The 57131-nt window shown below is 64.1% G+C and carries 50 protein-coding genes and 1 pseudogene (2 of these 51 cut by a window edge); 30 read left to right on the top strand and 21 right to left on the bottom strand.

Annotated elements, in window-relative coordinates; all coding sequences use genetic code 11:
• Window positions 1–217 carry the 3' portion of an ABC transporter substrate-binding protein gene (locus tag AC5RU7_RS14295; protein WP_494052777.1) on the top strand. It extends 965 nt beyond the left edge of the window, so 217 of the gene's 1182 nt are visible here — the last part of the coding sequence; its start codon lies beyond the left edge, outside the window; its stop codon occupies window positions 215–217.
• 87 nt (window positions 218–304) lie between these two features.
• Here AC5RU7_RS14295 and AC5RU7_RS14290 read toward each other — a convergent pair whose 3' ends face one another.
• Window positions 305–1243 (bottom strand): carbohydrate kinase family protein, encoded by a 939-nt coding sequence (locus tag AC5RU7_RS14290; protein WP_494011251.1) that lies wholly within the window; start codon window positions 1241–1243, stop codon window positions 305–307.
• A gap of 42 nt (window positions 1244–1285) precedes the next feature.
• The gene (locus tag AC5RU7_RS14285; protein ID WP_494052776.1) at window positions 1286–2086 is read right to left on the bottom strand and encodes an alpha/beta hydrolase; all 801 of its coding nucleotides are present in this window, start codon (window positions 2084–2086) and stop codon (window positions 1286–1288) included.
• Window positions 2087–2185: 99 nt separating this feature from the next.
• Between AC5RU7_RS14285 and AC5RU7_RS14280 the strand changes: the two genes are divergently transcribed.
• Together AC5RU7_RS14280 and AC5RU7_RS14275 are read left to right on the top strand one after the other, a co-directional pair.
• Complete coding sequence (locus AC5RU7_RS14280) at window positions 2186–2506, top strand: hypothetical protein (protein ID WP_494052775.1); 321 nt, start codon at window positions 2186–2188, stop codon at window positions 2504–2506.
• 52 nt (window positions 2507–2558) lie between these two features.
• Window positions 2559–3215 carry a cyclodeaminase/cyclohydrolase family protein gene (locus tag AC5RU7_RS14275; RefSeq protein WP_494011254.1) on the top strand — a complete coding sequence of 219 codons (657 nt, stop codon included), beginning with the start codon at window positions 2559–2561 and terminating at the stop codon, window positions 3213–3215.
• 66 nt (window positions 3216–3281) lie between these two features.
• Here the strand turns inward: AC5RU7_RS14275 and AC5RU7_RS14270 are convergent, their stop codons facing one another.
• Window positions 3282–4670 carry an APC family permease gene (locus AC5RU7_RS14270; protein WP_494052774.1) on the bottom strand — a complete coding sequence of 463 codons (1389 nt, stop codon included), beginning with the start codon at window positions 4668–4670 and terminating at the stop codon, window positions 3282–3284.
• Between the two features lie 302 nt (window positions 4671–4972).
• On the opposite strand from AC5RU7_RS14270, the gene AC5RU7_RS14265 reads away from it, so the two are divergent.
• Window positions 4973–6079, top strand: a complete 1107-nt coding sequence (locus AC5RU7_RS14265; RefSeq protein ID WP_494052773.1) for a GTP pyrophosphokinase — start codon at window positions 4973–4975, stop codon at window positions 6077–6079.
• Here AC5RU7_RS14265 and AC5RU7_RS14260 read toward each other — a convergent pair.
• Window positions 6042–7136, bottom strand: coding sequence for a LacI family DNA-binding transcriptional regulator (locus AC5RU7_RS14260; protein ID WP_494011257.1), 1095 nt, complete (start codon window positions 7134–7136; stop codon window positions 6042–6044). The genes AC5RU7_RS14265 and AC5RU7_RS14260 overlap by 38 nt on opposite strands.
• Window positions 7137–7368: 232 nt before the next feature.
• On the opposite strand from AC5RU7_RS14260, the gene AC5RU7_RS14255 reads away from it, so the two are divergent.
• The 12 genes from AC5RU7_RS14255 to AC5RU7_RS14200 all read left to right on the top strand — a co-directional run bounded on the left by AC5RU7_RS14255 (window position 7369) and on the right by AC5RU7_RS14200 (window position 19284).
• Complete coding sequence (locus AC5RU7_RS14255) at window positions 7369–8697, top strand: extracellular solute-binding protein (protein WP_494011258.1); 1329 nt, start codon at window positions 7369–7371, stop codon at window positions 8695–8697.
• Complete coding sequence (locus AC5RU7_RS14250; protein WP_494011259.1) at window positions 8694–9629, top strand: carbohydrate ABC transporter permease; 936 nt, start codon at window positions 8694–8696, stop codon at window positions 9627–9629. Before AC5RU7_RS14255 ends, AC5RU7_RS14250 begins: the two co-directional genes overlap by 4 nt.
• Before the next feature lie 79 nt (window positions 9630–9708).
• Window positions 9709–10536 (top strand): carbohydrate ABC transporter permease, encoded by an 828-nt coding sequence (locus AC5RU7_RS14245; protein WP_494011418.1) that lies wholly within the window; start codon window positions 9709–9711, stop codon window positions 10534–10536.
• A gap of 14 nt (window positions 10537–10550) precedes the next feature.
• Window positions 10551–11741, top strand: a complete 1191-nt coding sequence (locus tag AC5RU7_RS14240; RefSeq protein WP_494011260.1) for a Gfo/Idh/MocA family protein — start codon at window positions 10551–10553, stop codon at window positions 11739–11741.
• A 31-nt stretch (window positions 11742–11772) separates the two neighbouring features.
• Complete coding sequence (locus AC5RU7_RS14235; protein WP_494052772.1) at window positions 11773–12777, top strand: sugar phosphate isomerase/epimerase family protein; 1005 nt, start codon at window positions 11773–11775, stop codon at window positions 12775–12777.
• Window positions 12778–12798: 21 nt separating this feature from the next.
• The gene (locus AC5RU7_RS14230; RefSeq protein ID WP_494011262.1) at window positions 12799–13500 is read left to right on the top strand and encodes a ThuA domain-containing protein; all 702 of its coding nucleotides are present in this window, start codon (window positions 12799–12801) and stop codon (window positions 13498–13500) included.
• Window positions 13485–14603, top strand: a complete 1119-nt coding sequence (locus AC5RU7_RS14225) for a Gfo/Idh/MocA family protein (protein ID WP_494052771.1) — start codon at window positions 13485–13487, stop codon at window positions 14601–14603. The genes AC5RU7_RS14230 and AC5RU7_RS14225 overlap by 16 nt, the downstream gene beginning before the upstream one ends.
• A gap of 2 nt (window positions 14604–14605) precedes the next feature.
• A complete protein-coding gene (locus tag AC5RU7_RS14220) occupies window positions 14606–15607 on the top strand; it encodes a sugar phosphate isomerase/epimerase family protein (protein WP_494052770.1) in 1002 nt (333 codons plus the stop codon).
• Between the two features lie 52 nt (window positions 15608–15659).
• Entirely contained in the window at window positions 15660–17444 is a 1785-nt protein-coding gene (locus AC5RU7_RS14215) for a dihydroxyacetone kinase family protein (protein WP_494052769.1), read from the top strand.
• The gene (locus tag AC5RU7_RS14210; protein ID WP_494011266.1) at window positions 17441–17929 is read left to right on the top strand and encodes a ribose-5-phosphate isomerase; all 489 of its coding nucleotides are present in this window, start codon (window positions 17441–17443) and stop codon (window positions 17927–17929) included. The genes AC5RU7_RS14215 and AC5RU7_RS14210 overlap by 4 nt, the downstream gene beginning before the upstream one ends.
• A gap of 2 nt (window positions 17930–17931) precedes the next feature.
• On the top strand, window positions 17932–18918 hold the full coding sequence (locus AC5RU7_RS14205) for a 3-hydroxyacyl-CoA dehydrogenase family protein (protein ID WP_494052768.1): 987 nt from the start codon (window positions 17932–17934) through the stop codon (window positions 18916–18918).
• 117 nt (window positions 18919–19035) lie between these two features.
• Window positions 19036–19284 carry a hypothetical protein gene (locus tag AC5RU7_RS14200; protein WP_494011268.1) on the top strand — a complete coding sequence of 83 codons (249 nt, stop codon included), beginning with the start codon at window positions 19036–19038 and terminating at the stop codon, window positions 19282–19284.
• 26 nt (window positions 19285–19310) lie between these two features.
• On the opposite strand, the gene AC5RU7_RS14195 is transcribed toward AC5RU7_RS14200, so the two are convergent.
• Window positions 19311–19745, bottom strand: a complete 435-nt coding sequence (locus tag AC5RU7_RS14195) for a CBU_0592 family membrane protein (protein ID WP_494052767.1) — start codon at window positions 19743–19745, stop codon at window positions 19311–19313.
• Between the two features lie 280 nt (window positions 19746–20025).
• On the opposite strand from AC5RU7_RS14195, the gene AC5RU7_RS14190 reads away from it, so the two are divergent.
• The 4 genes from AC5RU7_RS14190 to AC5RU7_RS14175 all read left to right on the top strand — a co-directional run bounded on the left by AC5RU7_RS14190 (window position 20026) and on the right by AC5RU7_RS14175 (window position 23896).
• A complete protein-coding gene (locus tag AC5RU7_RS14190; RefSeq protein WP_494052792.1) occupies window positions 20026–20415 on the top strand; it encodes a helix-turn-helix transcriptional regulator in 390 nt (129 codons plus the stop codon).
• Window positions 20403–20822 carry a VOC family protein gene (locus AC5RU7_RS14185; protein ID WP_494052766.1) on the top strand — a complete coding sequence of 140 codons (420 nt, stop codon included), beginning with the start codon at window positions 20403–20405 and terminating at the stop codon, window positions 20820–20822. The genes AC5RU7_RS14190 and AC5RU7_RS14185 overlap by 13 nt, the downstream gene beginning before the upstream one ends.
• A 76-nt stretch (window positions 20823–20898) precedes the next feature.
• Complete coding sequence (locus AC5RU7_RS14180; protein ID WP_494052765.1) at window positions 20899–23289, top strand: ATP-binding cassette domain-containing protein; 2391 nt, start codon at window positions 20899–20901, stop codon at window positions 23287–23289.
• A 34-nt stretch (window positions 23290–23323) separates the two neighbouring features.
• A complete protein-coding gene (locus AC5RU7_RS14175) occupies window positions 23324–23896 on the top strand; it encodes an MOSC domain-containing protein (protein ID WP_494052764.1) in 573 nt (190 codons plus the stop codon).
• Here AC5RU7_RS14175 and AC5RU7_RS14170 read toward each other — a convergent pair whose 3' ends face one another.
• Together AC5RU7_RS14170 and AC5RU7_RS14165 are read right to left on the bottom strand one after the other, a co-directional pair.
• Window positions 23897–25072, bottom strand: a complete 1176-nt coding sequence (locus tag AC5RU7_RS14170; RefSeq protein WP_494052763.1) for an MFS transporter — start codon at window positions 25070–25072, stop codon at window positions 23897–23899. It lies immediately after the preceding gene.
• Window positions 25069–25734 carry a GntR family transcriptional regulator gene (locus AC5RU7_RS14165; RefSeq protein ID WP_494011274.1) on the bottom strand — a complete coding sequence of 222 codons (666 nt, stop codon included), beginning with the start codon at window positions 25732–25734 and terminating at the stop codon, window positions 25069–25071. The genes AC5RU7_RS14170 and AC5RU7_RS14165 overlap by 4 nt, the downstream gene beginning before the upstream one ends.
• Before the next feature lie 248 nt (window positions 25735–25982).
• Between AC5RU7_RS14165 and AC5RU7_RS14160 the strand changes: the two genes are divergently transcribed.
• Window positions 25983–27041 carry a TerC family protein gene (locus AC5RU7_RS14160; RefSeq protein WP_494052762.1) on the top strand — a complete coding sequence of 353 codons (1059 nt, stop codon included), beginning with the start codon at window positions 25983–25985 and terminating at the stop codon, window positions 27039–27041.
• A 137-nt stretch (window positions 27042–27178) separates the two neighbouring features.
• Entirely contained in the window at window positions 27179–29455 is a 2277-nt protein-coding gene (locus AC5RU7_RS14155) for a beta-L-arabinofuranosidase domain-containing protein (RefSeq protein WP_494052761.1), read from the top strand.
• Window positions 29456–29608: 153 nt separating this feature from the next.
• Here the strand turns inward: AC5RU7_RS14155 and AC5RU7_RS14150 are convergent, their stop codons facing one another.
• The 3 genes from AC5RU7_RS14150 to AC5RU7_RS14140 all read right to left on the bottom strand — a co-directional run bounded on the left by AC5RU7_RS14150 (window position 29609) and on the right by AC5RU7_RS14140 (window position 34166).
• Window positions 29609–30568, bottom strand: a complete 960-nt coding sequence (locus AC5RU7_RS14150; RefSeq protein ID WP_494052760.1) for a 2-hydroxyacid dehydrogenase — start codon at window positions 30566–30568, stop codon at window positions 29609–29611.
• A complete protein-coding gene (locus AC5RU7_RS14145) occupies window positions 30565–31764 on the bottom strand; it encodes a pyridoxal phosphate-dependent aminotransferase (RefSeq protein ID WP_494052759.1) in 1200 nt (399 codons plus the stop codon). Before AC5RU7_RS14145 ends, AC5RU7_RS14150 begins: the two co-directional genes overlap by 4 nt.
• Before the next feature lie 188 nt (window positions 31765–31952).
• Window positions 31953–34166 carry a catalase gene (locus AC5RU7_RS14140; RefSeq protein ID WP_494052758.1) on the bottom strand — a complete coding sequence of 738 codons (2214 nt, stop codon included), beginning with the start codon at window positions 34164–34166 and terminating at the stop codon, window positions 31953–31955.
• A 353-nt stretch (window positions 34167–34519) separates the two neighbouring features.
• Between AC5RU7_RS14140 and AC5RU7_RS14135 the strand changes: the two genes are divergently transcribed.
• Both AC5RU7_RS14135 and AC5RU7_RS14130 read left to right on the top strand, forming a co-directional pair.
• Window positions 34520–34984 carry a hypothetical protein gene (locus tag AC5RU7_RS14135; RefSeq protein WP_494052757.1) on the top strand — a complete coding sequence of 155 codons (465 nt, stop codon included), beginning with the start codon at window positions 34520–34522 and terminating at the stop codon, window positions 34982–34984.
• A gap of 247 nt (window positions 34985–35231) precedes the next feature.
• Complete coding sequence (locus AC5RU7_RS14130; RefSeq protein WP_494052756.1) at window positions 35232–35810, top strand: hemerythrin domain-containing protein; 579 nt, start codon at window positions 35232–35234, stop codon at window positions 35808–35810.
• 651 nt (window positions 35811–36461) lie between these two features.
• Here the strand turns inward: AC5RU7_RS14130 and AC5RU7_RS14125 are convergent.
• From AC5RU7_RS14125 to AC5RU7_RS14110, 4 genes are all read right to left on the bottom strand, one after another.
• Window positions 36462–37226, bottom strand: coding sequence for a YoaK family protein (locus AC5RU7_RS14125; protein WP_494052755.1), 765 nt, complete (start codon window positions 37224–37226; stop codon window positions 36462–36464).
• A 212-nt stretch (window positions 37227–37438) separates the two neighbouring features.
• Window positions 37439–38011, bottom strand: coding sequence for a flavin reductase family protein (locus AC5RU7_RS14120; RefSeq protein ID WP_494052754.1), 573 nt, complete (start codon window positions 38009–38011; stop codon window positions 37439–37441).
• Window positions 38012–38013: 2 nt separating this feature from the next.
• Window positions 38014–39060: a methionine synthase gene (locus AC5RU7_RS14115; protein ID WP_494011284.1), complete on the bottom strand. Its 1047-nt coding sequence runs from the start codon at window positions 39058–39060 to the stop codon at window positions 38014–38016.
• Between the two features lie 20 nt (window positions 39061–39080).
• Window positions 39081–40073, bottom strand: a complete 993-nt coding sequence (locus AC5RU7_RS14110) for a DUF1852 domain-containing protein (RefSeq protein WP_494052753.1) — start codon at window positions 40071–40073, stop codon at window positions 39081–39083.
• Window positions 40074–40195: 122 nt separating this feature from the next.
• Between AC5RU7_RS14110 and AC5RU7_RS14105 the strand changes: the two genes are divergently transcribed.
• Together AC5RU7_RS14105 and AC5RU7_RS14100 are read left to right on the top strand one after the other, a co-directional pair.
• Window positions 40196–41137: a LysR family transcriptional regulator gene (locus AC5RU7_RS14105; RefSeq protein WP_494052752.1), complete on the top strand. Its 942-nt coding sequence runs from the start codon at window positions 40196–40198 to the stop codon at window positions 41135–41137.
• 253 nt (window positions 41138–41390) lie between these two features.
• The gene (locus AC5RU7_RS14100; protein ID WP_494052791.1) at window positions 41391–41774 is read left to right on the top strand and encodes a DUF6119 family protein; all 384 of its coding nucleotides are present in this window, start codon (window positions 41391–41393) and stop codon (window positions 41772–41774) included.
• A gap of 156 nt (window positions 41775–41930) precedes the next feature.
• Here AC5RU7_RS14100 and AC5RU7_RS14095 read toward each other — a convergent pair whose 3' ends face one another.
• On the bottom strand, window positions 41931–42233 hold the full coding sequence (locus tag AC5RU7_RS14095) for a DUF4193 domain-containing protein (RefSeq protein WP_494052751.1): 303 nt from the start codon (window positions 42231–42233) through the stop codon (window positions 41931–41933).
• 648 nt (window positions 42234–42881) lie between these two features.
• Between AC5RU7_RS14095 and AC5RU7_RS14090 the strand changes: the two genes are divergently transcribed.
• From AC5RU7_RS14090 to AC5RU7_RS14080, 3 genes are all read left to right on the top strand, one after another.
• Window positions 42882–45317, top strand: coding sequence for a hypothetical protein (locus tag AC5RU7_RS14090; protein ID WP_494052750.1), 2436 nt, complete (start codon window positions 42882–42884; stop codon window positions 45315–45317).
• A 393-nt stretch (window positions 45318–45710) separates the two neighbouring features.
• Window positions 45711–46277, top strand: a complete 567-nt coding sequence (locus tag AC5RU7_RS14085; protein WP_494052749.1) for a recombinase family protein — start codon at window positions 45711–45713, stop codon at window positions 46275–46277.
• A 204-nt stretch (window positions 46278–46481) separates the two neighbouring features.
• Entirely contained in the window at window positions 46482–47108 is a 627-nt protein-coding gene (locus AC5RU7_RS14080; RefSeq protein ID WP_494052748.1) for a TetR/AcrR family transcriptional regulator, read from the top strand.
• Between the two features lie 953 nt (window positions 47109–48061).
• On the opposite strand, the gene AC5RU7_RS14075 is transcribed toward AC5RU7_RS14080, so the two are convergent.
• The 5 genes and pseudogenes from AC5RU7_RS14075 to AC5RU7_RS14055 all read right to left on the bottom strand — a co-directional run bounded on the left by AC5RU7_RS14075 (window position 48062) and on the right by AC5RU7_RS14055 (window position 54561).
• A complete protein-coding gene (locus AC5RU7_RS14075; protein ID WP_494052747.1) occupies window positions 48062–48508 on the bottom strand; it encodes a MarR family winged helix-turn-helix transcriptional regulator in 447 nt (148 codons plus the stop codon).
• A gap of 447 nt (window positions 48509–48955) precedes the next feature.
• Complete coding sequence (locus AC5RU7_RS14070) at window positions 48956–50578, bottom strand: MDR family MFS transporter (protein ID WP_494052746.1); 1623 nt, start codon at window positions 50576–50578, stop codon at window positions 48956–48958.
• Entirely contained in the window at window positions 50575–51201 is a 627-nt protein-coding gene (locus tag AC5RU7_RS14065) for a TetR/AcrR family transcriptional regulator (protein ID WP_494052745.1), read from the bottom strand. The genes AC5RU7_RS14070 and AC5RU7_RS14065 overlap by 4 nt, the downstream gene beginning before the upstream one ends.
• Window positions 51202–52031: 830 nt before the next feature.
• Window positions 52032–53599: pseudogene (locus tag AC5RU7_RS14060) on the bottom strand (FAD-binding protein).
• A gap of 182 nt (window positions 53600–53781) precedes the next feature.
• Entirely contained in the window at window positions 53782–54561 is a 780-nt protein-coding gene (locus tag AC5RU7_RS14055) for an SDR family NAD(P)-dependent oxidoreductase (protein ID WP_494052744.1), read from the bottom strand.
• Between the two features lie 95 nt (window positions 54562–54656).
• On the opposite strand from AC5RU7_RS14055, the gene AC5RU7_RS14050 reads away from it, so the two are divergent.
• A complete protein-coding gene (locus tag AC5RU7_RS14050; RefSeq protein ID WP_494052743.1) occupies window positions 54657–55259 on the top strand; it encodes a TetR/AcrR family transcriptional regulator in 603 nt (200 codons plus the stop codon).
• A gap of 333 nt (window positions 55260–55592) precedes the next feature.
• Here the strand turns inward: AC5RU7_RS14050 and AC5RU7_RS14045 are convergent, their stop codons facing one another.
• Window positions 55593–57131, bottom strand: partial view of an ABC transporter substrate-binding protein gene (locus tag AC5RU7_RS14045; RefSeq protein WP_494052742.1) — the 3' portion only. The gene runs 6 nt beyond the window's last position; the window shows 1539 of its 1545 coding nt (coding positions 7–1545); its start codon lies off the right edge, out of view; it ends in the stop codon at window positions 55593–55595.

Here is a 57131-nt window from a genome sequence, read left to right as displayed (position 1 = left end):
GGCCGGCGCGGAGCTGAAGGCGGACGTGATCGACCGCTCGCTGAAGAACATCGTGTTCACGGTGGACCCGCTGGCCGGAACCTACCAGAAGCTCCTGGCCGACGGCGTCACTGCCGGGACCACCAAGCAGGCCGACATCAACGGCATCTTTGACCTCACAGCACTCAACGAGGTGACGGGCGGGAAGACCTCCGCGGCCGGCCTCGGCAAGGAGTAGCGGCGGCAAGACAGCGTTACCCGAACAGCGCCCGCTTTGGCAGGACGGTAAGCCGTCTCTGCTGAAGCGGGCGTTTGCCGCTCCGCCCTACCCAACCAGGCCCCCGTTCATCTCAGCACGCGTGGGCGGATTGGCTCCGCGGCGGGAGACGGTAACGGCGGCTGCCCGGGCAGCGTGCTCAAGCAGCTCGGCGAGGCTTTCGGCAGGCAGTTCGCGGAGGTCCTTGCGGTTTTGGGCGCCGTCCAGGCCGCGGTCCACGATGCCGGACAGCAACGCGGCCATGAAGGAATCCCCTGCGCCCACGGTGTCTGCCACGTCCACCTTGGGGGCCGGGCACTCCGCCTCGCCGGCCGCCGTGATGCCCCAGGGCCCGGCCTCGCCGCGGGTGACCACCACCATCGCCGGCCTTTCGGTCCTGCCGAGGGTCATCCACCGCCGGGCCGATTCCAGCACATCCTCCCCCGGGTACAGCCAGGCCAGGTCCTCGTCGGAGGCCTTGACCACGTCCGCGAGGGACACGAACTTCTCAGTATGGCGGCGGGCGTAGTCCACGTCCGTGATGATGCTGGGCCGGCAGTTGGGATCAAAGCTGATGGTGGCGGACGGGTGCGCGTATTCGACGGCGGCGAGGACGTCGGTTGCGCCCGGCGCCAGCATCGTGGCAATGGACCCGGTGTGCAGCAGGGTGGTGCCTTGCAGCATGAAGCCCAGCCGGTCGGCGATGCCGGGAAGCTCCCAGGCGAGGTCGAACGTGTAGGTGGCGGCGCCGTCGTCGTCCACCAGGGCGGTGGCCACGCTGGTAGGCAGGTCATCCGGGCCGAGCGGAAGCATCACTGAACTGGCGCGCAGGTGCGCAGCCACGGAATCGCCGTAGGCGTCCCGGCCATAGCGGCCGATGAACTGCACCGGGTGGTCCAGACGGGCCAGGCCCACCGCGACGTTGAGCGGGCTGCCGCCCACGTGGGCCTCGATCCCCGAGGCGCGCTGGACAACGTCAACAAGGCCTTCGCCAATAACAGTGAGCATGGTCATACTCTGCCAGACATGGGCCGCTGCCAGCAGTTCGTGTCAGCGCAGCAGCGCCGCCACCAGTTCCCGGCACGTCCGGTAGGCCTCCGCGCCGGGATCGATCAGCGCGAAGTGGTCGCCGGGGACGCTAACCAGCTGCGGGGGCACCCTGCCGGAGCGGCCCGTGTCAACATACGCTGCGGACATTGCCGGCGGGACGTCGTCGTCATCCTCGGCATGGACGGCGAAAACGGGGACGTCCAGCGGCAGCGCGGCCACCGGATCCGCGTACCGGTACCGGCCGGGAAGGTCCGACGGCGGCCCGCCCAGCAGGTTAACCACCGCACCGTTGCTCAGGTGGAGCCTTTCGGCCCCGGCCAGGTCCAGGACGCCGGACTGGCTCACCACGCCGGCGAGCCGGACGCCCGCGTGGTCCGCCCGGACCTCCCGGTCCTCCTCCGGCAGGCCCAGAAAGCCCAGCCTGTCCCTTCCCGCCGCCCAGACCGCGAGGTGCCCGCCCGCCGAATGGCCCAGCGCCACCACCTTTCCGAGGTCCAGCGAGTGAGGCCCCGCCAGTTCACGCAGCTTGTCGATGCCGGCCAGGATGTCCTGGAAGGTACCCGGCCAACCGCCGCCGTTGCCTGCCCGCCGGTACTCCAGGTTCCAGGCCGCGACGCCATGCTCGGCCAGGTCCAGGGCCAGCGGTTCGCCCAGTTCCGCGCCGTACGTTGAGCGCCAGTAGCCGCCATGGATGACCACCACCACGCCCCGCGGCCCCGTTCCGGCCGGCCGTGCTGGCAGGAAAAGTTCGCCCCATTGACTGAAGTCCGGGCCGTATTGGTAGCGGTGGCGCTCGATCATGAGCCGAGACTACAGCGGGCGCGGCACCTCCGCCGTGCCTTGCCGGGGCCTGCCCCGCATGGTTAGCTGGGGTCCATCCGGCACATCATTGGGGGAATCATGAGCCAGGTCCGCACCTCGTCCTTGTATACGCGCACGCTGTTCAGCGGCATCGCCCTCGGCGTGCTCGCCGTTCTCATCATGTTGTCCTCGAACTGGTTCATGCAGGGAATCGGCATCAACGCGCTCAACAGCGGCAACCCCGTGGCGGCCTTCCTCGCCCAGCTGTACGGGTTCCTGGCACTGGCGTGCCTGCCGTTTTCAGCCGCGCTTATTTCCGCTGCACTGGTGATGCGGTTCCTGGACCTCCGGCTGCCCGGCCCTGGACTGCCCGCACCGGCCGCCGGCCGCGAAGGCGTGCCCGACGGCAACGGCGAGTAACGCCGTCGTTCTTTAGCGTTTGGCAGGGGACCTTTGTGGGCACGTTTCTGTCATGGATTCCTCTGAAACGGTCACCACCCACGATTCGACGGTCGACGACTGGACCCGCGCCCTGGCCGAGTCCACCGGCTCGCCCGGTGGCGGCGCCGGCACGGGCGTCATGCTGGCCATCGCTGCGTCCCTGACCTCCATGGTGGCCGGCTACTCGGAGAAAGAGGACGACGGCGGCATGGTCGCCTCCATCAGGGAACGCGCCCAGCAGCTCCGCCGGGAGGCCCTCAAACTTGCCGATGACGACTCCGCGGCATCCCGGGCCTTCGGCGCCGCGTTCCGGCTGGACCCGGGACCGGAGCGGGACGAGGCCATCCGCAACGCATCCGTGGACGCTGCCAAAGCCTCGGCCGTCCTCGGCGAGCGCGCCATCGAAGCCATTGACGACCTCGCCTGGCTGGCGGACAAGGGGAACCCTGCCTTGGTCGCGGACGTCGTCGTCGCGTTCGGCGCCCTCCGCGCGGCGGTGGCCGGGGCGCGGACAAACGTCAGCTTCGACTTGGGGTCGCTGCGGTCCGCCGGCACCTCGCTGGAGGATGTCCGGGAGCAGCACCCGGACCTGTGGGCCAATGTGGAACGCCTCACCGCCGCCCTGGACCGGATCGACGGCCTGGCCGCCCGGATTGATGACCGCGCCGCCCCCACCGATAGCATCTGAGACGGCGGTGGTCACCTTGGCGCTTGCTGTTGCCTGCTGCTCGGGGCGGCGTGGGTGTTGAACTAGTTAGGCGTCCTCGAGCTGCAGGTGCGGTGTGGGCCGGCGGAACCCGCGGGTAAGGAACGCCAGGTACACCAGCCCGAGCCCTGCCCAGGCCAGGCCCAATGAGAAGGACAGGCTGCTCAGGCTTGTCCAGAGCCAGACGGTCAGCACCAGCCCGGTACCGGGCAGCACCAGGTTGTTGACCAGGCCCTTGGGTCCCCGCTCCTTCCGGTTGATGAAGTAGTGCTTGATGACGGACAGGTTGACCACCGAGAAGGCAACGAGGGCGCCGAAACTGATCAGCGACGAAACAGTGGCGAGGTCGAGCACCAGGGCAAGCAGTGCCACCGCTGAGGTCAGGACGATCGGGACCACCGGTGTGCGCAGCCGCGGGTGCAGCCGTCCCAGGACTGCGGGCAGGACGCGGCTGCGGCCCATGGAAAAGATGATCCGGGAAACCGACGCCTGGGACGTCAGCGCCGACCCCAGGCTGCCCGCAATGTAGGCGGCGGTGAAGAATGCCACCAGGAAGTTGCCACCCGCAGTGCCCACCACTTCGATCGCTGCGGAGTCCGGGCTGGCAAAGGTGCCCACCGGAAGCAGCAGGTGGCTGATGTAGGCAAGGCCCAGGAAGATCAGGCCGGCCAGGACGGTGGTCAGCATGATGGCCCGGGGGATGTTCCGCTGCGGGTTCCTTGTTTCTTCGGCGAAGGTGGAAACCGCGTCAAAGCCCAGGTAGGACAGGCACAGGATGGCGGCGCCGGCCAGGATGGGTGACAGTCCGCCCGCACCGTCCACTCCCGTGAAGGGGGCCAGGAGGTCAACTGTTCCCGAGCCGCTGACCGAGACCCAGGCGAGGACAACGAATAGCACGATGAACAGGCCCTGGAGTCCCACCACCACGAAGTTGGCCCGGGCCACGGCGGTGATGCCGACGATGTTCAGCACGGTGACGGCCACGATCGAGACGACGATGAACAGCCACCCCGGCACGCCCGGGAAGGCAGCGTTCAGGTAGATGCCGATCAGCAGGTAGTTGATCATTGGCAGGAGCAGATAGTCGAGCAGCAGGGACCATCCGGCCATGAAGCCCAGCCCCGCACCGAATGACCTCGTTGCGTACGTGTAGGCGGAGCCGGCAAACGGGAAGGCCTTGGCCATCCTCCCGTAGGAACGGGCGGTAAAGAGCATAACCACCAGCGCGGCAGCGTAGGCCGCGGAGAGGCGCCCGCCGGTCAGTTCGACGACGATTCCGTAGGTGCTGAAGATGGTCAGGGGAACCATGTACACCAGGCCGAGCAGCACCAGCGAAGGAACCCCCAGCACGCGGCGCCAGCCGGTTCCGTTTCTTTCGGCCTCAGTTTCGGGCGGGCTCCCCTTCGCGGGGTTCTGGGTATCAAAGGCGGAGGTCATGGGGGTCCTAAAGGTTCAGGCCTGCGAAGTCGGGGGCGGTACAGGGAACGGGAACGATCTGGGGAGGACGGTGCGCCCGGGAGTCTGGCCGCGCCGTTCGTGGCCACTTTCCTTCTGTTGACTTCGATGCTTGCGAAAGTCCAACCGGCACTCCATAAATGAATGGTGTTCATTTAGTAAACCAGTGACGCCGGTCACGGGTCAAGAGCCTGCGTCGTGTTACGTCCGCGTCATGCGGGGCCGGCCAAGGCCTCGAAGTCGCATTCCCGTCCCCTGTCCTACCGCCGCCGTAAGCTGGGAGCATGCCGAGTAACTGGGAAAGCCTTGACGCGCCGCTGCGTGATTCCGTGCAGCACAACGTGGAGATCTACGAGCGCGTCCGCCCCGCCCTGAAGCTTGTCACCAAGGACGTCCTGCTGATCATGCGGGACATGTTGAAAGACACCGAGGTCACCCCACTCTTCGTCACCGGCCGGACCAAAACGGTGGAATCGTTCAAGGAAAAGATCTCCCGGACCGAGGAGCCCCTGGAGCCGGGCGGGCCCCGCGTGCTGAAATTCCCGGACCCGTTCCGGACCCTTAATGACATGGTGGGGATCCGGGTGATCACCAGGCTGCCGGCCGAGAACGCGACCGTGGCCAACCTGATCAAGCGCCAGCGCCAGCTGTTCGACTGCCGCGGCGACCGCGAGAAGGACATCGGCTCCATCGAATCCGGCACCTACGGGTACTCCAGCCGGCACCTGATCCTGCGGACCATCCAGAACGAGGCCGTCAAGGAGTACCAGCAGGTCTTCAACCCGGATGCCCAGCCCAACGGCAGCTACTTCTTCGAGTGCCAGATCCGGACTATCTTCGCGCATGCCTGGAGCGAGATTGAGCACGACATCCGCTTCAAGGCTGAGGACCCGCGCGCCTGGACCCCACATTTCGACCGCCAGTTCACTGCCACTGCCGCCATGCTCGAAACGGTGGAGACGGCCTTCGCGGACCTGCATGAACGCTACGAGGAAGTCCGCAGCTTCTGGGACATGGACGGCGAGGGTGCCGCCCCGCTCACACCCAACCGGATCCGCGACGTCTGGCGGACCCTGCTTCCGCACGTTGACCGCAAGGTGGACGACGACTGGGGCTGGGCTGCCGAACTCCTCGCCGCGCACGGGCTCAACCAGACCATGCAGCTGGCCGGGCTGCTCAGCGCCAACCGCATCACCGAGGTCCGCAAGGCTTTGGATCACCGCTACTCCCCCGGCCCGGACCGCCTCCTCGATGACCTTCTGCTGTGGCAGTACGGCACGAAGCACATCGACCTCACTGCCGAGGCTTCCGACGTCGTCCCGCACCCCCGGCGCGACAGCCTCCTGCGCCGGCTCAAACAGATCGAGCGTTACCGGCTGACGAAGAAGTAGGGCCGCGGCGGGCCGGGGTGCCAGGAGGGGCGGTGGAGTCCCGGACTATCAGGTGGGTGGCAAGTTCAACGCGGTGGGAATCCAGGACTTCCCCGCGCGCCTGGCGCAGCAACGACCGGAGCGCTGCACGCCCCATCTCCTCCAACGGCTGGGCCACGGAGCTCAGGGCAGGCACGGATTCCTCGCCCTGCTTCGTGCCGTCAAAGCCAATCAGGCTCATATCTTCCGGAACGCGGATGCCATGGCGGCCTGCCTCGCCTAGAACCCCCAGCGCGATGGCGTCGCTTCCGGCGAAGATGGCGGTGGGGCGCTTTTCCAGCTGCAATAACGCTTTCAGCCCGGCAACTCCGCTCTCCCTGCGGAACCGGCCGCCGGAGACAATGTAGTGGGGGTCCACCGTAAGGCCACGGGCCATCAGGGCGGCCATGTAGCCGTGCAGCCTGGCCTGGTTGCATTCGGCCCTTTCGATGCCGCCGATGTAGGCGATGCGCTGATGCCCCAGTTCGAGCAGATGTTCGGTTGCGGCCTTGCCGCCGGCCCAGTTGGTTGCCCCTACGCTGACGACATCGGCCGACGGCGGGTTTAGCGGGTCGATAACGACGACGGGAATCTTTCGGCGCCGGAAGGCCTGCAGCTGCCCGGTGCTGAATGCAGAGGTGACCACGATCATCCCTGCCCTGCCTTCTTCCAGCATGCGCTGGGCACGGCGTTCCGGGCTCTGCAGGTTCGAGGGTGACGGTCCGGTGACGCTGACCAGGATCTCGACGTCGGCGGCTGCGGCGGACTGCAGGATGCCGTTGAGGACCTCAATCATGTAGGCAGAGTCGAGCACGTCGATCACCACCTCGATGACCGTTCTTACTTCCGCAGCGGACCGGCGCTGCAGCGGGGACTGGTATCCGGCCTGCTCCAGCGCGGCCAGGACGCGGGCACGCGTTTCCGGCGCCACGTCTTCACGGCCGTTCACCACCTTCGAAACGGTTGGTGCCGAGACGCCGGCCTGCATTGCCACCATGGCGAGTGTGGGCTTGGCCCTCTCCGGGATCTTCATTGACATCGAGGCTCGCAACCTTTCGAAATTTTCGTGAGCTTCATTCTGCAGATGCAGCCGCAACACCGTCAAGAGCCGCTCGCGGTGCGAGATAATTCCGCCCAGAACATCTTGACCTAGGCCTATCCGGCCCTTTAGTTTAGAGCGTGATCTAAATCACGCGTTCGAAATATTTCGAACAAGGTCGTTCTGAGCCACCCCCAATATTTGCGAAGAAGCAATTTCAGATGGAGAAGCAATGAAGCAGCCCCAGACCTCCCGCCGCTCTTTCCTCGCCCTTGCAGCCCTCACTCCGTTCGCCGTCGCCGCAACCAGCGCGTGCGGCACCTCCGGGCCGGGAACCTCGAGCGCAGGCGGGGGTGCCAGCATGTGGTACCTGTCCGGCGAGCCGAACCAGACAACCATGCAGAAGGCCGTTGACGCGTTCAATTCGGCGAACCCGGACAACAAGATTCAGGTCACCTACTTCCAGAATGACGCCTACAAGACCAAGATCAAGACCGCTATCGGAGCCGGCCAGGCACCCACCATCATCTACGGCTGGGGCGGCGGCACGCTGAAGACCTACGCGGAAGCCAGCCAGGTGGAGGACCTGACCGGCTGGTTCGAGGAGAACAAGGACCTCAAGGAAAAGTTCTTCCCTTCCTCCTTCGGCGCAGCCACCGTGAACGGCAAGATCTACGCCCTGCCCAACCAGTACGTAGCCCCGATCGTCCTGTTCTACAACAAGGAACTGTTCGAGAAAGCCGGCGTCCAGCCGCCCGCGACCTGGGATGACGTCATGTCGCTGGTCAAGACCTTTAACGACATGGGCGTGGCACCCTTCTCGCTCGGCGGGCAGTCCCGCTGGACCTCCATGATGTGGCTGGAATACCTGCTGGACCGCATCGGCGGCCACGAGGTCTTCAACGCAATCTTCGAGGGCAAGCCGAATTCCTGGCTGGACCCGGCTGTGATTGAGACCGGAACTAAGATCCAGGAACTCGTCTCCGCTGAAGGTTTCATCAAGGGATTCTCCTCGATCACCGCAGACTCCAACGCCGACCAGGCCCTCCTGTTCACAGGCAAGGCCGCCATGATGCTGCACGGCACCTGGACCTACGGCGGCATGAAGAAAAACGGCCAGAACTTCGTCCAGGACGGGAAACTGGGCTTCGTCCAGTTCCCCACGGTTCCCGGTGGAAAGGGCGACCCCAAGAACGGCGTCGGAAACCCGGCCCAGTACATGTCGATCTCCTCCAAGGCGAACGAACAGGAAAAGGAGTCCGCGAAGAAGTTCTTCAAGGACGGCATCCTGACCGAAACAGTCATTGACACCTACATCAACTCCGGGTCCGTACCCATTGTTAACGGCATCGAGGACAAGCTGGACAAGTCCGAGGACAAGGAGTTCCTGAACTTCGTCTACGACCTCGCCAAGAACGCCCCGAACTTCCAGCAGTCGTGGGACCAGGCCCTGAGCCCCACCGCAGCCGAGGCCCTGCTGAACAACATCGACCAGTTGTTCCTGAAGTCGATTACGCCGCAGCAGTTCGCCGAGAACATGAACGCCACCCTCGGAAAATGAGTAACACCGTCTCCACCGCGCCCCGGACCGCTGTCACCAGGGGCGAGTCCGAACAAACCGGGAAGCGCAAGGCAGCACTTGCGTGGCTGACTGTGCCAGCGCTGTTCTTCTTCCTGGTCTTCGCCGTAGTGCCGCTGGCCGGCGTCTTCATCCTCAGCTTCGCCAGCTGGGACGGCATCGGCGCCATCGGTCTGGCAGGCATGGCCAACTGGTTCTCCGTCCTCGCGGACCCCGGCCTGTACAACGCCCTGGGGCTCACCTTCCTGATCATGATCGCCTCCTGGCTGGTGCAGACTCCGATCAGCCTCCTCCTGGGGGTCTTCACAGCAGGAAGCCAGCGTTACCGCGCAGCCCTGGCAGTGCTGTACTTCCTGCCCCTGCTGCTCTCCTCAGCGGCGGTAGCCATTGCGTTCAAGGCCCTGCTGGATCCGAACTTCGGCCTGGCCACGGGTCTCGGCCTGCCGTTCCTTGCGCAGGACTGGCTTGGTGTCCCGCACCTGGCCCTGGGACTGGTCATCTTCGTGATCGCCTGGCAGTTCGTACCGTTCCATACGCTCATCTACCAGGGCGGCGTGCGGCAGATTCCCAAGTCCCTCTACGAAGCGGCCGAGATCGACGGGGCGGGCGTCATCAAGCAGTTCTTCCACATCACGCTGCCCCAGTTGAAGTACACCATCATCACCTCATCCACCTTGATGGTGGTGGGATCGCTGACGTACTTCGACCTGATCTTCGTCCTCACCGGCGGCGGCCCGGGCAACTCCACCAGGATCCTTGCCTTGGACATGTACCTGCGGGGCTTCCGGGCCAACCTGATGGGCCCCGCCAGCGTCATCGCCGTCATCCTCGTCATCATCGGCCTTGCCCTTGCCTTGCTCCTCCAGCGCCTCGGAGGCAAGGACAAGCAGGGCAGCCAACTGGAAGGGCTGTAGCGTGAGCACCGTCTTGAACACCAGCACGGAGGAAACCAGGGCCGGCGCCGCTGCAGCCTCGTCAGGCCGCACACCGGGTCTGGGCTCCAGGTTCCGGCGGCTCAACATCCCCGCGGGGCTGGGCGGCTGGCTCTGGCTGGCCATCATCATCATTCCCGTGTACTACGTGGTGATCACCAGCCTGAAGACACAGGAAGGCTACTTCGGCCAGAACCCGCTGGCGCTTCCCACCTCGCCCACGCTGGAAAACTACCAGCTGGTCCTTGAGGCGGATTTCGCCAGGTACTTCATGAACAGTGCCATCGTGACGATCGGTGCCGTAGCACCCGCCGTACTGATTTCCTTCATGGCCTCCTTCGCCATCGTGCGGGGCAGCGGCAGGTTCCTGAAACTGGTCAACGGCATGTTCCTGATGGGCCTGGCGATTCCGCTCCAGGCGACGATCATCCCCATCTACCTGATGATCATCCGGCTCAACCTGTACGACAGCCTGCTGGCACTGATCTTGCCGTCCATTGCCTTCGCCATCCCTCTGACGGTCCTGATCCTGTCCAACTTCATCCGCGACGTACCGAACGAACTGTTCGAATCGATGCGGCTGGACGGCTGCAGCGAATGGCAGATCATGTGGCGGCTGGCCCTCCCGCTGACCCGTCCGGCCATCGTGACCGTCGCCATCTACAACGGCCTGCACGTCTGGAACGGATTCCTGCTGCCGCTGGTCCTCACCCAGAGCCCGGAGCTACGCGTGCTGCCCCTCGCTTTGTGGACCTTCCAGGGCGAATACAGCGTCAACATCCCGGCCGTGCTCGCCTCCGTGATGCTGAGCACGCTGCCCATCCTGGTGCTCTACGTCGTGGGCCGCCGCCAGCTGCTCAGCGGCCTGACCGCCGGCTTCAGCAAATAGAAAGGATTTCTCCTATGACCACCGCGAAACCCCTGCGGGTAGGCATGGTGGGCTACGCCTTCATGGGCGCCGCCCACTCCCACGCCTGGCGCACCGCGCCCCGGTTCTTCGACCTGCCGCTGCAGCCGGAACTCACCGCCGTCGCCGGCAGGAACGCCGAGGGCGTACGCGCGGCAGCGGACAAGTTCGGCTGGGAATCGGTTGAAACGGACTGGCGCCGGCTGATCGAGCGGGACGACATCGACCTGATCGATATCTGCACGCCGGGCAATACCCACGCCGAGATCGCCATTGCCGCCCTTGAGGCGGGCAAGCATGTGCTGTGCGAGAAGCCGCTGGCGAACTCCGTGGAGGAAGCCGAACGGATGACCCTGGCAGCTGAAACCGCCGCCAAGCAGGGCATCGCCTCCATGTGCGGCTTCAGCTACCGCCGCACGCCTGCCCTGGCCCTGGCCAAGCGGTTCGTGGAACAGGGCCGGCTCGGCGAGATCCGCCACGTCCGGGCCCAGTACCTCCAGGACTGGCTGTCCGACGCCAACGCCCCCATGACTTGGCGGTTGGACAAGAGCAAGTCCGGGTCCGGTTCCCTGGGCGACATCGGGGCCCACAGCATTGATGCGGCCCAGTGGGTCACCGGCCAGAACATCACCGGGGTGTCGGCACTGCTCGAAACCTTCGTCCCTGAACGCCCCCTGGCGGGCGACCTGGTAGGACTGGGCGGGCACGGCGACCTCAGCAGCGACGCGCCCCGGGGGAAGGTCACCGTCGATGACGCAGCCATCTTCAGCGCAAAGTTCGACGGCGCTGCTTCCACGGGTGCCATCGGCGTCTTTGAGGCCACGCGGTACGCGCTTGGCAGGAAGAACGCCATGCGGCTGGAAGTGAACGGCACCAAGGGCTCCCTGGCCTTCGACTTCGAAGACATGAACGTCCTGTCCTTCTACGACGCAGCCGAATCTCCCGACGCCGGCTTCCGCAAGATCTTCGTCACCGAACCCGAGCACCCCTATGTGGGAAATTGGTGGCCCACCGGGCACGGGCTCGGGTACGAGCATGGCTTCACCCACCAGGTGGTGGACCTCGTCACGGCAATCGGAGAAGGCCGCCAGCCGGAACCGTCCTTCGCGGACGCCCTGCAGGTGCAGCGGATCCTCGCCGCCGTGGAATCCAGCGCCGCCAACTCCAGCCAGTGGCAAAAAGTCTGAGCATGCTTCCGCACGCAACGAAGGAAACCTGATGACACGACCAATCACGCTTTTCACCGGCCAGTGGGCCGACCTGCCGTTTGAGGAGGTAGCCCGGCTCGCCGGCGAGTGGGGCTTCGACGGGCTTGAGATCGCCTGCTGGGGCGACCACTTGGACCCGCGCCGCGCGGCGGAGGACGACAACTACCTCGAAGGCCGGCTGGACATCCTGGAGAAGAACAACCTGCAGGTCTTCGCCATCGCCAACCACCTCACCGGCCAGGCAGTGTGCGACGACCCCATCGATGAGCGCCACCAGGGCATCCTGTCCCCGGAAATCTGGGGAAACGGGGAACCCGAAGGAGTCCGCCGCCGTGCAGCGGAGTCGGTGAAGGACACGGCACGGGCAGCGGCGCGCCTGGGCGTCAAGACCGTCACAGGGTTCACCGGCTCGTCCATCTGGAAGGCAGTAGCCATGTTCCCGCCCGCCTCCCAGGCAATGATCGACGCCGGGTACCGGGACTTCGCGGACCGCTGGAACCCGATCCTGGACGTCTTCGAGGAAGAGGGCGTCCGGTTCGCCCTGGAGGTCCACCCGTCCGAAATCGCCTACGACTACTGGACCGCCAAGAGAACCCTCGAAGCCATCGGGCACCGCAAGAGCTTCGGGCTCAACTTCGACCCGTCCCACTTCATCTGGCAGGACCTGGACCCCGTGATGTTCCTGCAGGACTTTGCCGAACACATCCTCCACGTCCACGTCAAGGAATCCGTCCGCCAGCTGGACGGCCGCAACGGGCGCCTGGGCTCCCACCTTGCCTGGGCAGATCCGCGCCGCGGCTGGGACTTCGTCACGGCAGGGCACGGGGATGTGCAATGGAACCGGATCTTCCGGACCCTGAACGCCATCGGTTACACCGGCCCCACCAGCATCGAATGGGAGGACGCCGGAATGGACCGCCTCATCGGTGCACCGCAGGCCCTGGCGATGGTCCAGGAACTTGCCCGGATCGCCCCGCCCGCAGCCGCGTTCGACGCCGCTTTCGCCACCCGCTGAACAGACGATTCAAGAGGAAAAATGACAACCCAGAACAAATCAGCACTGGTGGTGCGCGGCGGCTGGGACGGACACCAGCCGGTCGAAGCCACTGAAGAGTTCATCCCCTACCTCAAGGAGCAGGGCTACGATGTCCGCGTCGAGGAATCCCCGAAGATCTATGCCGACGCCGACTACATGGCCGGGGTGGACCTGGTCATGCAGTGCATGACCATGTCCACCATCGAAAAGGACGAGTTCGCCGGACTGCGGGCAGCCGTGGAAAACGGCACCGGCCTGGCCGGCTGGCACGGCGGCATCGCCGACTCCTACCGCAACAACTCTGACTACCTGCACCTGATCGGCGGCCAGTTCGCCTGCCACCCCGGCAAGCACCCGGACGAGTGCAGTGGAGAACAGTCCGACAACTACGTTCCCTACACCGTCAACATGCTGCCGGCAGCCGCCGAGCATCCCATCACCAAAGGCATCAAGGACTTCGACCTGGTCACCGAACAGTACTGGGTCCTCTCCGACGACTACATCGACGTCCTCGCCACCACCACCCAGAAAGTCCGCGAGTGGGACCCCTGGAACCGTGAAGTCACGTCCCCGGCCATCTGGACCCGCCAGTGGGGCAAAGGCCGGATCTTCGTCGCCACCCCCGGCCACCGGGTGGAAATCCTCCAGGACCAGAACGTCCGCACCATCATCGAAAGGGGCCTGTTGTGGGCAAGCCGTTGAAAGTAGGGATCGTTGGCTGCGGAGCCATCATCGCGCAGTACCTCGTCAACTTCCGCAAGCTCAATGACATCGAACTCGTGGCGGTGGCCGACCTGGATCCGGCGCGGGCGCAGGCGGTGGCGGAGCAGTACGATGGCGTCCGCGCAGTGTCCGTGGACGAACTCCTGGCCGCGGACGACGTCGAACTGGTCCTGAACCTTACTATCCCTGCGGCGCACGCCGAGGTGGCACTGAAGGCGATCGCGGCGGGCAAGAGCGTGTACGGCGAGAAGCCCCTTGCTGCCACCACTAGGGAGGCTCGGCAGGTGCTGGACGCCGCGCGGGAGGCGGGCGTCGTCGTCGGCTGTGCTCCTGACACCGTGCTTGGCACCGGCATCCAGACGGCACGCAAGGCGATCGACGACGGCCTCATCGGCGCACCCGTCTCCGCGAGCGCCACCATGGTGACCCCCGGCCACGAGCGCTGGCACCCGAACCCGGACTTCTACTACCAGCCCGGCGGCGGGCCCCTCCTGGATATGGGCCCCTACTACGTGACCGCCCTGGTGACCCTGCTGGGGCCGGTGGTGTCGGTGGTGGGCGCGGCGAGCCACACCCGGAACGAGCGGACTATCGGCTCGGGGCCGCGCCAGGGTGAAAAGATCCCCGTCACCATCGACTCGCACGTGACCGGTGTCCTGACCCATGCGTCCGGTGCGCTCTCCACCCTGTTTATGAGCTTCGACGCCGTGAAGTCCAAGTCCCCGAACATCGAGATCCACGGCGAGCGCGGATCTCTGGTGGTCCCTGACCCCAACCATTTTGACGGCGATGTCCAGCTGTTTTCCCTTGGGGCAGAGGAGTGGCAGACGCTCCCCGTGTCGGCTGGCTACGTGGACTCCGGACGCGGCTTTGGGATCGCGGATCTCGCCTCCACGGCGCCCGGCACTGAGCCCCGCGCCGGCGGTGCGATGGCTTACCACGCCCTGGAGGTCATGGAATCCTTGCTCGAATCAGCGCACAGCGGTTCGGCTGTCCGCATCACCAGCACGGTGGAGCGGCCGGACAGCGTGGAGCTGACTGTCCTTGCGGAGGACGCGCTTCAGGCCCAAGAAGCATCCTAGGTATGGCCTACACAGCGGAAAACTGGCCCGTCGCCGCGGCGATGCTTCCCTTTCCGGGTACCAGCCCCGACGGAACCCACGTCAACGACGCGGATCCATCCGCCTGGGCCGAGGCGCTGGCTGAGGTGAAGGATGCCGGGTTTGCCAACGCGGACCTGACGGACAGCTGGCTGCGGCCCGGCGACCTGAGCCGGCACCGGCTCGCCGAATTCAAGCAGGCGGCAGAGGAGGTGGGCATTGGCATCCCGGCCATTTCCGCCATCCGGCGCAGCGTGATCGATCAACGCAACTGGGAGGCCAACCTGGCCTACAGCCACCGCACCATCGACGCCGCTGCGGAATTGGGCTGCGAGGTTGTCTCCTTCGGGCTCCACCAGGCCATCACCCCGGAGCAGCAGAAGCAGTTGTGGTTCTGGACGGTGGAAGGGCACAAGGACCCGTCGGGAGACAAGGAAGCGTGGGGTGACGCCGTCGCCCGCCTTCGCGAACTCGGCCGGCACGCCGCGCAGGTAGGTGTCCTGGTTTCGCTTGAAACGTACGAGGACACCTACCTCGGCACCGCGGACTCGTCCGTGCGCCTCGTCCAGGACATCGGGCTTCCGAACGTGGGCCTGAACCCGGACCTGGGCAACCTGGTCCGGCTGCACCGGCCGGTGGAGGACTGGCGTGAGATGGTGGCCAAAACCCTGCCCTACTCCAACTACTGGCACATGAAGAACTACTTCCGGGACGAAGACGCCGCGCGCGGCACGTATGTGACCATTCCGGCTCCGATGGAAAGCGGCCTCATTAACTACCGCGAGGCCTTCAAGCTGGCGCTGTCCGCCGGCTTCCAGGGCATCCTCTGCACCGAGCACTACGGCGGGGACGGCTTGAGCGTCTCCGCCAGCAACCAGGACTACCTCCGGCGCCACGTGCTTCCCAAGCGGGACGGTTATGCGCTGGGCGAGAGCCATGTTGCGCAGGGACGGCAACAGCCGACGGCGGACCTCGTCAACGCGTGACTGCCCAGGGCCTGAAGGCCGGCCTTCCTACAAGGATCCAAACGAGGAAACCATGACCCAGATTTTTGACGACCCCGCCGACTTCGTGGAGGAGGCACTGGACGGCTTCGTGGCCGCCAACCGCGGGTACGTGGCCCGCGTGGACGGAGGCGTTGTGCGTTCCACCGAAATGGCGCACCGCCAGGTGGCGGTGGTGGTGGGCGGCGGTTCCGGTCACTACCCCGCGTTTGCCGGCCTGGTGGGCCCCGGCCTGGCTGCAGGTGCGGTGTGCGGCAACATCTTCACCTCACCTTCCGCCGGCCAGGCCTACCGCGTGGCCAAGGCGGCGGACACCGGGGGCGGAGTGCTGTTCAGCTTTGGCAACTATGCGGGGGACGTGATCCACTTCGGCGAAGCCCAGCAGCGGCTTAACGCCGAAGGCATCGAAACGCGGACGGTCCTGGTCACGGATGACATCGCCAGCGCCCCCCTGGATGAAATTGATAAGCGCCGTGGAATTGCCGGTGACCTGACCGTCTTCAAGATCGCCGGCGCCGCGGCGGAAGCGGGACTGGACCTGGACGCCGTCGAACAGCTGGCCATCCGCGCCAACTACTGCACCCGAACGCTCGGCGTCGCCTTCGACGGCTGCACGCTTCCCGGGGCTGCGGAACCGCTGTTCCACGTGCCCGCCGGCCAGATGTCGTTGGGCCTGGGCATCCATGGCGAACCGGGGATTTCCGAGCATCCGCTGCCTACGGCCTCCGAGCTCGCGGAACTGCTGGTCTCCCGGCTGCTGGAGGACAAGCCGGAAGATGCAGGCGACCGCGTGGTGGCCATCCTCAACGGCCTGGGCAGGGTCAAGTACGAGGAACTGTTCCTGCTGTTCGGCAAGATCGAGAAACTCCTCACCACTGCGGGACTGACGATCGTGGAGCCGGAGTGCGGAGAGCTGGTCACCAGCCTGGACATGTACGGGCTGTCCCTTACGCTGCTGTGGCTGGACGAGGAACTGGAGCGCTACTGGGCAGCCCCGGCCGATACGCCCGGGTTCCGCAAGGGCAGTATGGCAGGGCGGGAACGCCGGGCACTGCGGACCCTGGATCGGGGCGAACAGGAGGGCACCGCGGCTGCTGAGGAGGAAATTGCGACGGCGGCAGCGGCTGAGCTGGGCCGGCTGGCAGCCGTCGTGCTCGCGCAGGCGCGGGCCGTCGTCGTCGATCATGAAAAAGAGCTGGGCAGGCTGGACGCGATAGCCGGCGACGGCGACCACGGCATCGGCATGCGACGCGGCGCGGAAGCGGCAGCGGCAGCCGCCCTGCACGCCACGGCTGCCGGCGCCTCCGTGCAGCGGGTGCTGACCGCGGCCGGGGAGGCTTGGAGTGAACGCGCAGGCGGAACGTCGGGGGCACTGTGGGGATCTGCCCTCGCGGCGGCCGGGCATGCCCTCGGCAACAAGGACTCGTACAGCGGCGGGGACGCGGCGGCCGCCGTGAACGCCTTCGTGGAGGCCGTCACCAGCCTGGGCAAGGCTGATGTGGGCGAGAAGACAATGGTGGACGCGCTGCTTCCCTTCCGGGAGGCCTTCCTGGCCACGTTCGAAGTGGGGGCGCCAGTGACCGGGGCGCTGGCCTCCGCGGTGACCGCCGCGCGCCAGGCTGCCGACGCCACCGCATCCCTGCGCCCGCTGAAGGGGAGGGCACGGCCGCTGGCCGAAAAGAGCCTGGGCCACCCGGATCCCGGAGCAGTGTCCTTTGCCCTGATCGCTACGCGGGTTTCCGATTACTTCGATTCTTCACAGCCGCTGTCCTATCCCAGGCAGGTCGCTTACATGTCCCGAAATGGAGCTCACGCATGAGCGCCGCTGCCGGGGCAGGATGGAGGATCGTCATCGGCAACGATGAAGCCGGCGTCGAATACAAGGAAGCGCTGAAGGCGCTGCTCGAAGCTGACAGCCGTGTTGAGTCGGTGCTGGATGTGGGGGTCGCTTCCGGCGACTCCACCGCCTACCCGCACGTCGCCGTCCTCGCCGCCCGGAAGGTGGCAGACGGCGAGGCGGACCGTGCCCTGCTGATCTGCGGCACCGGACTGGGCGTGGCCATCGCGGCCAACAAGGTGCCCGGCATCCGGGCCGTCACCGCCCACGACTCCTACTCCGTGGAACGATCCGTCATGAGCAACAACGCGCAGGTCCTCACCATGGGCCAGCGCGTCATCGGCCTGGAACTGGCCAAGAAGCTCGTGGGCGAGTGGCTCAGCCACCGCTTCGACACAACGTCACCTTCCGCCGCCAAGGTGGACGCCATCTGCTCCTACGAGCCCGAATCCACGAAAGCAGTCTAAACATGCCTGAAGCAGCAAACAGCCCAAGCCCCGCGAACGTTACCCGGCACGTCGCCGTCGTCGGATCGGGGTACATGGGCGGCGGGATCGCCCAGGTCCTGGCGCTCGGTGGAGCACGCGTGGCACTCGCCGACGTGTCCGCCGAAGTGGCGCGGAGCAACTACGACCGGCTCCTGGCGGAGTCGGACCAGTTCGTGGCCGACGGGCTGTTCCCCGCCGGTTCCACGGAAACCCTCAAGCAGAACCTCTGGGCAGCCAGCGACATCGAGGAAGCCGTTGCCGACGCTGATTTCATCGAGGAAGCGGTCCCCGAGATCATTGCGGTCAAGCACCAGACGCTGTCCCGCATCAGCCAGGCGGCCCGGGCGGACGCCGTCATCGGGTCCAACACCTCCACCATCTCCATCGGTGAACTCTCCCGGCCGGTCAGCAACCCGGAACGGTTCCTGGGTGTCCACTTCTCCAACCCGTCACCCTTCATCCCCGGCGTCGAGATCATTCCGCATGCGGGCACCTCGCCGGAGGTTGTAGGGACTGTCCGCGGCCTTGTCCACGCGGCCGGAAAGCAAACAGCGGTGGTTAAGGACGCCACCGGCTTCGTCCTCAACCGCCTGCAGTACGCGCTGTTCCATGAAGCCGCGCAGCTGGTGGAACAGGGCATAGCAACCGCGGACGACGTTGACACCCTGGTCCGCACCACTTTCGGCTTCCGGCTGCCGTTCTTCGGGCCGTTTGCGATCGCGGACATGGCCGGGCTGGACGTCTACGACTTCTGCTACAAGTCCCTGCAGACCGATTTTCCGGAGCGGTTCGCCACGCCGAAAATCCTGAGTGACCTGGTGGACGCCGGAAAGCTTGGCACCAAAACCGGCGCCGGGTTCCTCAACGTCCCCGCCGAACGAATCCCCGAGCTGATCGCCTACCGCAACAAGGCGTACGGAGCCATGCAGAAGCTGCTTGACGAGCTGGGTCCGGCACCGATCAACTGAGCACTTCGTGGGTGTCCGATCGCGTCAGCAGAAGATCACCCCTAAGACACCTTGCGGACACCTGCGCCCGGGAGAATCGAACCAGGAAAACTCCCATGCGAGAGGCGGGGAAAGGTCATGGCCAGCAGTGACCACATTGACGTCGATTTCTGTCGCGAACTCGCGTCAGGCGACGCCGTCGAAGCGTATTACAAGAACACCCTGGTTCACCGCGGCCCGGTGACGGGCACTGCCCCGGACCAGGGGCTCGTCTGGATTCTCGACACCTTGACCGGCGACAGGCGGCTCCTCGACCTGGCCGAACTTGAGATTGTGCGCATTCCCCCGCGCTACCGTGAGGTCCGGGTGGAGGCACCCCGCCCATAGCGCGTGGCGGACCGGCGTGCGCTAGCCTAAACGGCCAGCCGCTGCCCCTCGGCCAGGGCAGGTGCGGAACACGCCGGCGGTGCCGGCGCCATCGAGGGGCGGGGAGCCACCACGGGGATGGCGCCCGTCAGGACCTCAACCACCGCCATCTGGCCGGTGGTGTCCGGGACGCCGGGGTACTGCACCTGGGAAGCTTCGGCGGCAGCGGCAGCGGCAGCGGGGCCGTCCGTTGCCCGCATACGGACCAGTGCGACCGCGGAGATCAGGAACCACGCCACGTTGGTGAACACCGAGGGCCAGGCCCCGTGCAAGGTGCCGTTGATAATGAAGGCAACGGCACCGAACAGGTTCGCCACCTGGAAACCCTTGCCGGCCTTCAACCAGCCCATGGACACGGCCATGTATGCACTGAGAATCGCAGCCGCGCCTGCCCAGCCGGCAATTTCCCACAGCAGTTCCATGGCGTCCTTTCAAGATGTCCCGGACAGTATCCGGGCAGGGGTTTCGATAGCAATGAAGGTTCGGTTTTGCCGGTGCTGCGTTTTCTCGAGCCCTGTCCGGGCGAGGGCCTCATACTGGCCGGCGGCACAATCATATCCCGCGGGGAACCGGCCGTTTTCACTGCTGAACCGTGATGCTGCACACCTCTGGACAACTCCCCTGCCCCGTAGCACGATCTGAGGTGTGACCTCCGACCCCTACCTCCGCGAACTCACCCAGCTTCGCCGCGTCAAGGACCGGATGGACCGGGAGTACGCCCAACCGCTGGATGTTGAATCGCTGGCCAGGGAGGTCCATATGTCCGCCGGCCACTTCAGCCGCCGCTTCAAGCTCGCCTACGGCGAATCGCCCTACAGCTACCTCATGACCCGGCGGATTGAACGCGCCATGGCGCTGCTCCGCAAAGGCGACCTCAGCGTCACCGAGGTGTGCTTCGCCGTCGGCTGTTCCTCGCTGGGCACCTTCAGCACCCGCTTCAGCGAGCTGGTGGGGATGCCTCCCAGCACCTACAAACAGGAGGCGGAACGCTCGACGGCGGGCATCCCCGCCTGCGTTGAAAAGCAGGTCAGCAGACCGGTCAGGAATCGAGAAGCGCCGCTTGCGGAGCCGCAACTAGCATGGCTGCCATGAACATCACCATCTCCTCCAGCTTCCTTCCGCACACCGATCCCGACGCCTCGATGGCGTTCTACCGCGACGCCCTGGGCTTCGAAATCCGCAATGACGTTGGCCGCGGCACCATGCGCTGGATCACCGTGGGCCCGGCAGGCCAGCCGGACGTCTCCATCGTCCTCTACCCGCCCGCGGCGGACCCCGGCGTCACCGACGACGAGCGCCGCACCATCGCCGAAATGATGGCCAAGGGCACCTTCGCAACGGTGGTCCTGTCCTCCCCGGACGTGGACGCCGCCTTCGCCAAGGTGGAGGCGACCGGGGCCGACGTCGTGCAGGAACCCATCGACCAGCCGTACGGGATCCGGGACTGCGCCTTCCGCGACCCCGCCGGCAACACCGTCCGGATCAACCAGCAGCCCTAAGCTTGAACCCAGCGACGCCAAGGGAGGCTCCGGGCCGGCCTCCCTCCGCCCAAACGGCCGAACAGATGGAGACCTCATGAGCACGGACACGAGCACCAGCACCCCCACAGCCGGAATGCACGTCGCTGACAGCCACGACACCATCCGTGTCCAGGGCGCGCGGGAGAACAACCTCAAGGACGTCAGCCTGGAACTGCCCAAGCGCCGGCTGACGGTCTTTACGGGAGTCTCCGGTTCCGGCAAGAGCTCGCTGGTGTTCGCGACCATCGCCGCGGAATCGCAGCGGCTGATCAACGAAACGTACAGCGCGTTCGTGCAGGGGTTCATGCCCAGCCTGGCCCGTCCCGACGTCGACCGGCTGGAGGGCCTGACGACGGCGATCATCGTGGACCAGGAGCGGATGGGCGCCAATCCGCGTTCCACGGTGGGCACCGCCACGGACGCGAACGCCATGCTGCGCATCCTGTTCAGCCGGCTGGGGAAGCCCTACGTGGGCCCGCCCACCGCCTTCTCCTTCAACGTCCCCACCCGCAAGGCCAGCGGCGTGATGAGCACGGAGAAGGGCGGCCGCGTGGAAAAGAGCGTCGTCCAGCAGGTGACGTACCTGGGCGGGATGTGCCCGCGCTGCGAGGGCATGGGCAACATCAGCGACATCGACCGGACGGCCCTCTACGACGACTCCAAGTCCCTCAACGAAGGTGCCCTGACCGTGCCGGGCTACTCCATGGACGGCTGGTACGGGCGCTTGTTCGAGGGGATGGGCCTGCCGATGGACAAGCCCATCGCATCCTTCACCAAGAGGCAGCTGGACACCATGCTGTACGCCGAGCCCACCAAGATCAAGGTGGAAGCCGTCAACCTCACGTTCGAGGGCATCATCCCCAAGATCCAGAAATCCATGCTGTCCAAGGACGTGGAGGCCATGCAGCCGCACGTCCGCCGGTTCGTGGAGCGGGCTGTCACGTTCGACACCTGCCCGGAGTGCAAGGGCACCCGGCTGACGCCGGAGGCGCTGTCCTCGAAAATCAAGGGCAAGAACATCGCAGACCTCTGCAGCATGCAGATCAGCGACCTCGCCGAATGGATCCGTGACCTGGACGAGCCCTCGGTCCGGCCGCTGCTCGCCGGACTCCGGGACCTGCTGGACTCCTTCGCGGAGATCGGACTGGGCTACCTGTCCCTGGAGAGGCCCGCCGGCACCCTCTCCGGCGGCGAGGCGCAGCGCACCAAGATGATCCGCCACCTGGGCTCATCCCTGACTGACGTCACCTACGTCTTCGACGAGCCCACCATCGGCCTGCACCCGCACGACATCGAGCGGATGAACAACCTCCTGGTGCAGCTGCGCGACAAAGGCAACACCGTCCTGGTGGTGGAGCACAAACCCGAGACCATCGCGATTGCCGACCACGTCGTCGACCTCGGCCCGCTGGCCGGCTCCGGCGGCGGCGAGATTGTCTACGAGGGCGACGTGGACGGGCTGCGTTCCAGCGACACCGTCACCGGGCGGCACATCGGCTACCGGGCCCGGCTCAAGGAGTCAGTCCGCGCAACGGCCGGGGCGCTGGAAATCCGCGGCGCGTCCACCAACAACCTGCGCAACGTGGACGTCGACGTGCCGCTGGGCGTTCTGTGCGTGGTCGCCGGCGTGGCCGGCTCCGGCAAGAGCTCCCTCATCCACGGCTCACTCGCCAAGCGCGAAGGCGTCATCACCATCGACCAGGGCGCCATCAAGGGCTCGCGGCGCAGCAACCCGGCCACCTACACCGGGCTCCTGGAACCCGTCCGCAAGGCCTTCGCCAAGGCCAACGGGGTCAAGCCGGCACTCTTCAGCTCCAACTCCGAGGGCGCCTGCCCCACCTGCAACGGCGCCGGGGTGATCTTCACCGAACTCGGCGTCATGGCCACGGTGGAATCCACCTGCGAGGACTGCGAGGGCCGCCGGTTCCAGGCCGCCGTGCTGGAGTACACGCTGGACGGCCGCAACATCGCCGAAGTGCTGGCAATGTCCGTCGAGGAGGCACTGGCCTACTTCAGCCAGGGCGAAGCCAAGACACCGGCCGCCCACAAGATCCTGGAGCGGTTGGCGGACGTGGGCCTCGGCTACATCACGCTTGGCCAGCCCCTCACTGCCCTGTCCGGCGGCGAGCGCCAGCGGCTGAAGCTCGCGACGCAGATGGCGGAGAAGGGCGACGTCTACATCCTGGACGAGCCCACCACGGGCCTGCACTTGGCCGACGTGGAAAACCTGCTGGGCCTGCTGGACCGCCTGGTGGAGTCGGGCAAGTCAGTGATCGTGATCGAGCACCACCAGGCCGTGATGGCGCACGCCGACTGGATCATCGACATCGGTCCCGGAGCAGGGCACGACGGCGGCAGGATCGTTTTCGAGGGCACCCCGGCTGACCTTGTGGCCAAGCGGGCCACGCTGACCGGGCAGCACCTGGCCACCTACGTGGGGGCGTAGTCCCCTCCCGCGCGCAAACGCCTACGGTGGAGGCATGGCCGAAAACTACCGGTACGACGTCGAGATCCTGCACCTGCTGGTGTCCCCCGGGCATGCCTACTTTGGCCGTGCCCGGGACGGCGCCGCCGCCGTGCCCACGGTGGACGCGGAAGAGGCTGAGGTGGTGGCGGGCAAGGGCATCGTGGGAGACCGCTTCTTCGGCAAGGCGGCCCACATGGATGCCGCTGTGACGTTGTTCGCCGTCGAATCCCTGGAGGCGATCGCCGCCGAGCTGGGGGCCGGGCCCTTCGATCCGCTGCTGACCCGGCGGAACGTGGTGCTCCGCGGGGCGCAACTGGCTCCCCTGCTGGGGCAGGACTTCGTGGTGGAGTCGGGCGGCTCGGCGGTAACGCTGCACGCCGGGCGGCACGCCCAGCCGTGCACGTGGATGGACGGGATGCTCGCCCCGGGCGCCCACGCCGCGATGCGCGGGCGCGGGGGCATCCGCTGCCGCGCCCTGTCCGGCGGCTTCCTGCACCGCGGCCCGGCAGTCCTGGTCAGCCCGGTACCGCTGGACCCGTCGCAGGCCGGCGTGCCCAGCGTGCTGCGCCCGTCGCGGCTGCCCTAACTATTCCAGCTGCACACCCTGGAGCAGCACGAGCGTTCCGCCCACCACTGCCGCCGAGGCAAGGAAGACGCCGGCGGTGCCAAGGCCCGCCGCGACAACGCCGATGGCGCTGGGCAGCACCACCTGGCCCACCCGGTTCCCCGCCAGCCGCAGGGCAAGGGCCCGCCCGCGCTGCCCTGCCGGAGCCTGCGATGAAAGCCAGGACATGGTGAGGGGCTGGCCGATGCCAAGCCCCAGCCCGAGCACTGCCATCACAACAAACAGCAGCCACGCCGGCATGGGTATCGCGGCGGCTGCCAACGCGGCGGTGGACAGGGCAAGGCTGGCAACCAGCAGCCGCATGCGGCCGATCTTCCGGGCAATCCGCCCCAACAGGATCCGGGAGACCATGGAGAACACAGCCCGGACGGTCAGCATGGCGCCAACGGTTGCGGCGGTGAACCCGCGGTCGGCGCCAAGCGCGGGAAGGTAGACCATGGTGAGGTCCACCACGGCAAGGACAGTGGCGCTGGTGGCCAAGGCCCTGGCTACTCCCGGGGCCCTCAACAACCCAAGGGCGCTGCCTTTACCGCCAACTGCGGCAACTGCCTTCTTCTTTCCTCCCCCGAATTTCGCCGCGATGACGAAGGTTGTTGCGAACAGCACCAGGCTCATGCAGACCGAAAGGAAGAAGATGGCCTGGGTATCGGGGCGGACAGAAGCGCCGCCCACGAGCGAAATTGCCAGCGGCCCCAAAGCCTGCCCCAGGGACGCCGCGAACGTCAGGTAGCCAAAGGCGGAGTCCAACCGGGTTGCGGCGGCGTTGTTGGCCACCACAGCCTGCTGCCCCACCACGCAGGCAAGCTGTCCCGCGCCCAGCAGCGCCGTTCCGGCCACCAGCGCCACGATCGATGAACCCCACAGCAGCAGAAACGCGGAGCACAGCAGAACGACGGCGGACCCGGCCGCCATCAGCCTGCGTTCACCCAGGCGGTCCACCAGGCTGCCCGTGGGGACGGCGAGCAGCAGGGGAAAGACGGCATAACTGGCGGCGAGCAGCCCCAGGGCGAAGCTGGGAACGTCCAGCTCCAGCGCACGGTAAGTGGCGGCCGGCCGGACAAGGAAGGTGACGGCCTGGATCAGGGTGGAGTGGATCAGCAGGGCTGTGGCGGAGCGGCGTCCAAGTTCCCCGATCACGGGATGGCCAGGCCGTTGCCGGTGATGGTGCGCAGGGCGGCGTCCCGGGCACCCATCACGTGGTCAAAGGCGACCTTGGCGGCCTTCTCTGGTTTGCCGGCCGCCACAGCATCCACCAGCGTCCGGTGCTGGTCCAGGGCCTGGTCCCGCCGCTCCTGGGTGCTGTTGGTGAAGTGGCGGTACCGTTCCATCTGGCTGGAAATCTGCTCGTGGAAGCGGCGGGCCCAGGAATTCCCGGCGATGTCCGCGATTTTGGCATGCAGGGCCATGCCCTGCTGCATGGCGTCATCGGCAAATTCCACCATGGCGGCGTTGCGCGCAAGGATGCCCCGGAGCGCTTCAATATCGGCCTCTGTCGCCTTGATGCAGGCGTTCCGCGCCATGAGGGACTCCATGGCAGCCCGTACCTCATAGAGTTCGGATATTGCGGCCTCGTCCAGCCCCGGCACCACCACGCCGCCGGTTGGCTGCTGCTCCAGCAGGCTCTCGGAAATGAGCCGCCGCACCGCTTCACGCAGGGGTGTTCGGCTCACCTGGAGCGCTGCGGCCATTGCCGGTTCATAGATACGCTCCCCCGGCTTGAGCTCCAGGGTGAGGATACGGCGCTTCAGTTCGGCGTAGACAACGTGGGCTCCGGTGTTCCGAGCCGGTGATTCTGGCATGGTGCGACCTCCATCCAGAATCATACATGTATACATCTATACAGCAGACTGGGGGAATTGCAGCCGGCGAGCGGGCCCTGGCAGTTGCCAGCGCGCGGGAAAGCAGTTAACTTAGTTTCTCCGGAGGGGAGTATCCCCCACTCCGTCCATCGTCAGTACGTAGGCCCCAGCGCCTTCCGGTGGACAGGCCAGCTTACGGCCCGGGAGAGACCTCCAGTTGGTAACTACTGACTGGAAGCAGGTGCTCCATGAATATTCCCCTGTGGATGTGGTTCGCTGTCATCGGATTCATCCTCCTCATGCTCGTCGTCGACCTCGTCGCCCACCGGCATGCGCACGTCATTTCCGTACGTGAAGCGGCGGCATGGTCAACGCTGTGGGTGCTGTGCGGCGTCGCGTTCGGCGGCATTGTCTGGGTGATGTACGGCGCGGAGTTCGGGCAGCAGTACTTTGCGGGCTACCTCATCGAAAAATCGCTGGCGGTGGACAACGTGTTCGTCTGGGCGATCATCTTCACCTTCTTCGCCGTCCCGCGCGAGTACCAGCACCGGGTCCTGTTCTTCGGCGTCCTGGGGGCGCTGGTGTTCCGCGGCCTGTTCATCGCGGCCGGATCGGCGATCATCGCCAGTGCAGGCTGGGTCCTCTACCTGTTCGCCGCTTTCCTGCTTTTCACCGGGTACCGGATGCTCAAACAGCGCAACGAGCACATCGACCCGGAGAAATCGCAGGCCCTGAGGCTGTTCCGCCGGCATGTGCCGATGACGGACGCATTCCATGGCCAGCGGTTCCTCGTCAGGCGGAACGGTGTCCTGCTCGCCACTCCCCTGCTGGCGGTCCTTGTCCTGGTGGAGGTCACGGACATCATCTTCGCCGTCGACTCCATCCCCGCCATTTTCGCCGTGACAGACGAGGTCTTCCTGGTGTTCACGGCCAACGCCTTTGCCATCCTGGGCCTGCGCGCCATGTACTTCCTGCTGGCGGACCTCATCCACCGGTTCGTGTACCTGAAGGCCGGCCTCGCGCTGGTGCTCGTGTGGGTGGGCATCAAGATGGCGCTCAAGATCGACGTCTACTACATCCCGACGCCGGTCTCCCTCGCTGTCATCACCGCCATCCTTGGGGTCTCCATCGCCGCGAGCCTGATCGCCACCCGCGGCCAGGCGCGGCATGAGCCGCCCGCGCCGGCAGTACCGCCTTTCCGCAATGCCACAGCGGAGGAGCTCGAGGCGTTGCAGCCGTTGTGGGGCAGGAGCTCCCGGCTTCGGGGCAAGGAGGACGTCCCGCCCGCCGAAGAGTCCGTCCGGTAGCCGCTGCCAGGTAGGCAAAAGACGCAGCGGGGACAGCAGGCGCGGCACAGGAGCTTGCTGTCCCCGCTGTTTGCCCGCATAATCTACATCGTTGTAGGAAAACTGTGGCTGGGGTTTAGACGAAGAGGAGTGGCGTGATGAATGCAAGGACGACCTCCTTCCCGCTGGACCGGATCCGGCTCCTGGACAGCAGGTTCCGGCAGGCGCAGGAGACCTCCGTCCGCTACATCCTGTCCCTCGACGCCGACCGGCTGTTCGCACCCTATCTTCACGAGGCCGGACTGGAGCCCGCCGCGGAACCCTACGGCAACTGGGAATCGGACGGCCTGGGCGGCCACATCGGCGGACACTACCTGTCCGGCTGCGCCAAGCTGTATGCAGCGACCGGCAACCCGGAACTCCTGGCGAAGGTGTGGGCCGCCGTCGTAATCCTCGGAACCTGCCAGGCCGCGAACGGTGACGGCTACGTGGGTGGGGTGCCCCAAGGCCGGGACCTCGGCAAGGAACTGGCCCGCGGTGAGGTGGATGCAGACCTGTTCACGCTCAATGGCCGGTGGGTTCCGCTGTACAACCTGCACAAGACGCTGGCAGGGCTGCTGGACGCCCACGTGTTCGCTGGGTCTACGGAAGCGCTGGACGTTGCCGTCGGTCTGGCGGGCTGGTGGTTGCGGGTCTCGGCGCACCTCGGTAATGACGCGTTCGAGGAAGTTCTCCACGCCGAATTCGGCGGCATGAACGAGGCCTTTGCCATTCTGTGGGAGCTGACCGGCAGGGAGGAGTACCTCCGGGAGGCCCGGCGCTTCTCGCACCGTGCACTGCTGGATCCGCTGGCTGCCGGGCAGGACCTGCTTGACGGCCTGCACGCGAACACCCAGATCCCGAAGGTGGTGGGTTACGCGCGCCTGGCGGACCTGACGGATGACGCGGAATTAGCACATGCGTGCGATATCTTCTGGGAGTCAGTAGTGTCCCGGCGGTCAGTGTCCATCGGCGGGAACAGCGTACGCGAGCACTTCCATCCGGCATCGGATTTCTCCCCGATGGTCCAGGACCCGCAGGGACCGGAAACCTGCAACACGTACAACATGCTCAAGCTGGCCAAGCTGCGCTTTGAGGCCCTTGGTCACGCGGCCGCCATGGACTTCTATGAACGGGCCACGTACAACCACATCCTGTCCTCGCAGCACCCCGGGACGGGCGGGCTGGTGTACTTCACGCCCATGCGGCCGGGGCATTACCGCGTGTACTCGCGGGCGCAGGAGTCCATGTGGTGCTGTGTGGGGTCCGGCCTGGAGAACCACGCCCGCTATGGGGAGCTGATCTACAGCCGCGCCGGGAATGACCTCCTGGTCAACCTGTACATCCCGTCCACCCTCGACTGGCAGGAGTACGGCCTGCGCGTGCGGCTGGAAACCGGGTTTCCGTTTTCCGACCAAGTGGCGCTGGTTGTGACCGCGGAAGCGCCTGTCGAGGCAACCATCCGGCTCCGTCGGCCCTCCTGGGCTAGCGGGATGGAGGTCGACGGCGGCACCGGGCCGGGTGGGCCGGCGGACGGCGGCGGCGGATACGTGAGCATCAGCCGCACTTGGCAGGGCACCTCCACTGTGAACGTCCGGCTGCAGGCCGACTTCGCGGCTGAGGCCCTGCCGGACGGGTCCCCCTGGGTTTCGTTCCGATACGGGCCCGTGGTGCTCGGTGCCCGGGCGGGAACCGGAGGTGTTCCCGGATTTGAGGCACCGGATGAACGGATGGGGCACGTCGCTTCGGGGCCAATGCTGCCGCTCGCGGCTACCGCCGTGGTGCCGGACCGCGGTGCCATCAGGCTGGTGGACCGGGAGGCGCTGAGGGCAGAGCTTGCCGTGATGGACGCATCCGGACGCGCGGGCACTGTGTTGCTGGAGCCGTTCGCCGGCATCCACGACGAGCGCTACACCGTCTACTGGCCAACGGGCGATCCCGCCCAGCGGTCCGCCGAACGGCGGCTCCTGGACCAGGCCGCCGCGGAACGCACGGCGGTGGTGGACGAGGTCATGGCCGGGGAACAACAGCCCGAATCCGACCACGGCTTCGCCGGGAAGTCCACACGCGCCGGCGGCGTGGACGGGCTGCACTGGCGCAGTGCCACCGGGTGGTTCTCCTACGTCCTCTGGGACCCTGGGCAGGAGGCGGGAACCCTGCGCGTCCGGTTTCGGGCTGCCGAAGGGCGCGACCATCAGCTGCGGCTGAACGGCGCAGTGCTGGACCGGCCCGCGCTGGAGCGCCAGGACGGCGACACGGTGGTGCTCGACTACCAAATTCCGGCAGCCTCCCCCGGCAACGAAGCTGACGGACGGTTGGTCTTCAGCGTCCACGCCCTGCCCGGCCGCACGTCCGGCGATCTGCTCTCCGTTGCGTTGCTCCGGCGGGGAGCCTGACCCTGGGATCCGCCCAGCCGGCGTTGCCCGCTTGGGTGCGTCCCGACGTCGCACTGCTGCGCCGGATGCTGCGGAACCGACGTCGTACGTTTAAGGATGGCCGTGCCGCAGATCCGTTCCCCCGGAAATCTGCGGCACGGCGGCTGTGGCCTGCTACCCGATCGGGGCAGGCGGCTGTTCCCCGCTGAGCACGGCGAGCGCATTGTCCGCGGCGAGCATCGCCATGGCGGTGCGCGTCTCCACGGTGGCAGAGCCCAGGTGCGGCAGCAGGACCACGTTGTCGAGGTCCAGCAGCCCGGGATGCACCGTCGGCTCCTGCTCGTAGACGTCCAGGCCCGCTCCCGCAATGATGCCGTCGCGCAGTGCGGTTGCCAGCGCCGCTTCGTCGACGATGGGTCCGCGGGCGGTGTTGACCAGGTACGCCGAGTCCTTCATCGCTGCCAGCTGCTCCGCACCGATCAGGTGGTGTGTGGCAGGTCCGTAGGGGCAGTGCAGCGAAACGACGTCGGAGACGGCCAGCAGCTCGTCGAGGTCCACCCGCCGGGCACCCAGCTCAGATGCGATGGCGGGATCGATTTCGCTGCGGGACTGGTAGACGATTTCCATGCCGAAGGCCTTGGCACGGCGCGCGGTGGCCTGGCCGATGCCGCCCATGCCGACCACGCCGAGGGTCTTGCCCTTGAGGCTGCTGCCGAGGAGGAAGAACATGCCCCACTTCCAGGCCTCGCCGGAGCGGATGAGCCGTTCGCCCTCGCCGAGCCGGCGCGTGGCCATGAGGATGAGGCTGAGCGCGATGTCGGCCGTGGCGTCGATGAGCACGCCCGGGGTGTTGGTGGCCACGACGCCCCGCTCTGTGCAGGCCGGGACGTTGATGTTGTCGTAGCCGACGGCTACGTTGGCGACGACTTTGAGCTGCGGGCCGGCGGCGTCGAGCAGTTCGGCATCGATGCGTTCGGTGAGCAGGCTGACGACGGCGTCTGCGCCGGCGACCCGGCGCAGCAGTTCCTCCCGGCTGATGGATTCCGGGCCTGCCCAGGCGTCCACCTCATGCTCGGCGCGGAGTTTCTCGAGTGCTGGTTCGGGGATACGTCCCGTGACGACGACGCGGCTCATGCGGTTTCGATCCATTCCCGCAGGCGGCCGAGGCCTTCGCGGATGTCCGGAACGTCGATGCCCGAGTACGCGAGCCGAATGTACTGCCGGTCTTCGCCGGGCTGGCGGCGGCCGAAGTGCTCACGGGTACAGAAGGAGACGCCGGTCTTGTACAGGGCCTCGGTGGCGAAATCGCCCACTGCAGTGAAGCCCATGCGTTCCATGGCGTCCGTGACGTCCGGGAACAGGTAGAACGTGGACTGCGGGACGGCGACGTGCATGCCGGGGATGCCGTTTAGGAGTTCACAGGCTGCGTCCCGGCGTGTTTTCAGGATGTCGAGCATCTGCTGCACCGGTTCCTGGGGGCCGCGGAGTGCTTCGATGCCGGCCCACTGCACGTAGTGCGTGGTGCAGGACTCATCGTTGGTGTTGAGCGTGCTGAGCACCTTGGCAATCTCGACCGGGGCGACGGCGCAACCCAGCCGGGAGCCCGTCATGGCGAACTTCTTGCTGAAGGTGTAGAGGATCACGGTGCGCTCTGCCATGCCGGGCAGGGACGCAATCGAGTGGGAGACCCCTTCGTAGCGGGTCTCGAAGTACGCCTCGTCGGAGAGCACCCAGAGATCGTGCTCGATGGCGATTTGAGCGATGGCCTCGCGTTCTGCGGCAGTGGACTCAGCAGAAATCGGGTTCTGCAGGTCGTTGTAGATGATGGCGACCGTGTTAGGGGTGATCGACGCACGGATCTGGTCGAGGTCGATGGCAAAGCCCGTGGAGGTGGGCACGTAGCGGTAGGCAACGGACGTGCCACCGAGGTATTCGATCTGGGATTCGTAGATGGGGAAGCCGGGGTTCGGGTAGAGCACTTCCTGGCCGGGGTTCATGACCGCCTGGAGGAACTTGGTGATGACGGGCTTGCCGCCGGTCATGACCACCACGTTGTCCGGCGAGAACTGGATGCCGCGGCGCGAGCCGAGGTCATCGGCGAGGGCCTCCCGCAGCTGCGGAATGCCGGGGCCCGGGCAGTAGCCCGTGTAGCCGTCCGCAATAGCCTTGTTCATCGCCTCGACGATGTGCGGGGCGGTAGGGATGTTAATATCGCCGAGATGGAACGGGTATACCCGGTTCCCCTGCGCCTTCCAGGACGCGGCGGCCTGCGCGACGCTGAAGGCGGTCTCGGTGCCCAGCCGGTCGAGCCGGTGTGCGAGTTGCTGCATGCTGTTCCACTCCTCATCGAGTTGATAATCGGTACTGCCGATCCCTGGCTAATATATCAGAATGCGAGCTTTGATATATAGACCTGCTCGAAGATTTATGGATACGCAGGCAGCGGCAGGGAAGGGAGCGCCTGCCGGCGGAACGACGGCGGCGCTCCCCTCTAGTGGCCAGCTTTCCTCGGGCGTGCCTAGGCGGACGTAACCGGGAACCGTTCCCAGACCCGGTGAGCTGCCAGCAGCCCGGTCAATTCCGTGACCAAGGCTTCAGCGTTCTCCCCGGTAACGATCCCGGGTGCATCCCCGGGTATGCCCGTGGCCGTCAAGACATCCGTGCTGGTGGCCAAGGAGCCAATGGCCTTGGCATGACGGAACGCTTCGGTAAGCAGCAGGACCGCCCGTGGATCCAGCGCACTCCCGGGGGTTCCGGCTTTCGCGTCGAGTCCAGGTTCGGCGTCGGGTGCCGGAGCGGCAGAAGCCGCAACGATGACGGCGTCGAACTCGGTGGAGCGGGCGGTGAGGTACGTCCGTTGCACGGGAACCCCGCCGTCGTTCTCTGTCCCCAGGAAGCCGCCCTGGGGGGCGATGACCAGGGGGACGATGCCGTGGGCGTCCAGCGCCTTTCGTGCTGCGTTCACGGCAGCCAGGTCGCTGTCCTCATCGGCGAGAATCCCGACGATGCGGCCAGCAACGGGCCAGGTTTTGCCCACCTGTGACAGGGCGGGGCTGGGATCGGATTCCGGAACCTGCTCTGTGGCCTGCGGGGCGGGCAGGCCCAGGCCTTTGGCCACTGCTGCGCACAGGCCGGCGTCCACGTTGGCCAGGGCTGCAAGCTGCCGTTCGCGGATGGACTTTTCGTAGCACTTGCCGAGCTCGAAGGAGTAGGCCTGGATCACGTGGTCCTGCTCCACCGGGCTCAGGCTGCGGAAGAAGAGGCCCACCTGGCTGTAGTGGTCATCGAAGGATGCCGGGTTCTTCCGCTCCTTGATGGCGGCAGCCACTTCCTCCGGCACGTCGATGAAAGCACCAAGATCCTGTCCAGCGAGGAAGGGGCAGCCGCCGTCGAGCGAGTTGGGGTGGTACGGAGCCACTCCCCCGTGGACCGCCTGCTGGTGCATGCCGTCCCGCAGCATGTCATTCACCGGAGCCTGCGGACGGTTGATGGGAATCTGGCCGAAGTTGGGCCCGCCCAGCCGGGAGATCTGGGTGTCAAGGTATGAGAAGAGGCGCACCTGGAGCAGGGGATCATTGGTGACGTCGATCCCGGGGACGAGGTGGCCGGGGTGGAACGCCACTTGTTCGGTTTCGGCGAAGAAGTTGGTGGGATTGGCGTTGAGGGTCATGACGCCGATGGGCTGGACGGGAGCCAGTTCTTCGGGAACGAACTTGGTGGGGTCCAGCAGGTCGATGCCTTCAAACATCTGGTCCTCGGTGTCCGGGAAGGCCTGGACGCCGAGCTCCCACTCTGGGTAGGCGCCGGCTTCGATGGCGTCGGCGAGGTCCCGGCGGTGGAAGTCCGGGTCCATGCCGTTGATGATCTGCGCTTCTTCCCACACCAGTGAGTGGACGCCCTGCTTTGGCTTCCAGTGGAACTTCACCAGGGTGGTGCGGCCTTCGGCGTTGATGAACCGGAAGGTGTGGACGCCGAAGCCTTCCATGGTCCGGTAGGAACGCGGGATTCCCCTGTCGGACATGTTCCACATCGTGTGCGCCTGGGCCTCGGTGTGCAGGGAGACAAAATCCCAGAACGTGTCATGGGCACTCTGCGCCTGGGGAATTTCCTGGTCCGGGTGCGGCTTCGCGGCGTGAACGATGTCCGGGAACTTGATGCCGTCCTGGACGAAGAAGACGGGGATGTTGTTGCCCACCAGATCGTACGTGCCCTCATCCGTGTAGAACTTGGTGGAAAAGCCCCGGGTGTCGCGGACCGTGTCAGCAGAACCACGGGAACCCAGCACGGTGGAAAAGCGGACAAAGACCGGGGTCTCCACGTCCTTGGCCAGGAAGCCCGCGCGGGTGATGTTTGCAGCAGTGCCGTAGGAACGGAAGACACCGTGGGCCCCGGCGCCCCGGGCATGCACCACGCGCTCGGGAATGCGCTCGTGGTCAAAGTGCGTGATCTTCTCCCGCAGGTGGTGGTCCTGCAGCAGGATTGGGCCGCGCGAACCGGCCTTCAAGGAGTGGTCGGTGTCGCGAACTCGCAACCCCTGGGCGGTAGTCAGGTACTGACCGGACTGGGCCCGTGCCGTGGCCGCCCCTGTTGGGCTTCCAGTAGGCGAGACCGCTTCAGGTCCTCGCTGGTCCGGCTTTGGCGGCAGCGGCTCCCGCGGAGTTGTCGGTTCCCCCAGGCTGGCGGGCTCGCTGGCGGGGACGCCGGGGATGTGGATGTTGCTCTCTTCTGGCACGAATTCTTCTCCTCAGGATGGGAAATCTGGCAGTCCGCTGTCGAAACCAAGATACTAAGCGTGCTTAGTACCCTAGGCAACGATGCTTCATGCCACAAATCCTTCACACGAACCGGCAAACGCGGCCCGGTGGCGAGCCTTCCTGTCATGGAACGGGTTCCTGCGTAAATACGTCTGCAACGGACTCGTCGAACGGGTCCGGACCGTGCTCAGAGCGGGAAGGATCGAGTACCCGGTACTCGTGAGTTTCAATACGCGGTGAGTTGTACTGGTATCTGTACTCGAGCACTGACCAAATGCCGCTGCGAAGTGCCGGGTGCGGTGGCTAGACAAGTTGAAGGAGGACGATCAGGATGACCCCACGCGAAGCACGCGTCCCCGAGGTCCGCGTCGGGCAGAACGTCGACGAGCTGGCGCAGTACGAAGCTTCAGGGCGGTTGAGGCCGCGTCCATGGCCTGTTGGCCCGAGTGAGAGCTACGGGAAAGTGGACTTTGATGACGGCGATGGAAAGACCGTCCTCACCGCCTACGTACAGCGCCAACCGGAAGAAGGCTACGTCCTGCACATCGAGCACCTAACCGCACCGCTGCGGGTGGATGGTACGCTCCTTCGCCTGAACCCGGTCCCTCACGTTGACACGGACGCCACGGACTTCCGCCGAATCACCGCTGCCCGTACGGCTGCTGCGAAGGCCGAGGCCGAGCTAGAAGCCGCCGTCCGGGCTGCCCGCGCGAAGGGCGACTCCTGGGAGGCTATCGGCGCTGCCCTCGGCACGTCCGCCCGAACTGCGCAGGAGCGTTTCGGCCACGCCACCTAGATGTATTGACCACGGAGGTTAGGAACACGCGGCGTGGTTAGGTGACAAAAAGAAGACCTCCAGGCGGCGGACCTGGGTCAGCTCGCGCAAGAATGGATCGTCTAGGTCACAACTAAATCATGCTGCTACCTGGCGGAGGAGATGTCAGATGTAAGGAGTCCCACGCCTCTTTATCCCACTGTTTCCGCGTGGTATTTTGACCGTTCCACCGCGCTAACAAGAAGCGATTCAAGGAGGAGGCCGAGTCATGAGTGATACCAATTCCGCCCGCGCGGACGTGGATGTCGTGGACATCCTGACCGCTGACCACCAGGACATGATTGCACTGATTGGTCAGATCCACACCGCGCCGGATGTAAGCCAGCGCAGGGACCTTGCGGACACCCTGATTGCAGAGGTCATGCGCCATGCCGTGGCGGAGGAAATGTACGTTTACCCCGCCATTGAGGACCACGTGCCCAACGGCAAGGAGGAAGTTGAGCACGACAAGAAGGAGCACGACGACATCGTCAAACTGATGAAACAGCTGGAGAAAGCCGAGCCATCAGATGCCTCCTTCATGGATCTTGTTCGCGAGCTTGAAGGACAGCTAACGCATCACGCCGGTGACGAGGAGTCGGATCAGTTCCCGAAGCTGCGCCAGCACATCCCGCGGGAGAAGCTCGTGGCCATGGGTGAGAAGGTAGAAAAAGCGAAAAAGCTGGCGCCCACCCGCCCGCACCCAAGCGCGCCCCATTCGGAGCTGTTCCACAAGACGATTGGCCCGGGCGTTGGGATGGTGGACCGGTTACTGGACAAGCTCACAGGCAGGAACACGAGCGCGTAGGGCATGCCGAGTGGAGTGCGTGGTTTTGTACAGCCTCGCTGACGGCATCGACCGTTACGTGTTTACGAGACGTACCCCGCCATCAGGCTAGTTCGAAGCCTTCCACGCTAATGGCGGCGGGCTCATCGCCCTGGGGGGCCGTTTTTGGCTGAAGATCGGCCGGCGCCCCGATGGGGATCTGCAAGTCCCGGGAGGAAGCTAAACGGTTATTGGCGGGGATCCGTTCGTCGCGGAGGGGTTAGCCCAGCCGCGCTTTTTGGAGTGGGGAGGCTTTTCACTTTAACTAGCGGTAGGTTGCGCAGCATGCTTCCTGCGTCTTGGCTGGCGCCAGTCAATGTCCGGATCAAACATAGACGCTCCATCGCTTGCGCCCGAAACTGATCAATCGGGCCCTATTCTGACTAGATTTCTGAGCAGAACCTGACGTCAGGTTAGGGTGTGCTCTAAGCGGAGGATATTCCGCCGGTCTGCCAGGTTTCCGGACTTAACGAGTTCAGGCGGTAACGGTGTGGGCTCGACCAAACGAGGCCCCAACAGTGATTCAAAAGGCAGGAAAGGTCGCAGTCGAATACGCTTCGACTTACCCTTACCAGAGGCTACTGGCTTCGCTTGGGGGAGGCCACCCGTTCTTTGCCTCTTCGGCGCCTCCGCTCAGGTAGATAGACGGGAACGATGAATCCGGGCTCCCCATTGCCCCAGCAATGCCACAACAACTATCAGGGCTCCGGAAACGATCAAAGCAGGGCCGGCTCCGGCGCCGGCAAGCAGCGCGCCAAGAGCCGCCCCAAGAAGAAGCACAACAATCGCAGCACTTCTCCTGTTCAGCAATCCCTTGTGCCCCGTTACGAGGAAAAGCTCACCCGACAACGCGGTTAAGGTGGAGGTGACGACCACGGTTGTCATTTCCCGGACCGCGAGTTTTCGGGCTACACATGCCTGAATTCCCATAGCAGCTGCCGCCAATGAAGAGATGATCACTCGGACGTCGGTGGTGAGGTTATTATCGACCAGGGAGGCTAGGGCCCCGACGGAGCAAAGAAGGAGCCCTGCGACAAGCAGCAGCACCGTGATTGGCAGGCGCCATTCCGCAGATCGTTTTCTCAGTACCAGCCCGGTCACCGCGGCGCCGATTGAGAAACACACCATCGCTGTCAGAGGACCTAGCACTGGAAGGCCATCTGCTCCCGCCATGGCCATGCCCAGTATCACCACGTTCCCCGTCATGTTTCCGATGAAGACGTGGTCAAGGGCGAGATAACCGACTGCATCGACGATCCCAGTCCCAAAAGTCAGGACCATTAGTAGCCCAAGCAACTGCACATTCCAGCGCTTCTCGGCCAGGACCTGTGCTTCGTCTGCTTGATTACCAAGTCCGGCACTGGGTGCGGCAGATGGGGTATATGGGGATGTGGTCATTTTTGAATCTCCTGAATGATTCTGAAGGGCTGCAGCCTGGCGGGAGGTGTGACCGTCGTTAACCGAAGCGTCGCATGCGTGTAGAACAGGGTTGCATCCGAGCCATTCAGGAAGTCGATGGACGCTCCGATGTTGACGAGGACGACGGCGGCAGTTGTGCACCCGCCGTCGTGAGCCGTTCGGCTTGCTGCCTGGCATTTTTGGCGCGGCGCTCAGCCTTCAAGCTTGGAATCTTCGCCCAGACGGTGCCATGAACGGTTGTGGTAGACCAGAGCGTCGCCGGGTTCGCCCGCTTGGACGTCACGCATCACGCGGGACTCTAGGGCGTGAACGGCGATGATTGTGGAGGTCCCCATCTCCGTGCGATTGATGACGGCGCAGCGCAACCAGGCGCGGACATCGTCATACACCGCTTCGCCGGTTGCAAGGGCCGACCAGCGGTGCGTCTGGTCAAAGCGGTCGGCGCCGGGGGTCGCTCCAAACTTCGCCAAGTGGACGTCGTGCGCATCCAGCAGGTGCACGACGACGGTTTCGGCGCGCGAAAGCACCTCGGACGCAGAGGACAGTGCCGAGACCGAGAAAATCAGCAACGGAGGTTCCACACTCACTGACACGACCGACGATACCGTCAGTGCCACCGGTCCTTCGCCGGCATCCGCCGTGATGACGGCGACTCCTCCTGGGTGGCCACGGAACAGTGCTTTGAATTCGTCGGCCGAGAGGGAGGGCGGGAAGCTTTGCTTCGGAGCTTCGAGCCAAGTGTCTGCGGGGTAGGCGTGAAACATCGCTATGACACCCTGGGTGCGGAGCGGTCAAGTTCCTCGCGAATGATGTTCGTCCCTGCGCTGAGAGCACTCAGCTTGGCCAGTGCGACGTCCCGGGGGAACGGTGCCATGCCGCAGTTGGAGCTGGGTATGAGCTTGTCCGCATCAACGAACTGCAGGGCCTTGCGGAGGGTGTTGGCGACGTCCTCCGGGGTCTCGATGGTCTCGCTTGCGACGTCGATTGCCCCGAGCATGACTTTCTTGCCGCGGAGGAGCTCGATGAGGTCCATGGGCACGTGGGAGTTCTGGCATTCCAGCGAGATGATATCGATGCTGGAGCTCTGCAGCAGCGGGAACGATTCCTCGTACTGCCGCCACTGTGAGCCGAGCGTCGCCTTCCAGTCAGTATTCGCCTTGATCCCGTAGCCGTAGCAGATATGCACGGCGGTCTCCGCACGCAGCCCTTCTGCCGCTCTCTCAAGCGCAGCCACGCCCCAGTCCTTGACCTCATCGAGGAAGACATTGAACGCGGGCTCGTCGAACTGGATGATGTCCACGCCGGCCGCCTCTAGTTCTTTCGCCTCCTGGTTCAGGATCGTGGCGAACTCCCAGGCCAGCTTCTCGCGGCTCTTGTAGTGGTCATCGTAGAGCGTGTCCACCATCGTCATTGGACCGGGAAGAGTCCATTTGATCGGCCGGTCGGTGGCTGCGCGGAGGAACTTCGCGTCTCCGACGAATACCGGCCGCTCGCGGCGCACCGCTCCGACGACGGTCGGCACGCTCGCGTCGTAGCGATCGCGGATGCGCACGGTCTTGCGCTGTTCAAAGTCGACCCCGCTGAGATGCTCGATGAAGGTCGTGACGAAGTGCTGGCGGGTTTGCTCGCCGTCGCTGACGATGTCGATGCCGCGTCGGCTCTGCTCGTGGATGGCGATGCGCAGAGCATCCTGCTTGCCCTCGATCAGCGCATCTCCCTCCAGCTTCCACGGGGACCAAAGAGTCTCCGGCTGTGCGAGCCACGAAGGTTTCGGCAGGCTTCCGACAACGGTGGTGGGCAAAAGTGTGTTCATGATTGACGATTCTCCGTGGGTCAGTTGACGAGAGCGGGGTAGTTGGCGGTCCACTGGTCCAACAGATCCTTGTGGGGCGTGATGAAGTGCTCCTCCGTGTACTTCGCCTGCGTGATCGCGAGCTGACTGCGCTCGACGCGGTCGTAAGCGATCTGGGTCCGCGAGTAATCCTGCTCTCCCAGGCTCGGCTGGTAGACGGGGCCGGCGGCGGAGTTCGCGTTGTAGATCTCCGGGCGGTAGATCTTCTGGAACGTCTCCATGGTGCTGATCGTGCCGATGAGCTGCAGGTTGGAGTAGTCGTTGAGCAGGTCGCCGCGGAAATAGAAGGCGAGCGGCGCAACGCTGCCGCGTGGCATGAAGTAGCGAACCTGCAGCCCCATCTTTCCGAAGTACGCGTCCGTCAGCGAGAACTCGTCCTGCTGGTACTCGACGCCCAGGACCGGGTGACGGTTCCCCGTTCGCCGGTACGTCTTGCTCGTGGAGACGCTGATGCACACCACTGGCGGCTGCGGGAAGCGTTCCTGGCATTCCGGGGAATCGAGGAAGTGCTGGAACAGTTTGCCGTGAAGATCGCCGAAGTCCTCGGGAACGGTGGGCTTGCCTGAGTCCCCTGCTGCCGCTGGCAGTACGACGCTGAAGTCGAAGTCACGGACGTAGGAGGAGAAGTTGTTCCCGACGATCCCGTGGTGGCGGACCCCGTTCAGCTGGTCGACGATCTGGATGTCGAGAACCTCGAACAGCGGGAACTGCTGATCCGTGCCATCCGCAGTGAACTGTATCTGCACGGAGACGATCTCAAGCTCGAGCGTGTAACGGTCCCGGTCTGGGTTGTCCCAGTCTGCGAGATCGTTGAAGCGCCGCCGCATCATGGTCAGGGCGTTGCGGAGGTTCTCCTGGCGGTGCTCGCCCCGTGCCAGGTTGGCGAAATTCGTCGTGATCCGGGAGCCTTCCGACGGGGAGTAGTCCTCGTTGAAGCGGGTCGTGGTGATGCTGAAGGTGAAGTCGTCTGCCATGCGCTGCCAATCCGTTGATGATGGGCCGGAGACGGCCTTTCAGAAGGGGATGTATCCATGTTGCAGCCTTCCGGGGGTATCGAGTAACTAGGGGTTTCTATGCACTCATATAGAATCTTCCTATGCCACAGCTTTCGAGCGGACTGACCCTGCAGCAGCTCCGCTACTTCATAGAAGTTGCAGCTGAGGGGTCGATCTCCGCGGCTGCCGATCTTCTCTACGTAGCGCAGCCGACAATGTCCGCAGCGATGAAGGACCTTGAGGCCCGGGTGGGCCGTGCGCTCCTGGTTCGCTCCGCCCGCGGGGTCACCCTCACCGCCGACGGGGTAGAGTTCCTCGGCTATGCGAGGCAGGTCGTCGAGCAGTTCGCTCTCCTCGAGCAGCGCTACCTTGGTAGGCCACCGACGCGACGTCTGCTCGGGGTGTCAACGCAGCACTACTCGTTCGCGGTGGACGCCTTCGTCCGGATGGTCAAGGCCACTGAGGTGGCCGAATACGAGTTCTCGCTGCGTGAGTCCCGCACCTGGGACATCATCGAGGATGTCCGGACGCTCCGCAGCGAGATAGGCATCCTCTACCGGAACGATTTCAACCGGAAGATCATCGACAAGCTACTCCGGGAATCCGGGCTCGCGTTCACTCCGCTTTTCCTCGCCGAACCGCACATTTTCATTTCACGGAACAACCCGCTCGCCTCAAAAGAGCGTGCGACTCTCGCCGATCTCGCCGGCTTGCCGCGGCTAACCTTCGATCAAGGTGCGAACAACTCTTTTTACTTCGCCGAGGAGATTCTCTCCACCTTGTCCAGTAAGCAGGAGATCCGGGTCTCTGACCGTGCGACGATCTTCAACCTCATGATCGGGCTCCACGGCTACACGATCTCGACGGGCATCATCAGCGGGCAGCTCGACCCGGAGATCGTCGCCATCCCGCTCGACGTTGACGAACGCATCGAGATCGGCTGGATCGGCCACGCCGCGATTCCGCTTACCAACCAAGCGCAGCGCTACCTCAGGGAATTGCGGGCCGTCGTCGCTGAGTTCGGCGTAGCGCTACTCGACTGACTGCAGTTGAGCGGGCGGTCTTTACCCCTTCGGTGATTGGACGTGTTTGTTGCAGCCGAGCGGGTTGCTGGTATCGCACATGCCCGTCGCCGTCGTTGGCATGGCCGGGGCGGACGCCAGCGAGGAAACCGGCCTGTTCCAGGTGGTGACGATCCAGCCCGGGGACATCACGCAGGGCTTGTAAGGCCGCGGTGCCGTACTGGCCGCCACCTGTGGAGGCCATTGAGCCGCAAACTGATGTTGGCGCGATTCTCTGGTCACCAAAGTTGATCAGTTTGCGGCTCAGCTGAAACCTTCCATTACGTCGCTCATCGCCTCACGAAATGATGAAGTTGAAGGTGACTACAACTCACGCGTGGCATCTACGGCACCGGATGAACTTCTGCTTTTGGATGCAAAAATCAAGAGGCCTGGGGGTGCCACAAGCGGAATTGAGGTTTGCGATGTTTTGGCGTCCAACGGCGAGTTCATCCACGTCAGGAGAAAATCGCGCTCATCGACCCTGAGCCGTCTGTTCGCTCAAGGCACAGTGTCGGCTACAACTTTCGTTGCAGACGGGAGTATCAGGGATGAGATCCGTAGCATCATCGAAAATGAGACAGAACATCCGCACACACTGCGGTGGCTGAGGTTATGACTGCGTTTGTTCAACTGCGCAAACACTAAAAGACTGACTGGGACGGGTCCTCTACTTCTACTCGTCCCACTCAAACGCCGATAATGGAGATTATGTAAAGCTACGGTCGAGAGGGGTCCAAAAGGTGCGTATCTGGTGGCCTTGGAAGAGCCTGCCTTAGCCTTCACATTCAACGCAGTAGGAATGGCCGTTGCTCTCCCGCGCCAGCTGGGACCGGTGCCGGACGAGGAAACGGGAATAGCAGGTGAACTCATCCGCAGCCTGGGGAATCACCTGCACTATGAGCTCGTCGGAGATAATTTCGCCACCAGGTGTCAGTCCTTCATCGAGGACATCGGCCTCGTCCAGCTCGGTGACGACGCTGCGGGCATCAGGGGCGTTCGCGGACTGCAAATCCTCCAGGGAGCGGTCTTGGGATTCCTTGACGTCGGAACGGACTTCGTCATAGTCGGCTGCCACGTAGGTGCTTCTTCCTTCTATCGGCTCTCTGATGCTCTTGTCGGACGAGACTGTAACGTACGCGGTTGCACGGTTGTTCCTCAAACCGCGGGCGAGCGATGTCTGGCGCTTGAGGTGTGCGGCCAAGACTTCGCTCCGCAGGTCAATAAATACGTCAAGATGTAATAGGTGCTCCACGCTTTAGAAACATGCTGCGATGAGCAATGGCGAAGCTCCGATCAAATAGCGGTTGACCGGAGCTTCGGTTCATTATGACCCCTGCAACCTGTGAAACTGCTGGGAGCAGGAAACCCCACGCTCACCACCGCCGCTCCGGCACGTAAGACCAATGGCCTGAGCTGCAATGAACCAGCCGACACTCCCCCGCCACTGCCTCTTAGCGAAGGACACCCTGTCGCTGCCGCCTTTCGTCCGCCGATAGCCGACTTTATGTAAGGCGGTCCTTCGGTCGCCACATTATGGCCGCTGTGCGTGGGAAGCGTTGTTAGTCTCTCTGAAGTGGATGTACTTGAATGCTGAGGTGGCGACAACGCGATGCTGCGACCTGCTCGGGAGCGGCGTGGGTGTACTCCTCGATTGTCGCGTTCCCGCCGCCAACAGCCGCCACCCGAGCGAAAGAGAGCTGACTTGCCAAGGAACGCTAAGAGTTTGCCTGACGGACGGATTATCGCTGCCGACGACGACAGTATGGAATCTGCCTTTCAGAGCATGGCGACGACCCTCGCCAGCCTCCGACCCGGGGAAACACTTCTCGACTTCGTAGCTCGCGGGCCCGAAGTGATTCGCGAGCATGTAGAAGCGATTGCTAAGGCGACCCGGAAAGCTGACGCGTTTGATGTCATCGAACTGATGCGGCTTCGCGAGACCCCGATGGTGCTTGAGGGCTACCGAGAGAGCCTCGCCGATCAGCGGCCCGCAGCGGTCGAGTTGGTCGCATTGATCCTGCTCGCGCGAGGGGAACGCGTTTTGCCGGACGCCGATCCGAGGGCAGCGCACCCCTCACAAGTAGTCCCAGACATTCACGAACGTACGGGAGTGCTGCTCAGCCTGGGGCAGTTCATGCTTCTGTCAGACGGGCAGGCAGAGAAGTTTGGCCCATTGACGAGCCTGGCCGCCACGTACGCAGGCCACGAGCTCAACGTCAAGTTCAAGCAATATGCCCACGTTCATGATGGGCTAAACGAAACACTGTTCAGCAGTAAACACCTCGGCACTCTTCTGCTCGAAACCTTGGGCTTTACGTACGAAGATTTCTTGAACGTTCGCGATGCCATCAGATCGGTCTATTTAGACCGCTTCTTTGCCGCGAGAGACATACTCGGTGATGTCGCGCAGGAGTGGGAGACCGGCGGTCAACGCGAGCAGTCGCCTGCCCGCGTTGAGCAAGGTAAAGCTGCCGTGTACGATCTCATGTTCTTTCCCGGTAAGCGCGCAAGCTTCACGGCAATAGAAATCGCCGATGCATCATCGGTGCCAGAAGACCGCGTGAAGCGAGTACTTGACCGGTTCAGCGTCTCGTTTGGAGCGGAAGGCGACCCTGTCGCTTGGGTCGAGTCCTTCCTGGCGGGCGACAATCCGTTGAGGAATGCGTCGCTTATCGCTGACGGCGCCGGCAATTATGTCACAATGAACGTTCCCATCGGGACGGACTGTTTCAGACAGGTAGTTGAGGCGGAACTCAAGGGTCACTCCGCCCGGTGGCGGCGGTACGAGAAGCGTCGCGTAACGGTAAGCGAGCAGGCTTCCGTCGAGAATCTGACGAAGCTGCTTGGTGCAGACGCCACTCATGTTAACCTCAAGTATTTCAGGCCGAATCCTGGTGTCGACTCAGTACAGTTAGCCTCGAACGCAGAAGAAATCACGTCCATCGCGGAGCAGACTGAGTCGGATGCGCTGTTCCTCATTGAGGACGTTGCGATCTGTGTTGAGGTCAAAGGGCGAAGCGTGTCGCATCAGGCGCGAGGTGGGCACGTGCAGCGCCTGACTGGAGACTTACGGTCTACTGTGGGCGAGGCCACGGACCAAGCGCTCCGTCTCGAGGGGCTGATTCGCACCAACGGTGGACTCTGGCTCCAGGATAGGACCTGGCTCGATTTGTCCGGAGTCCGAGAAGTGCGATCCATTGCAGTTTGCCTCGATGACATGGGCCCCCTCGGGACGGCACTCGACGAATTGGTCCGCGGCAATGTCATCAAGAGTGATCGGTTCCCCTGGATAGTCTCGCTGCATGACCTCGCGATTATTGCAGAGGTACTCGATCGGCCAGCAGAGTTTCTTCTTTACCTTCGTCGTCGCACCGAGTCGGAGGTTTCGCTTAATTTCTGGGCCATCGACGAGCTCGATCTGTTCATGCTGTTCTTGTCCGGGCAGTTGTACGTGGAGCCTGACCCAGACCGCGTCAGCGAGGAGTTTCTAGGAGTGCGCCGTCCGTCCGGCGGTGACAGGCGGCGGTATCGCAGCAATGCTGTACCGACGCGGGTTATGACGCATACGGATCCGCTAGATGCTTGGGTCTACTACCAAGAGGGGTCGGTGGAGGAGCCAGCACCCAAGCCTGTGTTCGCATCTCATCCCGCCGTGCTCAACCTCGTGGACTTCCTACAGGACGGGAAGAAGCCGGGATGGTTCCGCTTCTCGGCAGATCTCCTAAATCTCGGCGGGGAGGCTCAAAAAAACCTCGCGCGTAATATCCAGACGCTCATCACCACGACTAAGGATGACGGCCAGCCGCACAGTCTTTTCGTCGGCTTGGCCGGCGCTTGGGGTTACCCGTCGCTTTTCATTCGGACTCAGCCGAGCGGTATGACGCAAGCGGCCGCGAGTCGCCGCTTGGCTACCTATGCGACGACCAAGAAGCATCAGATCAAGTCAGACCGGGCCCTCATGGTTTTATTCGACCACCGCGGAAGTATCCGATCTGTGCGCTATGACAACTCCCCATATGGAGACCGTAAGGATCTTGACGCACTTGGCGATGCAATGGGCTTATTGCCCACGGAGTTCATGGCGCGACCGATACCGCCGTCTGCTCGAAGAGCAACGAAGCGACTGAACGCAGGCAAGAAAAAGCCGCGGCGTCGCTAGGTGGGCGAAAGGCGCAACGACGTGAACTGGCTCCTGCGACTTGCCGAACAGCGACTCCCCCAGCCCATCTCACTGCTCCAACCACTGTGTGTTCCAGCTAGCGGTACTGTCCTCCTGCAGAACAACAGGTCTCGATAGCAGTAACTTGTCCCACGAACTGCGTGGAACAAACTGATCGACAGGAAACTTTCCTCTCTACACACCCCTACGGACGGATCGGGGCCTTGAAGCCATAAAGGCAGGTCTGAGGAATCCTGTACTGGGAAGAGCCTGTCAGGCTGCTTTCCAAAACGAGCCCATCCCAACCCCTGACGAAGTGGAGCTCATATACCTTGACTTTCTTCTGGGAGGGGCCTAGAACTCAACCTGACAGGACAAGGGTTGGAGGCGCAGGTGGCTGGACAGCGAATCGGGTACGTGCGCGTGAGCACTCTGGACCAGAACGAGAAACGCCAGCTCGAAGGCCAGGTTCTGGACCGGGTCTTCACGGACAGGGCCTCCGGCCGGGACACGGCCCGCCCGCAGCTTACCGAACTGCTGCGGTTCGCCCGCGACGGGGACACCGTCGTCGTACACAGCATGGACAGGCTCGCCCGGAACCTCGATGACTTACGTTCTCTGGTCCAGGACCTCACCCGTAAAGGCGTGCGGGTGGAGTTCGCCAAAGAGAGCCTGGTCTTCACCGGGGAGGACTCCCCCATGGCCAACCTCATGCTCTCCGTCATGGGTGCCTTCGCCGAATTCGAACGCTCCCTCATCAAGGAACGCCAGCGGGAAGGCATCGCACTGGCCAAGCAGCGCGGCGCCTACAAAGGACGGAAAAAGACCCTCACGCCGGAACGTACCGCCGAGCTGGTCCAGCGCGCCGGCATCGGTGTTCCCAAAGCCCTCCTTGCCCGTGACTACGGGATCAGCCGGGAGACCGTCTACCAGTACCTCCGGCAAGCAAAGCTGGAATGAGCGTTCTCCTCGTCGGGCCGTCGTTCCGCCATATCCGGAAGTCGCCGTAGCTTGACGGAATCTTCATTATCGGCGTTAAGTAATGGGCGGGGGAGTGCTCTCAGCGACCTCACCTCCGGGGCTCATTCGGGAAGTCCTCCCCAATGAAAGTCCAATCCTGATGCTATTTGCGTTTAGAAGCACAGTCGACGATAGGGATCGCCCATGCCCAAAGCAACAGTCAAACAGCGGGGCCCATACGCGAAGACCGCAGCCCTCCAGTCGAGAATTCTTGAGACCTGTATTGAGCTCTTTGCGCAAACAGGCTTCCGCAGCCTGACCATGAGGGATGTGGCCCTGCGGGTGGGTGTTAGTCACACAGGGCTCCTCCATCACTTTGCCAATAAAGAGGAACTGCTCTCGGGTGTCCTGCAACTCAGCGACCAGAAAAGGAGGGAATTCTTTCGGGAGCGCGGCATGAGCGTGGTGACGCTACTCCAAGACAGCGCGGCCATCAAGTCGCTGCTGAAGACGGTAACTGCAGATGCTCTGCAGCCGGGTCTGATCGAGTTGCACAGTACGCTGTCCGCTGAGGCGACTTCGCCTGATCATCCGGCGCATGAGTACTATCGGGATCGCTATGGGGCAGCCATAGGCCTCTATACGCGAGTGTTCGCTGCGTTGGCAGACCGTGGCCAGTTGAAGAGCGACAGTGCCCCTGAAGACCTGGCGGCAATGTTCGTTGCATTGACTGACGGACTGCAAATCCAATGGCTGTATGACAGGGACACGGATCGGCTTAAACGGCATGTCCGCTTGTTCCTCTGCTCGTTTATTTCTGACATTGACTAAGGCCTGGATGCGGCTGTTGCGTGGCTTGCCTCACGAATTTCTGATGCGGGGAACCCTTGGCTTCGACGCCGATGACCCGCCCGGTGAAGCCGTCGGCGACCTCTGTTGAGACGTAGCGTCCATCCACAGCTGCAAGCCGGCAGAATTCGTTCTTTCTGAGGTACCCCAGCTCGAGAGTGTCGGGGCCGCTGCGGAACCGGCGCTCGGCAAACCCCCACCGCACCGGCCGTGTAGCCCGGTTCAGTCCATAGACCCGCCGGGTCACTGGCGCGGACAATGAGGTGCCCGCGGCGGATGCCTCCTAAAGCAAATTAGACTAGTCGTTCTGCCCTTCCAGTCACGTAGTTGGCGTATGCCGGGACTCCCGTGGCTGGAGGTGCTGGACGGTGCAAGGGTGACTGCAGACTGAGCGCCGTTCTCTCCGCTACGCAGTGCGCCGCGCCGGTGACCACTATGGTGCAGAGAGGCCTCTTCAATCCTTTACTCCTATATTCCGACTCGGCAGGTGAACTCGCGACGAAGATTTGGATCCCATGGCACTTTGTGGGGGGCAATCGGCGTCGCCGGCACCGTTTCCCTGCGCCTGCGCCTGCGCCTTCGCGAAGACAAGCATGGAAATCCCAAACCGCTCAGCGGCAGCAGTTTTAATAGCCTGGCCGGGCCAGGGCACCAAGACAGACACTCACGGAAGAGGATGACATGACGACAACTTTCCCCGGGGCTTCATGTGGAGTGCCGCGACTGCCGGCCACCAAATCGGAGGCAACAACATTAACAGTGACTGGTGGGCACGCGAGCTGACCACGCCCGCATGGAACATTCCGGAGACGCCTGCGACAGCTACCACCGCTATCGAGAGGACATCACCAGTACCTGCGCCACGCCAGGCTGGGACGAGGCCCTCCCTGCAGGCGTGGCCGTTAAAACGCGCCCAAGCGGCGATAATGGGCGTCCTAAATTGGCGGAGGAGGATTCTTCAATGATTCGGTAAGCGTGCGGAGGATTTTCGCCGTAATGCCGACGTCCTCATCGCTCCAACCCTGGAGGTGCTCCTGCAAGATAGCTGTCTGCTGCTCTTCGATGCGCCGGAGTCGCTCAGCCCCCGCCGGAGTAATGGCCAAAACCTGGGCTCGACCGTCCTCCGGATCCTTCCTCCTAGATACGAAACCTTGCCCCTCCAGATCCGCAATATGGCGACTGAGCACAGGTGCACCTATCCCCAGCCGCTCAGCCAGGCGGGTAGCCCGGGACTCCCCCTCGCCCACTAGGCGAAGCACGAACTGAAGAGCGACGCCACTTTCCTCACCGCGGGCAACGGAGGCAGCGATGCAACGGACTGCGCGTTGGAGGTCGAAAATTTCATGCGCTAAGCCAGCTGCTGTACTAGTGCTGACTACCATAACTTTTAAACTCCTTGCTTACAGCAACTTAATTATCATAAGTTGCGTCAAGGAAGTACTCGAAGACTTGTGACAAAAAAGAACGTCGCGGAAATCGAGGGACGGAGCCTGCGATCCGTCCCTGAACCCTCCGCCGCTTTGGCGTGCCGTGTGCCGCGACGCCGAGGCGGAAGATGATGGCGGGTCCGGTGGTCGAGCCGGGGTCCAGGTACGTGCGTCGCATGACGGAGGCGAGTTGCTGCCAGCGGAAGCCACCAGGTCAGCAGCACAGGTGCTCCGGGGACGGCAAAAGGGTGAGAACGGATAGTGCTCAGAAACTATTTGTTTGCCCGCTAACCAACCGAGCAGGTGTCTTGAAGGAAAGAGGTACGACGGCGGCACGTGCCGCCGTCGTACGTTGATCTTCGGGAAGTGGATCTCAGAGAAGAGATTTAGGGCGTGCCAGGCTTATCGCCGCACCACTGCATCCTCGTCGTCGGCAGTGATCAGGATGTTGCCTTCGGAGATGGATTCGGAGAGCACGTCATGCTCCACGGTAGTGGCCAGCGGCTTTTCCTTGACGAAGAACAGCACGACGGCGGAGATCAGGGCCAGCGGGACCATCCAGAGGAAGATGGGGGTCAGGGCGTCATTGTAGGAGGAGATGATCACGTCCCTGATGTCCGTGGGCATCTTGCTGACCAGTGCCGGGGTGAGGGAGTTGGACCCGCCGGGTGCTTCGCCCCCGGGCGCGGCGGCAGGCAGACGCTCCGTAAGCAGTTCCGCAAGCCGGCTGGCGAACAGGCTTCCCACCACGGCTGAACCGAGGGTGGCGCCAATCTGGCGGAAGAAGTTGTTGGACGCCGTGGCGGTTCCAACCTCGCGAAGCGGGAACGAGTTCTGGACAACCAACACCAGGATCTGCATGCTCAGGCCCAGGCCGAGGCCCATGACGGCGAGGTAGGCGCAGACCATCCAGAGCGGCGCCCCCGGAGTAAGGATAGACAGCAGGACAAGGGCCACAGCCACCAGCACCGAGCCCGCGATGGGCATCCACTTGTACCGGCCGGTCTTGCTGACCAGCATGCCGGACACCACGGAGGCCACTAGGAGGGCGCCCATCATGGGGATCATCAGCATGCCGGATTCTGTGGCATTTACATCGAAGGCCATCTGCAGGTAGGTGGGGAGGTAGCCGATGGCGCCGAACATGGCCACGCCGATTAACAGCCCCGCGAAGGTTGAGAGGTTGAAGTTCAGGTCCTTGAACAGGTGCAACGGGATGATGGGCTCAGCAGTGCGCCGCTCCACCAAAACGAAGGCCACTGCGCTAACCACGGTGCCGGCGATCAGGGCAATAATGATCGGGTCCGACCATTCGTACTTGCTGCCGCCCCAGGTGGCGAAGAGCACCAGGCCGGTGGTGGCGATGGCCATCAGGACCATACCGCCGAGGTCCAGCTTGGGCTTACCGGCGTGCTTGGGCAGTTTGAGGAAAAAGACCGCACCGGCAAGGGCCAGCAGCCCCAGGGGGATGTTGATCCAGAAGACCCAGCGCCAGCCGGGGCCTTCGGTGAACCAGCCGCCCAGCAGTGGCCCTGCCACGGAGGCCACGGCGAACACCCCGCCCATCATGCCCATGTACTTCGCTCGCTCCCGAGGCGGGACGACGTCAGCAATCACCGCCTGCGACAGGATCATCAGGCCGCCGCCGCCCAGGCCCTGAATGACGCGGGCAGTAATCAACACGGCCATGTCGTTGGCAAGAGCGCCCACCACAGAGCCGATCATGAACAGGAGGATCGCTGCGATCAGGAGGGACTTGCGGCCCACCATGTCACCGAGTTTGCCGTAAATGGGCATGCTGATCGTGGAGGTGAGGATGAACCCCGTGATCACCCACAGCATGTCGCTGACACCGTGGAGTTCACCCACGATGGTGGGCAGCGCGGTGCTGAGGACGGTCTGGTTCAGTGCGGAGAGGAGCATCGAGAGCATGAGGCCCACCAAGAGCAGCCCCATGTGCTGTTTTTGCGGGTCCTGCGCCTTTTGAGGGTCCTGCGCTGTCTCCGGGCCGGGAGGCTTGGTCATGAGAGTTTCCTTTGCAGGTGATGAAAAAGCGCGACGGCGGGTGCCAGATTCTCGGGGGTGAGTCCGGCGGCGGGGTCGAAATCAGCGGATTTGGCCTTGAATTTGACGGGCACCGTCCCGAGCATCACCAGCATCCTGGCGGTCTCCTCGGGGCTGAAGTCTGCGGCCTCGAAGGCCCAGGAAGGATCTGCAGCGAGAACGTCCGTTACCGCTTCCCGCACCAGGGCTTCGGCCTTGGCCATGTACTCCATTTGCCGTGCGAACAACTGCGGGTGCCGATTCAGCAGTTCGCGTCGCCGGACGTTGTCTGAGCCGCCGAGTGCGGAGCGGATCACGGCGACAAGGACCAGTGCCACCTGCCCCAGGAGATCTTCCGCGCCAGTCAGCTTCGCTGCTTGGGCGGGGTCAAGGACCGGCTCACGGAGGCCCAGGACGGCATCCTCCTTAGAGGGGAAGTAGTTGAAGAATGTCCTGGGCGACACCCCTGCGCTTTCGGCAATAGCCTCCACCGTGGCCAGTTCCAGGCCACGCTGTTGCGTCATCAAGGCTGCGGCCTCATGGATGGCAGTCCAGGTTTCGATTTTTTTGCGTTCACGCAGGGACGGCGTAGGACTTGGGGGCACGGTATATTTTTGCATGACTGCAGACTTTGCACAACTGCAAGTTCTAACGCACCCCATACCAGGGCCTTTAGGCGAGTACTTACAGGTCAGCAGTTTCATGGAGTGGTGGCTGGCCTTGATGCCGAACTCTCCTGAATTCGGGGCGGGGTACACCGCCCTTTACGTGCCTGCCAGCCTTGTGCCGACGGCTTCTTCCCCAACTCCGACAACCCGACCGTCGGCCAGCTGGCGGTTCAGGGCGGAGATGTCCGAGGCGGGCGGTAAAAAGGCTCAGCCGATCCGGCTACTTCAGCCACCTACCTCGAATGGCCGGCGTGGTCCGGATGCGACGGGTCGGCCAAGGCGTCCATAATCTCCTCGTAACCGGCAAATCGTCGAGAGTCTTCAAACTGGGCTGCGCCGGTCGCCGTCGAACCAGCCGTGCCAGCCGATAGGACGAAACCGCAGGCCTGCGAAACCACCCGCAGCCTTGGCCGAAATTCAAGATTCGGGCTCCGCGAGTTTGACTCCGCTACACCAGGTCCTGCAGGGAGCTCCTAATCGGGCTAGCAGCTGATCCAGGAGCAATCCTTCTCAGCCCTGTCCACCGGTTTCTTCGCAATCCTGTCCGGGAAGCCATCGACCCCGATCCCGGCCTCGGGAAGTGCCGGAGAAGGATGAGGATCAATGGTTCGCGGAGAAAAGAAAGCCTCCGCGCCGCAGCTATTGGTGCCTTTTGACGACGCTGCACGGTCAGGGCCTGTACCCCTGATTTCTTCACCTGCGTCGGCCCTGCATTGTCTGCTCTGAATTCGGGGGCGCAGTCACGGCTGTGGCTGCGCCCGCCCATTTCAGCCGCTGTGCCGTGCCATGTGGCGTGCGCCGCGGAGGCCGAACACGACGGCGGGTCCGATGGTGGAGCCCGGGCCGGGGTACGTCCGGCCCATGACGGAGGCGGAGTTGTTGCCGGCGGAGTACAGGCCCTCAATGACGGTGCCGTCTTCACGCAACGCCCTGGCATGGGCGTCGGTGACGACGCCGCCCTTGGTGCCGAGGTCTCCGATGACCACTTTGAAGGCGGTGAACGGGCCTTTTTCGAGCGGGCCGAGGCAGGGATTGGGGTGGACCGTCGGGTCGCCGTAGTAGCGGTCGTAGGCTGAGTTGCCGCGGCCGAAGTCGCCGTCGACCCCTGCCCTGGCGAAGCCGTTGAACCGGTGGATGGTCGCCTCCAGGCGGGCGGGATCCATGTTGAGCTTTGCGGCGAGCTCGGCGAGGGTGTCTGCCTTGACCATGATCCCTGCGTCTTTCATGGCCTTGTTGTTCTTCAGGTCGATCGCGAAGGTGCGCAGGTAGCGGCGGGCGTGCCGGGCGTCGCCGACCAGCCAGTACGGGCCGTCCTTGTCGTGTTCGAGCATGTGGTGTCCGAGGTCGACGTAGGACTCGGACTCGTTCACGAACCGGTCACCCTTGCCGTCGAGGATGACCGAGTAGGGCAGGGAACGCTCACCCACGATGAACGCAGGGCCATGGCCGGGCGCGGGTGCGACCGATCCGCCCCACCAGGCGTCGTCCATGAGCTCAAGTGCAGCTCCGTTGTCTTGCGCAATTTCGATGGGGCGCCCGAGGTTGCCCGGGGCGCCCGATGGGGCGCCATCGATTCCGTGGTGCTTCTGGCGGAGATCCTTGTTATGGTCAAAGCCGCCGCCGGCCAGCATCACGCCACGCGTGGCGCCGATGGTCAGGGGCTTTCCGCCCCGGGTGATCCGCACCCCTGCGACACGGCCGTCCTCGACGATGAGTTCCTGCAGCGGGGCATTCAGCCACAGGTCGGTACCTTGCTTCTGCACGACGACGTCGAGGAACGCAGCTGCGAATCCTGCGCCGATGCCGGCAAGCTTCTTGCCGGTGGCCAGGCCGCCGAGGGCGCGGAAGACGAGCTGCGCCCCGCGGATGAAGCCGGAGGGTGTGGACCAGGCACGGCCCAGGAGCCATATGTCGTCGGTGCTAATCGGCAGCGCGGCGGGCGCCTGGCAGGTTTTCCACCAGTGGCCAATCTTTTTGATGTCGAACGGCTTGACCTCTAAGCCGCGGCCGATCTTGCCGCCCGGGAGTTCGGGGTAGTAGTCGGGGTAGTCCGCGGCACGCACGAATTTCACGCCGTACTTCTCCGCGGTGGTGACGAAGTCGGCGACGCCGTCGACGAACGCCTCTTTCCGGAGCCGTGTGGTGGCGCGCCCCTCCTCGCCCACCGTCGTCTCGAGGTAGGTCAGCGCCTCGTCGCGGGAGTCGCCGGCATGGTCCCGCTGCATCAGCGGGTTGTTGGGCATCCACATGCCGCCCCCAGACAGGCTGTGTTGCCGCCCCACTTGCCGGTGCTTTCCAGTAGGAGGACCCGCAAGCCTTCATCCGCGGCGCCCATGGCGGTTGCCAGTCCCGCCGCACCTGTGCCGACGATGACGACGTCATAGCTGTGGTCAAAAAGCTTTGACTCTGACATGCTCTTGCTCCTTCGGTTCCTGGGTGCCGGTTCCGTTTTTGACTCGGGGCTGGCTCTGGACACGGACGACGACGGAACTTCCCGCCGTCGTCCGTTTCAGTTCATTACAGGGCTGACCAGCCGCCGTCGGAGGCGAGGATGGCTCCGTTGATGTTGGTGCCGTCGTCGCTGAGCAGAAAGGTGATGGATGCAGCGAGCTGCGCGGCTGTTGCCGGGGTGGGGATGTTGGCCTGCATGAGCGGGCCAAGGCGCTCTGCGGCCATCCGCGATCCGAAGTTCGCCACGATGCCGGTGATGGTGGGTCCGGGGGCGACCGCGTTGAAGCGAAGCCCCTTCGGGCCGTAGATGACGGCCGAGTTCTTGGTGAGGCCGACGACGGCGTGCTTGGAGGCGGTGTAGGCGGCACCGGCGGCGGATCCGCGGATGCCGGCCTCCGAAGACACGTTCACCACGGAGCCCGAGCCTGCCTCAAGCATCAGCGGCGTCACGGCGCGGGTGAGGCGCATGAGGGCGGTGACGTTGATCCTGAAGACCCTGTCCCAAAGTTCGTCGTCTACCTCATGGATGGGGGCGAAATTGTCCATGATCCCGGCGACGTTAGCCAGGGCATCCACACGCCCGGCGGCCGCGGCAACAACGGCGGCGACCGTTTCCTCGGTGGATATGTCGCCGGCCACGGGCACCAGGTCCAGGCCGCGGTTCTCTTCCACGAGCGCGTCTAGGCCTTCCTTGCTGATGTCCGCGGCGATGACCTTGCCGCCCTCCTTCGCGACGCGCAGGGCGGTCGCCTGCCCAATGCCTGAGGCGGCACCGGTAACGATGACGGTTTTTCCGGCAAAACGGTTGGTGCTGATGGCTTCCTGCCATGCGGCTTCGTTGCCCATGATGTCCTTCCAGACGGTAATGGTGGTCCGGCGGTGGCCGGAGCCACCAACCTTATGACACTCCGTGTCATTATGGAAGGGTGAATACTGGTGGGATGCCTGCCGATGACCTGATTGCCCCCACCCGCTCTTCGGGTCGCCCGGTGAGCGTCAACCCGGAGGCGGTGGCAGCCCTCGCCCTCAAGATGTTCACCGAGCGCGGGTATGAGCAGACCTCCATGGAGGACATCGCCCGCAAGGCACGGGTCGGGCGCAAGACCCTCTACCGCCACTTCTCAAACAAGGCGGAGCTGGTCTGGGGCGGCATGGAACCGGCGATCCAAGCCTCCGCACTCCTTTTGGAAGCGCCTCCAACTCCCAATATGACAGCCCAAGAGATCCTGGCTGGCCTTCGTGGCGCGCTGATTGCCGGCGTTGACGCACTCCCGGACCTGGCGGTCACCCGCGGACGGCTGCGGCTGATCGCGGAACATCCGGAACTAATGAGCCGAAGCTACGACTTCCTCAGCGCGCAACGTGATCGGACACGCTCCTACCTGACCGCCCGCGGTGTCTCCGAGACAACAGCGCGATATTTATGCGCCGCACTTATTGGCGCCTCATTTGAAGCCTGGCTGCAGTGGGCCGCAGGCGACGATCCTGCGCCCACCGCGCATCTGCAGGCAGCGCTGGCCGTCCTGCATCTGGACAGGCTCTGACCTACTCTTTCGGCCTGACCTCCTGCTCCTTCGAGTTAGGTCCCGGATTGGGTTCCTTCAATGGCTCCTGCCCGTGGCCGTATAGATCGAACTTAGGATGGTCCGTCAAACGGAGCTGCTCCCCAGCAGTTAGAACTGAAATTCTCAGTCCTGACTGCTGGGGAGCAGCTTAGGATTCGCCCATTTCCTGTTTGGGGTGTTGGACCCCTTTGTGATGCCCTTAGTTGCGGGTCGGTTAGGCGGATTGTTACCGCCGCGCTTGGCTTGTCAGCCGCGGGGTCAGAATCTGCGTTTTCTACCGCCGATTCTGGCCCCGCAGCCCACGCAACTTCTTTACTTGCCGCTTACTGTGAAGGTGCGGACGTCGAATAGCGAGCTGGCAGTGCCAACGAAGTCCACTTCCTTCTTGGTTGCCCAGACTGCGGTCTGCAGGTAGATCGGAGCGAACCAGGCGTTGTCGATGGCGAATTTGTTGATGTCCCTGTAGATCTCGTTCGCGGCTTCGGGGTCGGTTTCCGTGGCGAGCTTTTCCAGGAGAGAGTCCAACTTAGGGTCCTTGACCTTGAATGGGTTGTGGGAGCCGTTCTCCCTGAAGTAGAGGACCGTGGTACGTGACTGCGGTGCTACGGCGCCCTGGTTGAAGTACATCCCCCACCGGGTGGTTTGGCCGGATGATTGCGCGGGCACTGGCTCCCATTCGACCTTGATGCCGATATCAGAGAGTGTTTGCGTGAGGGTTGGCTGGATCTGCTGAACGGCCAGATTCGCCGGCATGGTGAGCGTAAATCCATCCGGATAGCCCGCTTCTTTGAGCAGCTTCTTTGCCGTTTCGACGTTGTACTCGTACTTTTTGTTGAGCTCTTCGTCGTAAGCGGGTTGCATCGGGTTGAAGATCTGGGTCGTAGGCGTTCCCATACCCTGGTAGATGGCGTCGATGATTTTCTGCCGGTCAAAGGCGTGGTTGATTGCCTGTCGGACCCGTACGTCAGCCAGTGGCGGTGCAACCTCGCCGTTTCGGTCGGCGAGAACGATCTGGCCAACGGTATGTCCCTTGACCTCGGTGGTCTTGAGCGCCCCTCCGCCGAGCTGCTTTGCCTGCGTGGCATCAACGGTGCCCGCGTCAAGCTCGCCGGTTTTGAGGGCGTTGAACAGCGCAGTGCGGTCCTGGATTGCGCGGACCGTTATGGTTTTGAATGGGTAGGCGTCGACGTTCCAGTGATCGTCTCGACGGTCAAGTACGTACTTGTTCCCATTGACGGTCTGGGTTTTGTTGAGCACGTAGGGGCCCGATCCCACGGGGTCCAATGCTGACTTCTCATCATTGACAGTGTCGGGGTCGGCGATCACTCCAGAACCGAAGGAGAGTGCCACCAGCAGATTCGGGTCGGGGCGGCTCAGGTTGAGCACTGCCGTGTGGTCGTCGGGGGTGTCGATGGATTCGACGGCGCTGAGGTTGCTCTGCTGTGGGCCCGCGGTGTTCTTGGTGCGTTCAAGTGTCACCTTGACTGCCTCGGAGGTAACGGGATCACCGTCACTGAATTTCATGTCGTCGCGCAGCTTGAGTGTCAGCTTGCGTGCGTCGTCCGAGTACTCCCAGCTCTCTGCCGCGCTTGGCTGGAGTTTACCTTCGTTGTCGTTGTAGATCAGGGTGTCGTAGAGCGAACCCCACACGTAGCGTTGGGTTCCGTCGTGAATCTGAGCGGGGTCGAATGAGTTCGGCGGTGCCTGTATGCCGAAGGTCAGCGTTGCGTCAGACGCTTTTGCGCCCTGGGCGTTGTCGGTCTTGGTTTCGGATGCGCCGCCGCATCCGGTCAAGGCGAGGCCCAATATGGCGATCGCGGCGCCATATGTGAGCCTGCGGGGTGTTTTATG

Source organism: Arthrobacter sp. K410C (assembly GCF_059090105.1).
Note: the sequence above shows the minus strand (reverse complement) of the source record. Positions and strands in the feature narration are given on the sequence as shown.

Bases quoted from the DNA above. Each gene is read 5' to 3' on its own strand.
- AC5RU7_RS14275 (WP_494011254.1), top strand. From the start codon at position 2,559: ATGGATTCCTCTGAAACGGTCACCACCCACGATTCGACGGTCGACGAC.
- AC5RU7_RS14265 (WP_494052773.1), top strand. From the start codon at position 4,973: ATGCCGAGTAACTGGGAAAGCCTTGACGCGCCGCTGCGTGATTCCGTG.
- AC5RU7_RS14125 (WP_494052755.1), bottom strand. From the start codon at position 37,226: ATGACCACATCCCCATATACCCCATCTGCCGCACCCAGTGCCGGACTT.
- AC5RU7_RS14220 (WP_494052770.1), top strand. From the start codon at position 14,606: ATGGCCTACACAGCGGAAAACTGGCCCGTCGCCGCGGCGATGCTTCCC.
- AC5RU7_RS14285 (WP_494052776.1), bottom strand. From the start codon at position 2,086: ATGATCGAGCGCCACCGCTACCAATACGGCCCGGACTTCAGTCAATGG.
- AC5RU7_RS14110 (WP_494052753.1), bottom strand. From the start codon at position 40,073: ATGGCAGACGACTTCACCTTCAGCATCACCACGACCCGCTTCAACGAG.
- AC5RU7_RS14270 (WP_494052774.1), bottom strand. From the start codon at position 4,670: ATGACCTCCGCCTTTGATACCCAGAACCCCGCGAAGGGGAGCCCGCCC.
- AC5RU7_RS14165 (WP_494011274.1), bottom strand. From the start codon at position 25,734: ATGCCAGAATCACCGGCTCGGAACACCGGAGCCCACGTTGTCTACGCC.
- AC5RU7_RS14200 (WP_494011268.1), top strand. From the start codon at position 19,036: ATGGCCAGCAGTGACCACATTGACGTCGATTTCTGTCGCGAACTCGCG.
- AC5RU7_RS14250 (WP_494011259.1), top strand. From the start codon at position 8,694: ATGAGTAACACCGTCTCCACCGCGCCCCGGACCGCTGTCACCAGGGGC.
- AC5RU7_RS14210 (WP_494011266.1), top strand. From the start codon at position 17,441: ATGAGCGCCGCTGCCGGGGCAGGATGGAGGATCGTCATCGGCAACGAT.
- AC5RU7_RS14120 (WP_494052754.1), bottom strand. From the start codon at position 38,011: ATGTTTCACGCCTACCCCGCAGACACTTGGCTCGAAGCTCCGAAGCAA.
- AC5RU7_RS14215 (WP_494052769.1), top strand. From the start codon at position 15,660: ATGACCCAGATTTTTGACGACCCCGCCGACTTCGTGGAGGAGGCACTG.
- AC5RU7_RS14055 (WP_494052744.1), bottom strand. From the start codon at position 54,561: ATGGGCAACGAAGCCGCATGGCAGGAAGCCATCAGCACCAACCGTTTT.
- AC5RU7_RS14135 (WP_494052757.1), top strand. From the start codon at position 34,520: ATGACCCCACGCGAAGCACGCGTCCCCGAGGTCCGCGTCGGGCAGAAC.
- AC5RU7_RS14075 (WP_494052747.1), bottom strand. From the start codon at position 48,508: ATGGTAGTCAGCACTAGTACAGCAGCTGGCTTAGCGCATGAAATTTTC.
- AC5RU7_RS14150 (WP_494052760.1), bottom strand. From the start codon at position 30,568: ATGAGCCGCGTCGTCGTCACGGGACGTATCCCCGAACCAGCACTCGAG.
- AC5RU7_RS14175 (WP_494052764.1), top strand. From the start codon at position 23,324: ATGGCCGAAAACTACCGGTACGACGTCGAGATCCTGCACCTGCTGGTG.
- AC5RU7_RS14260 (WP_494011257.1), bottom strand. From the start codon at position 7,136: ATGTCAATGAAGATCCCGGAGAGGGCCAAGCCCACACTCGCCATGGTG.
- AC5RU7_RS14195 (WP_494052767.1), bottom strand. From the start codon at position 19,745: ATGGAACTGCTGTGGGAAATTGCCGGCTGGGCAGGCGCGGCTGCGATT.
- AC5RU7_RS14185 (WP_494052766.1), top strand. From the start codon at position 20,403: ATGGCTGCCATGAACATCACCATCTCCTCCAGCTTCCTTCCGCACACC.
- AC5RU7_RS14235 (WP_494052772.1), top strand. From the start codon at position 11,773: ATGACACGACCAATCACGCTTTTCACCGGCCAGTGGGCCGACCTGCCG.
- AC5RU7_RS14230 (WP_494011262.1), top strand. From the start codon at position 12,799: ATGACAACCCAGAACAAATCAGCACTGGTGGTGCGCGGCGGCTGGGAC.
- AC5RU7_RS14160 (WP_494052762.1), top strand. From the start codon at position 25,983: ATGAATATTCCCCTGTGGATGTGGTTCGCTGTCATCGGATTCATCCTC.
- AC5RU7_RS14240 (WP_494011260.1), top strand. From the start codon at position 10,551: ATGACCACCGCGAAACCCCTGCGGGTAGGCATGGTGGGCTACGCCTTC.
- AC5RU7_RS14255 (WP_494011258.1), top strand. From the start codon at position 7,369: ATGAAGCAGCCCCAGACCTCCCGCCGCTCTTTCCTCGCCCTTGCAGCC.
- AC5RU7_RS14130 (WP_494052756.1), top strand. From the start codon at position 35,232: ATGAGTGATACCAATTCCGCCCGCGCGGACGTGGATGTCGTGGACATC.
- AC5RU7_RS14190 (WP_494052792.1), top strand. From the start codon at position 20,026: ATGGACCGGGAGTACGCCCAACCGCTGGATGTTGAATCGCTGGCCAGG.
- AC5RU7_RS14115 (WP_494011284.1), bottom strand. From the start codon at position 39,060: ATGAACACACTTTTGCCCACCACCGTTGTCGGAAGCCTGCCGAAACCT.
- AC5RU7_RS14105 (WP_494052752.1), top strand. From the start codon at position 40,196: ATGCCACAGCTTTCGAGCGGACTGACCCTGCAGCAGCTCCGCTACTTC.
- AC5RU7_RS14180 (WP_494052765.1), top strand. From the start codon at position 20,899: ATGAGCACGGACACGAGCACCAGCACCCCCACAGCCGGAATGCACGTC.
- AC5RU7_RS14280 (WP_494052775.1), top strand. From the start codon at position 2,186: ATGAGCCAGGTCCGCACCTCGTCCTTGTATACGCGCACGCTGTTCAGC.
- AC5RU7_RS14070 (WP_494052746.1), bottom strand. From the start codon at position 50,578: ATGACCAAGCCTCCCGGCCCGGAGACAGCGCAGGACCCTCAAAAGGCG.
- AC5RU7_RS14155 (WP_494052761.1), top strand. From the start codon at position 27,179: ATGAATGCAAGGACGACCTCCTTCCCGCTGGACCGGATCCGGCTCCTG.
- AC5RU7_RS14050 (WP_494052743.1), top strand. From the start codon at position 54,657: ATGCCTGCCGATGACCTGATTGCCCCCACCCGCTCTTCGGGTCGCCCG.
- AC5RU7_RS14145 (WP_494052759.1), bottom strand. From the start codon at position 31,764: ATGCAGCAACTCGCACACCGGCTCGACCGGCTGGGCACCGAGACCGCC.
- AC5RU7_RS14205 (WP_494052768.1), top strand. From the start codon at position 17,932: ATGCCTGAAGCAGCAAACAGCCCAAGCCCCGCGAACGTTACCCGGCAC.
- AC5RU7_RS14080 (WP_494052748.1), top strand. From the start codon at position 46,482: ATGCCCAAAGCAACAGTCAAACAGCGGGGCCCATACGCGAAGACCGCA.
- AC5RU7_RS14290 (WP_494011251.1), bottom strand. From the start codon at position 1,243: ATGCTCACTGTTATTGGCGAAGGCCTTGTTGACGTTGTCCAGCGCGCC.